This window comes from Methylobacterium thuringiense (assembly GCF_022179645.1).
In the GTDB taxonomy this organism is placed as follows: Bacteria; Pseudomonadota; Alphaproteobacteria; order Rhizobiales; family Beijerinckiaceae; genus Methylobacterium; species Methylobacterium thuringiense.
The window spans coordinates 1-55724 of sequence record NZ_BPRA01000007.1 but is presented as its reverse complement, the minus strand read 5'-3'; the positions used below and the strand labels follow the sequence as shown (position 1 = coordinate 55724).

The 55724-nt window shown below is 69.2% G+C and carries 55 protein-coding genes (1 of these 55 running past the window's edge); 25 read left to right on the top strand and 30 right to left on the bottom strand.

Going from position 1 to position 55724, the window contains the following annotated elements; genetic code table 11:
• Together MFF07_RS08435 and MFF07_RS08430 are read left to right on the top strand one after the other, a co-directional pair.
• A protein-coding gene (locus tag MFF07_RS08435) for a RusA family crossover junction endodeoxyribonuclease (protein WP_147819296.1) crosses the window boundary here: on the top strand, positions 1-59 show its final stretch. 388 nt of this gene lie to the left of the window's left edge; the window shows 59 of its 447 coding nt (coding positions 389-447); its start codon lies off the left edge, out of view; the stop codon is at positions 57-59.
• Entirely contained in the window at positions 59-703 is a 645-nt protein-coding gene (locus MFF07_RS08430; RefSeq protein ID WP_147819298.1) for a hypothetical protein, read from the top strand. The genes MFF07_RS08435 and MFF07_RS08430 overlap by 1 nt, the downstream gene beginning before the upstream one ends.
• A gap of 28 nt (positions 704-731) precedes the next feature.
• Here the strand turns inward: MFF07_RS08430 and MFF07_RS08425 are convergent, their stop codons facing one another.
• Positions 732-1799 carry a GSCFA domain-containing protein gene (locus MFF07_RS08425; RefSeq protein ID WP_147819300.1) on the bottom strand — a complete coding sequence of 356 codons (1068 nt, stop codon included), beginning with the start codon at positions 1797-1799 and terminating at the stop codon, positions 732-734.
• Between the two features lie 136 nt (positions 1800-1935).
• Here MFF07_RS08425 and MFF07_RS08420 point away from each other — a divergent pair, with 136 nt between their 5' ends.
• Positions 1936-2874, top strand: coding sequence for a WcbI family polysaccharide biosynthesis putative acetyltransferase (locus MFF07_RS08420; protein ID WP_238231556.1), 939 nt, complete (start codon positions 1936-1938; stop codon positions 2872-2874).
• On the opposite strand, the gene MFF07_RS08415 is transcribed toward MFF07_RS08420, so the two are convergent.
• Positions 2857-3255 carry a response regulator gene (locus MFF07_RS08415; RefSeq protein ID WP_147819302.1) on the bottom strand — a complete coding sequence of 133 codons (399 nt, stop codon included), beginning with the start codon at positions 3253-3255 and terminating at the stop codon, positions 2857-2859. The two genes, MFF07_RS08420 and MFF07_RS08415, sit on opposite strands and share 18 nt — an antisense overlap.
• A gap of 105 nt (positions 3256-3360) precedes the next feature.
• Between MFF07_RS08415 and MFF07_RS08410 the strand changes: the two genes are divergently transcribed.
• The 9 genes from MFF07_RS08410 (at position 3361) to MFF07_RS08370 (ending at position 13314) form a co-directional block, all read left to right on the top strand.
• On the top strand, positions 3361-3723 hold the full coding sequence (locus MFF07_RS08410; RefSeq protein WP_147819304.1) for an Hpt domain-containing protein: 363 nt from the start codon (positions 3361-3363) through the stop codon (positions 3721-3723).
• A gap of 309 nt (positions 3724-4032) precedes the next feature.
• Positions 4033-4536, top strand: coding sequence for a peptidoglycan-associated lipoprotein Pal (gene pal / locus MFF07_RS08405; protein ID WP_147819306.1), 504 nt, complete (start codon positions 4033-4035; stop codon positions 4534-4536).
• A gap of 292 nt (positions 4537-4828) precedes the next feature.
• Entirely contained in the window at positions 4829-5830 is a 1002-nt protein-coding gene (gene ybgF / locus MFF07_RS08400; RefSeq protein WP_147819308.1) for a tol-pal system protein YbgF, read from the top strand.
• Entirely contained in the window at positions 5827-6867 is a 1041-nt protein-coding gene (gene tilS, locus MFF07_RS08395; RefSeq protein WP_238231554.1) for a tRNA lysidine(34) synthetase TilS, read from the top strand. The genes ybgF and tilS overlap by 4 nt, the downstream gene beginning before the upstream one ends.
• A gap of 214 nt (positions 6868-7081) precedes the next feature.
• Positions 7082-9010 (top strand): ATP-dependent zinc metalloprotease FtsH, encoded by a 1929-nt coding sequence (ftsH, locus tag MFF07_RS08390; RefSeq protein ID WP_147818986.1) that lies wholly within the window; start codon positions 7082-7084, stop codon positions 9008-9010.
• A 261-nt stretch (positions 9011-9271) separates the two neighbouring features.
• Positions 9272-10615, top strand: coding sequence for a phosphoglucosamine mutase (glmM, locus tag MFF07_RS08385; RefSeq protein ID WP_147818988.1), 1344 nt, complete (start codon positions 9272-9274; stop codon positions 10613-10615).
• 229 nt (positions 10616-10844) lie between these two features.
• Positions 10845-11699, top strand: a complete 855-nt coding sequence (locus MFF07_RS08380; protein WP_147818990.1) for an outer membrane protein — start codon at positions 10845-10847, stop codon at positions 11697-11699.
• A gap of 374 nt (positions 11700-12073) precedes the next feature.
• Positions 12074-12994 (top strand): outer membrane protein, encoded by a 921-nt coding sequence (locus MFF07_RS08375; RefSeq protein WP_238231552.1) that lies wholly within the window; start codon positions 12074-12076, stop codon positions 12992-12994.
• A 35-nt stretch (positions 12995-13029) separates the two neighbouring features.
• The gene (locus MFF07_RS08370) at positions 13030-13314 is read left to right on the top strand and encodes a hypothetical protein (RefSeq protein WP_147818994.1); all 285 of its coding nucleotides are present in this window, start codon (positions 13030-13032) and stop codon (positions 13312-13314) included.
• A gap of 10 nt (positions 13315-13324) precedes the next feature.
• On the opposite strand, the gene MFF07_RS08365 is transcribed toward MFF07_RS08370, so the two are convergent.
• The 8 genes from MFF07_RS08365 to MFF07_RS08330 all read right to left on the bottom strand — a co-directional run bounded on the left by MFF07_RS08365 (position 13325) and on the right by MFF07_RS08330 (position 21629).
• Complete coding sequence (locus MFF07_RS08365; RefSeq protein WP_238231550.1) at positions 13325-14503, bottom strand: endo-1,4-beta-xylanase; 1179 nt, start codon at positions 14501-14503, stop codon at positions 13325-13327.
• Between the two features lie 10 nt (positions 14504-14513).
• Positions 14514-15797 (bottom strand): acyltransferase family protein, encoded by a 1284-nt coding sequence (locus MFF07_RS08360; RefSeq protein ID WP_238231548.1) that lies wholly within the window; start codon positions 15795-15797, stop codon positions 14514-14516.
• Between the two features lie 118 nt (positions 15798-15915).
• On the bottom strand, positions 15916-17253 hold the full coding sequence (locus tag MFF07_RS08355; protein ID WP_147818997.1) for an O-antigen ligase family protein: 1338 nt from the start codon (positions 17251-17253) through the stop codon (positions 15916-15918).
• A gap of 191 nt (positions 17254-17444) precedes the next feature.
• A complete protein-coding gene (locus tag MFF07_RS08350; RefSeq protein ID WP_238231546.1) occupies positions 17445-18509 on the bottom strand; it encodes an efflux RND transporter periplasmic adaptor subunit in 1065 nt (354 codons plus the stop codon).
• 134 nt (positions 18510-18643) lie between these two features.
• The gene (locus tag MFF07_RS08345; protein WP_147819001.1) at positions 18644-18838 is read right to left on the bottom strand and encodes a DUF1656 domain-containing protein; all 195 of its coding nucleotides are present in this window, start codon (positions 18836-18838) and stop codon (positions 18644-18646) included.
• A 5-nt stretch (positions 18839-18843) separates the two neighbouring features.
• Complete coding sequence (locus MFF07_RS08340) at positions 18844-20868, bottom strand: FUSC family protein (protein ID WP_147819003.1); 2025 nt, start codon at positions 20866-20868, stop codon at positions 18844-18846.
• Positions 20865-21302, bottom strand: coding sequence for a DUF4345 domain-containing protein (locus tag MFF07_RS08335; RefSeq protein WP_147819005.1), 438 nt, complete (start codon positions 21300-21302; stop codon positions 20865-20867). The genes MFF07_RS08340 and MFF07_RS08335 overlap by 4 nt, the downstream gene beginning before the upstream one ends.
• A 75-nt stretch (positions 21303-21377) precedes the next feature.
• Positions 21378-21629, bottom strand: coding sequence for a hypothetical protein (locus MFF07_RS08330; protein ID WP_238231543.1), 252 nt, complete (start codon positions 21627-21629; stop codon positions 21378-21380).
• Positions 21630-21861: 232 nt separating this feature from the next.
• On the opposite strand from MFF07_RS08330, the gene MFF07_RS08325 reads away from it, so the two are divergent.
• Positions 21862-22497 carry a glutathione S-transferase N-terminal domain-containing protein gene (locus MFF07_RS08325; RefSeq protein WP_147817847.1) on the top strand — a complete coding sequence of 212 codons (636 nt, stop codon included), beginning with the start codon at positions 21862-21864 and terminating at the stop codon, positions 22495-22497.
• 216 nt (positions 22498-22713) lie between these two features.
• Positions 22714-23094: a hypothetical protein gene (locus MFF07_RS08320; protein ID WP_147817848.1), complete on the top strand. Its 381-nt coding sequence runs from the start codon at positions 22714-22716 to the stop codon at positions 23092-23094.
• 75 nt (positions 23095-23169) lie between these two features.
• Here MFF07_RS08320 and MFF07_RS08315 read toward each other — a convergent pair whose 3' ends face one another.
• The 3 genes from MFF07_RS08315 to MFF07_RS08305 are packed head-to-tail and all read right to left on the bottom strand — an operon-like array spanning position 23170 to position 25536.
• Entirely contained in the window at positions 23170-23721 is a 552-nt protein-coding gene (locus MFF07_RS08315; protein WP_238231541.1) for an RBBP9/YdeN family alpha/beta hydrolase, read from the bottom strand.
• A 32-nt stretch (positions 23722-23753) separates the two neighbouring features.
• The gene (locus MFF07_RS08310; protein WP_147817850.1) at positions 23754-24806 is read right to left on the bottom strand and encodes an apurinic/apyrimidinic endonuclease family protein; all 1053 of its coding nucleotides are present in this window, start codon (positions 24804-24806) and stop codon (positions 23754-23756) included.
• A 25-nt stretch (positions 24807-24831) separates the two neighbouring features.
• Entirely contained in the window at positions 24832-25536 is a 705-nt protein-coding gene (locus MFF07_RS08305; protein ID WP_147817874.1) for a GntR family transcriptional regulator, read from the bottom strand.
• 140 nt (positions 25537-25676) lie between these two features.
• Between MFF07_RS08305 and MFF07_RS08300 the strand changes: the two genes are divergently transcribed.
• Entirely contained in the window at positions 25677-26570 is an 894-nt protein-coding gene (locus tag MFF07_RS08300) for a ribokinase (protein ID WP_147817851.1), read from the top strand.
• 128 nt (positions 26571-26698) lie between these two features.
• On the opposite strand, the gene MFF07_RS08295 is transcribed toward MFF07_RS08300, so the two are convergent.
• From MFF07_RS08295 to MFF07_RS08270, 6 genes are all read right to left on the bottom strand, one after another.
• Positions 26699-27721 (bottom strand): 5-oxoprolinase subunit C family protein, encoded by a 1023-nt coding sequence (locus MFF07_RS08295; RefSeq protein ID WP_147817852.1) that lies wholly within the window; start codon positions 27719-27721, stop codon positions 26699-26701.
• A complete protein-coding gene (pxpB, locus tag MFF07_RS08290; protein ID WP_147817853.1) occupies positions 27718-28443 on the bottom strand; it encodes a 5-oxoprolinase subunit PxpB in 726 nt (241 codons plus the stop codon). The genes MFF07_RS08295 and pxpB overlap by 4 nt, the downstream gene beginning before the upstream one ends.
• Before the next feature lie 48 nt (positions 28444-28491).
• Positions 28492-29211: a hypothetical protein gene (locus tag MFF07_RS08285; RefSeq protein WP_147817854.1), complete on the bottom strand. Its 720-nt coding sequence runs from the start codon at positions 29209-29211 to the stop codon at positions 28492-28494.
• A 157-nt stretch (positions 29212-29368) separates the two neighbouring features.
• The gene (locus tag MFF07_RS08280) at positions 29369-29755 is read right to left on the bottom strand and encodes a DUF3618 domain-containing protein (protein ID WP_147817855.1); all 387 of its coding nucleotides are present in this window, start codon (positions 29753-29755) and stop codon (positions 29369-29371) included.
• Positions 29752-30147, bottom strand: coding sequence for a phage holin family protein (locus tag MFF07_RS08275; protein WP_147817856.1), 396 nt, complete (start codon positions 30145-30147; stop codon positions 29752-29754). Before MFF07_RS08275 ends, MFF07_RS08280 begins: the two co-directional genes overlap by 4 nt.
• A gap of 10 nt (positions 30148-30157) precedes the next feature.
• Positions 30158-30619, bottom strand: coding sequence for a hypothetical protein (locus tag MFF07_RS08270; RefSeq protein ID WP_147817857.1), 462 nt, complete (start codon positions 30617-30619; stop codon positions 30158-30160).
• Positions 30620-31088: 469 nt separating this feature from the next.
• Between MFF07_RS08270 and MFF07_RS08265 the strand changes: the two genes are divergently transcribed.
• Together MFF07_RS08265 and glgX are read left to right on the top strand one after the other, a co-directional pair.
• Positions 31089-32510, top strand: a complete 1422-nt coding sequence (locus tag MFF07_RS08265) for an alpha,alpha-trehalose-phosphate synthase (UDP-forming) (RefSeq protein ID WP_147817858.1) — start codon at positions 31089-31091, stop codon at positions 32508-32510.
• Between the two features lie 80 nt (positions 32511-32590).
• Positions 32591-34708 (top strand): glycogen debranching protein GlgX, encoded by a 2118-nt coding sequence (gene glgX / locus MFF07_RS08260; protein ID WP_238231539.1) that lies wholly within the window; start codon positions 32591-32593, stop codon positions 34706-34708.
• On the opposite strand, the gene MFF07_RS08255 is transcribed toward glgX, so the two are convergent.
• A complete protein-coding gene (locus MFF07_RS08255) occupies positions 34709-35116 on the bottom strand; it encodes a flagellar biosynthesis repressor FlbT (RefSeq protein ID WP_147817860.1) in 408 nt (135 codons plus the stop codon).
• 195 nt (positions 35117-35311) lie between these two features.
• Here MFF07_RS08255 and MFF07_RS08250 point away from each other — a divergent pair, with 195 nt between their 5' ends.
• From MFF07_RS08250 to MFF07_RS08230, 5 genes are all read left to right on the top strand, one after another.
• Positions 35312-36622 carry a flagellin N-terminal helical domain-containing protein gene (locus MFF07_RS08250; RefSeq protein ID WP_147817861.1) on the top strand — a complete coding sequence of 437 codons (1311 nt, stop codon included), beginning with the start codon at positions 35312-35314 and terminating at the stop codon, positions 36620-36622.
• Positions 36623-36864: 242 nt separating this feature from the next.
• Positions 36865-38199: a flagellin N-terminal helical domain-containing protein gene (locus MFF07_RS08245; protein ID WP_147817862.1), complete on the top strand. Its 1335-nt coding sequence runs from the start codon at positions 36865-36867 to the stop codon at positions 38197-38199.
• Between the two features lie 165 nt (positions 38200-38364).
• The gene (upp, locus tag MFF07_RS08240) at positions 38365-38997 is read left to right on the top strand and encodes a uracil phosphoribosyltransferase (protein WP_147817863.1); all 633 of its coding nucleotides are present in this window, start codon (positions 38365-38367) and stop codon (positions 38995-38997) included.
• 68 nt (positions 38998-39065) lie between these two features.
• A complete protein-coding gene (locus MFF07_RS08235; protein ID WP_147817864.1) occupies positions 39066-40070 on the top strand; it encodes an NAD(P)H-quinone oxidoreductase in 1005 nt (334 codons plus the stop codon).
• Between the two features lie 117 nt (positions 40071-40187).
• On the top strand, positions 40188-40412 hold the full coding sequence (locus MFF07_RS08230; RefSeq protein WP_147817865.1) for a hypothetical protein: 225 nt from the start codon (positions 40188-40190) through the stop codon (positions 40410-40412).
• A gap of 48 nt (positions 40413-40460) precedes the next feature.
• Here the strand turns inward: MFF07_RS08230 and MFF07_RS08225 are convergent, their stop codons facing one another.
• From MFF07_RS08225 to MFF07_RS08205, 5 genes are all read right to left on the bottom strand, one after another.
• Positions 40461-41342: a 3-hydroxybutyryl-CoA dehydrogenase gene (locus tag MFF07_RS08225; RefSeq protein ID WP_147817866.1), complete on the bottom strand. Its 882-nt coding sequence runs from the start codon at positions 41340-41342 to the stop codon at positions 40461-40463.
• Positions 41343-41523: 181 nt separating this feature from the next.
• Positions 41524-42474 (bottom strand): electron transfer flavoprotein subunit alpha/FixB family protein, encoded by a 951-nt coding sequence (locus tag MFF07_RS08220; protein ID WP_147817867.1) that lies wholly within the window; start codon positions 42472-42474, stop codon positions 41524-41526.
• 77 nt (positions 42475-42551) lie between these two features.
• Positions 42552-43301: an electron transfer flavoprotein subunit beta/FixA family protein gene (locus tag MFF07_RS08215; RefSeq protein ID WP_147817868.1), complete on the bottom strand. Its 750-nt coding sequence runs from the start codon at positions 43299-43301 to the stop codon at positions 42552-42554.
• A gap of 195 nt (positions 43302-43496) precedes the next feature.
• Positions 43497-45686 (bottom strand): hypothetical protein, encoded by a 2190-nt coding sequence (locus MFF07_RS08210; protein ID WP_238231537.1) that lies wholly within the window; start codon positions 45684-45686, stop codon positions 43497-43499.
• Between the two features lie 84 nt (positions 45687-45770).
• Entirely contained in the window at positions 45771-48236 is a 2466-nt protein-coding gene (locus tag MFF07_RS08205; RefSeq protein ID WP_147817869.1) for a PAS domain-containing protein, read from the bottom strand.
• 434 nt (positions 48237-48670) lie between these two features.
• Here MFF07_RS08205 and MFF07_RS08200 point away from each other — a divergent pair, with 434 nt between their 5' ends.
• Positions 48671-48919 carry a hypothetical protein gene (locus MFF07_RS08200; protein WP_147817870.1) on the top strand — a complete coding sequence of 83 codons (249 nt, stop codon included), beginning with the start codon at positions 48671-48673 and terminating at the stop codon, positions 48917-48919.
• 37 nt (positions 48920-48956) lie between these two features.
• Here MFF07_RS08200 and MFF07_RS08195 read toward each other — a convergent pair whose 3' ends face one another.
• The 4 genes from MFF07_RS08195 to MFF07_RS08180 form a co-directional block, all read right to left on the bottom strand.
• Positions 48957-49529 carry a cob(I)yrinic acid a,c-diamide adenosyltransferase gene (locus MFF07_RS08195; protein WP_147817876.1) on the bottom strand — a complete coding sequence of 191 codons (573 nt, stop codon included), beginning with the start codon at positions 49527-49529 and terminating at the stop codon, positions 48957-48959.
• Between the two features lie 126 nt (positions 49530-49655).
• Positions 49656-50282, bottom strand: coding sequence for an acyloxyacyl hydrolase (locus MFF07_RS08190; RefSeq protein WP_147817871.1), 627 nt, complete (start codon positions 50280-50282; stop codon positions 49656-49658).
• A gap of 139 nt (positions 50283-50421) precedes the next feature.
• Positions 50422-50607: a twin transmembrane helix small protein gene (locus MFF07_RS08185; RefSeq protein WP_147817872.1), complete on the bottom strand. Its 186-nt coding sequence runs from the start codon at positions 50605-50607 to the stop codon at positions 50422-50424.
• Positions 50608-50736: 129 nt separating this feature from the next.
• Positions 50737-53445 (bottom strand): TIGR02302 family protein, encoded by a 2709-nt coding sequence (locus MFF07_RS08180; protein WP_238231534.1) that lies wholly within the window; start codon positions 53443-53445, stop codon positions 50737-50739.
• Positions 53446-53670: 225 nt separating this feature from the next.
• Between MFF07_RS08180 and MFF07_RS08175 the strand changes: the two genes are divergently transcribed.
• Positions 53671-53901 carry a hypothetical protein gene (locus tag MFF07_RS08175; protein ID WP_147821707.1) on the top strand — a complete coding sequence of 77 codons (231 nt, stop codon included), beginning with the start codon at positions 53671-53673 and terminating at the stop codon, positions 53899-53901.
• 124 nt (positions 53902-54025) lie between these two features.
• Positions 54026-54493 carry a GAF domain-containing protein gene (locus tag MFF07_RS08170; protein ID WP_373322285.1) on the top strand — a complete coding sequence of 156 codons (468 nt, stop codon included), beginning with the start codon at positions 54026-54028 and terminating at the stop codon, positions 54491-54493.
• A gap of 497 nt (positions 54494-54990) precedes the next feature.
• Here MFF07_RS08170 and MFF07_RS08165 read toward each other — a convergent pair.
• A partial coding sequence (locus MFF07_RS08165) for a diaminopimelate decarboxylase family protein (protein ID WP_444543600.1) occupies positions 54991-55724 on the bottom strand: 734 nt, incomplete at its 5' end.

Below are 55724 nucleotides of genomic sequence, written 5' to 3'. Positions count from 1 at the left end.
GCCGCGAGTTCCTGCACGTTCGACTTTGGCGTAGCCCTCATCGCGAGGATCTCGGCTGATGTTGACTGTCGACCGGGCCGTCCAGACGCGCGAGCAGAAGCGCATCGCACGCAAATACGAGATCCTCGGTTACGAGGTCCAAGAGCGGCCGGATGCCGGTCTGTTGCCGGATTTCATGCACGATCTGACGCCCGACATCATCGCGCGCAGCCCATTCGACAACGTCGTGATCGAGGTGAAGCAGCGCGCCGCCCTCGAAGGCTCAAACGATCTCGTCGGATTGGCGGCACGCGTATCGGGTCGATCCGGCTGGAGATTCGAACTTGTCGTCGTCGACGATCGGGACGGCACGCCCGTCGGCGACATAGCGGCGGAACACGAGCGGCTGCTCGCGAAAGTCAACGCTGCGACGCAGGCCGGGCTGACCGACCTCGCCTACGTGTATCTCGCCCAGGCACTCGTCGAAGCCGCTCGCGAGATTGCCGCGAGCCACAGGATCAAGGTCAAGGACAAGACGGACAAGAGCGTGTTTCTCGACCTCGGATTCCGAGGCGTCCTACCGTCCGCGTTGCTCGATCGCTGCCTCGAAGCGATCGCCGGAAGGGACCGCTTCGCCACCGCATCGGGCAGCGATGAACGTCCTTCGGACGCCGAGCTGAAGGACTTATTCGATGTGTATGAGCAGTTGAGGCAGCTCTCCTGAGGTTCGATCGGACCGCAGGCATGGACGCTCACGCCACGCTGCGCTCGATCTCCTCCTCGTCGCAGATCACGCCCGAGACCCCGACGAACTCGGCCTTTGTCGCATAGGCCGCCGGACGGGCCAGCGCTCCGGCGCGGTCGGGTGCGAAAGTGGCGAGAAACGAGCGCATCACGTGGCGCACGCCGGCATCGTTGATGGTGCGCTGATCGTCGTTGTAGTAGCGCCCGGCATTCACGTTGCTGGTGACGACGTCGTAGGCCGGGAAGTAGACCGCGTTCGGGTCCGAGCCGTCGCAGGCCTCGCCCGCCGCGACCCGCAGCACGGATTTCGAGTAGCTGTTCGACTCCATCACGTGGCGGTCCATGTAGGTGGCGATCATCGGCACCGGCGAGACCGTGAAGATCACCCTGGCGCCAGGATTGACGCTGCGCAGCCGCTCGAGGAAGCCGCGCAGGTCGCCGAGCACCTCGGCCGCACCGGCGTTGACGCAGATGTAGAGTTCGGGGTCGAAGCTGCCCCCGGCGACGCCAGGAGCCAGCGGCAGCGCCGCCCCGTCGGCCTTCCAGCGCCAGCCCTCGGTGAGGCCGAGCGTCAGCACGAACACGTCGAGGGTCTCGAACAGGTGGCGCACCTGCGCGAAATGGGTCTCGCGCGCGGCGATCACCTCAGCTTCGCTGGAAAAACCCGCCGGCTCGATGGTCGGGCGGAATGGGTCGACGAAGCGCCCGTCCTCGCGCTGCCAGGATTTCAGCTCGGGCTCGAACCGGCCATACGCCCGGTCGAAGAGCTGCACGAACTGGCGCGTGTAATAGAGGTTGCCGTACCGCGCCGAGAAGGTGCCGAACTGGCGGGCCTCGGCCTCGGCGCGGGGCGTGCCCTCGGGCGCGGTCTCGGTGACGTAATAGTTGAAGCCGGCCTCGCGCAGGGCCTCGGCGACGCGCTGGGCGAAGCAGGAGCCGCCGGTGGCGACGCGATCGTTCGGACCGATCGAGAACGCCGCCTTCGGTCGCGGATCGACCGCGAAGGGCGGCAGGTTGACCACGGCCTTGCGCCAGAATCGCTCGGCCGGTAGATCGCTGTAGGGGTTCGTCGCCACGATCGACCCGTCTCCTCATCCGCAACGGCAGCAGGCCCAGTCACGCCGCAGCCCGGACCCGGACCAGCTCGGCGCGTCGACCGCCCTGACCTTCTCGATCCCATCCTGGGCGACACCGTGGCGCTCCCGCTCGCATGTGCCGCAGCGCAGCGGGCCGCGGATCGCCGTCATCGGCAATTGCCAGGCCGTCGGCACGGCGCAGGTGCTGCGCCTGCTGCTGCCCGACGCGCGGGTCGAGACGCATGCCATCGGCCGCCTGGCGCGGCAGTTCCGCGACCTCGACGGCCTCGTGCGCCATCTTCGCGGTGCTGACCACGTCTTCTCGCACTTCTTCCCCGGCGGCTTCCTGCCCGGCGGCAACGTGCTCGCCTTGCAGACGCGCGTGCCGCATCTGCGGCTTTTTCCGACGATCGTCTTCCCGGCCTTCCACCCCGACCTGGTCTATGTCGGAGACGTGGCGAGCCTCCGGCTGTCGACGCTGGTGCATGGGCCTCTCGGTCCCTCGCATTCGGCGATTGCGCTCTGCGGTTTCCTGGAAGGGCTCGGCGTCACGGCGACGCTCGGGCTCTACACCGACGCCGTGTTCGAGCGGCTCGGCTACGGCCGGGCCTGGGAGGAGGGGGCTGCCCACCTGCTCGCCGCGGCGCGCGAGATGCAGTTCGGGCTGGAGCCGGAATTCGCCCGCTGGTCGCGGCGCGGCTGCTTCATGCACGACGCCCACCACCCCAGGCTTCCGGTGCTCGGCGACATCGCGCGGCGCCTTGCCACCGAGGCTGGCCTGAAGCCGCTCGATCTGAGGGTCGAGGATTACCTGCCCGACACGTTGGTCGACGAGGCGATGTGGCCGGTCTACCCGGCCATCGCGGAGCGTTACGGCGTGCCGGCGCAGACCCTGTTCCGGGCGAGGCCTGTCCGGGGCCGGCCGCCGAGAATGCTCGACCTGCCGGGCTTCGTCTCGGAGAGCTTCGCGGTCTATGCGCGGCTGCCGCGGGAGCGGCTGGTCTGCGCTCGCATCGCGGCATGGCGCGCCGACCCCGGAATCCGCGCGCTGTTCGCCTCAGCCGGCGGCGCGTAGCAGATCGTCCTGGCCAACGGCGCTGGCCATCATGCGGGCGAGCGAGATGATCTCGCGGACCTGGAAGGGCTTGTGCACGAAGATGCTGCCCGAAACCGTGCGCCGCTCGATCTGCGCGACCGTCGAGGCGTAGATCACTGGTCGGCGCGGATGGCGCTCGCGATAGGCGCTCGCGACCTCCCAGCCGTCTATGAGGCCGGGCAGGCTGATGTCGGTGAACAGCCAGTCGATCTCGTCGGCGCGCTGGCGCAGCATGGTCAGCGCCGCTTCGCCGCTCGACGCGGCGAGCACGATGATTCCCTGCTGCTCGCACAGGCTCGTAAGCATATCGAGCAGGAGATAATTGTCCTCGACGATGAGGACGCTCGGCGCGGCAGCCATCGATTCAGACCCGGCTTCAGGAAGTCGCATGACGGCTTCGGAATGGTTAATGTTCGATTAACGCCCGGCGAATAGCGTAGCGATTCCAAGAAGGCGGAGCGGATGATGAACGAGGCGGGCCGGCAATCGGACGGCGCGGATACGACGGTCTGCGATCCCGAGACGCTGGCCGATCTCGCGGACGTGTTCGGACAGGAGCGGCTCGCGTACCTGCTCGGTGGGCTCGATGACGAGATCGTGCTGCGCCTGGAGAGGACGACGGAGGACGCCGTCGGCCTCGGCGCCAACGCCCACGCCCTCGTCTCGGTCAGCGGCACCCTCGGCTTCGCGAGCCTGTCGCGCGCCTGCATGGCGCTGGAACGCGCCTGCCTCGACGGCGGCGACCTCGCCGGGCCGCTGCAGGACGCGCAGGCGGAAGCCGCGCGGGCACGGCCGGTGATCGCGAAACTGCGCGCCGGCAGCGCTTGATCGACGTCTGTTGTTGCGACGCAACAGCAGGCCGCGGCACGGGTCGCCGACACTCTTCGGAGACCGTGTGCGCCGCCGGCCCGCCGCAATGTCGCGCGAAGACCACGAAGCGGTTCAGATGGACCGGCGACGTGTTCGGATCGGGATGGCGGGTGCGGCTGCACACCGCATTCGGCCCCGAACCGGCACACGGAAAGCTCTCGTCAAGGTTGATCGAACCTTCGCTTAACCGCATGGGCCTAAAACGGTCGGGACGAAGCATTTTTGGCGCGGCCGGCACTGGCTCCGAGCGCGCGAGGAGACGAGACCATGTCGAGACCCGCACGCTTCCGTGCCTTGCCGCTTGCCGTCGCGCTCTGCGCGGCGCTGAGCGTCGCAGCCTGCTCCAACGATAAGGACCTCGCGGACGCCTCAGCCTTCGGCGCCGGCGCGGCCACGCCCGGCAGTGCCCAGGACTTCGTGGTGAATGTCGGCGATCGCGTCTTCTTCGAATCCGACTCGACGGACCTGACGCCCACCGCCACCGCCACCCTCGACAAGCAGGCCTCCTGGCTGCAGCGCTACCCGCGCTACACATTCCTGATCGAGGGCCATGCCGACGAGCGCGGCACCCGCGAATACAATTATTCTCTGGGCGCCCGCCGCGCGCAGACGGTCAACGACTACCTCGCCTCGCGCGGCATCGGCGCCAACCGCATGCGCACCGTGTCCTACGGCAAGGAGCGCCCGGTGGCGGTCTGCAACGACATCTCGTGCTGGTCGCAGAACCGCCGCTCCGTGAGCGTCCTCGATGGCGGCCGCGCCGGCTCCTGAGACTGCCTCTGTCATTCCGGGGCCGCGAAGCGGAACCCGGAACCCGCCTGAGATGCGCCGCTGTAGCGGGGCGTCGAGCCCAGTCATGGGTTCCGGGTTCGCCTTCGGCGCCCCGGAATGACGGCGATCAGGCTTGATGGATTGCACCTGCACCTGGAAGCCGCAGTGTCGTAGGCTAAATCCCAGAGCCAGAATCCTGCGGCCCGCGTTTTGCCGCATGACGGGGCTTCTGTTACGGCGCGCGGGCGATCCGCGATCCCGCGCACACGCTCATCGACCGGTGCCCCACGCCATGCTCCGTCGCCTGCTTCTCGTCTCCTCCGTCGCGATCGGCCTCGTCTCAGCGGGGCTTCCGGCCCGTGCGCAGGACGCGGCGGATGTGGTCGTGCGCCTGAACCGCGTCGAGAACGTCACGCGCAATCTCTCGGGCCAGATCGAAACGCTGCAGTACGAGAACCGCCAGCTCAAGGAGCAACTCCGAAAATTCCAGGAGGACGTCGAGTTCCGCCTGCAGGAGGGCAAGGGTGGGGGAGGGGCGCCGAAGCGTGCGCCGAGCGCCGCGCCCGGTACCTCGGGCACGAACCCTGGCGAGGGCCGCCCCGGCAAGCGCGGCGACGCCTTCGACCCCGAGCACAATCCGAGTGCGCCGGGCGCTCCGCGTCAGATCGGCATGGCCGCCCCCTCGGCCCCGCTCGCAAGCCCGCCGCCCGTTGCATTGCCGTCGCCGGTGACCCGCGAGGCCGTGGCCCCGCGTCAGCTTCCGGCCCCGGTCGATTACGAAGGCGCCGACGAGGACCCGGATGCCGGCCCCGGCGCGCCGGTCGATCTGTCGCCGCCGCCTGCCGTCCCGACCACGGGCGCCATCGAGCCGCAGCCCTCGACCAGCATCGCCGCCACCGGCAGCGGCGACGCCAAGGGTGATTTCGAAGCGGCCTACGCGCTGGTGCAGGGCCGCCAATACGAGCAGGCCGAGATGAGCCTGCGCCAGTTCATCCAGTCGCATCCGCGCGACAAGCTGGTGCCGAAGGCGACGTACTGGCTTGGCGAGAGCTACCTGCAGCGCAACCGCTCGCGCGAGGCTGCCGAGCAGTTCCTGAAGGTCTCCACCGACTTCGCCGGATCGGCCGTGGCCCCGGAGGCGATGCTGAAACTCGGCACCTCGCTCAATGCCCTCGGCGCCAAAGCCCAGGCCTGCGCGACGCTGGCCGAGATCGAGCGCAAGTATCCGAGCGCCACGGCCACCGTCCGCCAGGGCGTGGAGCGCGAGCAGAAGCGCGCGCGCTGCGCCGCGTGACCTCTTCGGACGATGGCGGCGGCGACAGGCTCGCCCGCGCCCTCGTCCCCTACCTGATCCCCGATCCAGCTGCAGCAGGTGGCGTCCTGCTCGCGGTATCAGGCGGTCCCGATTCGACGGCGCTGCTGCATGCGGCGGCCGCAGCCGGCGGCGGCATCGCCCTCGCGGTCGCCACCGTCGATCACGGTCTCCGGCCGGAAGCTGCCGGCGAAGCCGAAGCCGTCGCCGCACTCGCAAGGACGCTCGGGCTGCTTCACAGTACCCTCCGGTGGGAGACGCCGCCGCAGGGCGGCATCCAGGCGGCGGCCCGTGCCGCCCGCTACCGGCTGCTCGCCGCCCACGCGGCCGAGATCGGCGCCCGCCGCGTCCTCACCGCCCACACCGCCGACGACCAGGCCGAGACCGTGCTGATGCGCCTCATCGCCGGAAGCGGCCCGGCCGGGCTCGCCGGGATGCGGCGCGAGCGGCCGCTCGCCGAGGGCATCCGCCTCGTGCGGCCCTTCCTCGGCCTGCCGAAGGCCGCCCTCGTCGCCTATTGCGAGGCGCACGCCTTGCCCTTCCTGCGCGACCCCTCGAACGCGGACGACCGCTTCGCGCGGACGCGACTGCGCACCCTCATGCCGCAGCTCGCCACCGAGGGCCTGACGGCGGAGCGGCTCACGCGGCTGGCCGGGCGGCTCGCCCGCGACGAGACGGCGCTCGCGCAGGCGGCGGCCGGCCTGCTCGACAGCGTGCGGCGTCCGGCGCCGTCGGGCACGCTCATCCTCGATGGACAAGCCCTGCTCGCCGCGCCCGAGGCGCTGGCACTCCGCGTGCTGGATCTTGCCCTGGAAGCCGTCCAGCCCGATCCGTGCCTTGCCGTGCCGCGTCGTCTCGAACGGCTGGAAAGGCTCGTCCTCGACGCCCTGCGGCCGGCCCTTGCCAAGGGCGAGCGCCTGCGCCGTACGCTGCGCGGAGCCATGATCGAGACTGCGCCGGACGGCACGATCCGCGTCGCTCCAGCCCCACCGCGGCGGAACTCAGAAGAAGGTTCGTAGCGCAGCCGCGTCGCAGCCCCATGCGATTTACTTGGCAAGGGGGAGGGTGCCGCTTACATTGGCTACGCGTGCCCGACGTGACCGGCCTTCATCGAATGGTGTTCCTATCCGTATCTCCCTGGGGAGAAACGAGAACCGGGATGCCTGCGGTTAGGCAGGTTGCTGCGAGGCAGGAGCGGACGGCCGGCTGCGCTCGTCCTGGGATGATTGGTCGATGAACCCGAACTTCCGCAATTTTGCCCTGTGGGTGGTCATCTTCCTGCTCGTGCTGGCGCTCGTGACCCTGTTCCAGGGCCAGGGTCACCGGGGCGGCGGCAGCGAGATTTCCTACAGCCAGCTGCTGAACGACGCCGATTCCGGAAAGATCCAGTCGGTGGTGATCGCGGGCCAGGACGTCAGCGGCTCCTATGTCGGCGGCGGCAATTTCTCGACCTACGCCCCGAACGACCCGCAACTCGTCACCAAGCTCCAGGGTAAGGGCGTGCAGATCACGGCGCGCCCGCCGTCGGACAACACCCCCTGGTTCATCCAGCTCCTCGTCAGCTGGCTGCCGATCCTCGTCTTCATCGGTGCCTGGATCTTCCTCAGCCGCCAGATGCAGTCAGGGGCGGGACGGGCGATGGGCTTCGGCAAGTCGAAGGCCAAGCTCCTGACCGAGGCCTCCGGCCGCGTCAGCTTCGACGACGTCGCCGGCGTCGAGGAAGCGAAGGAGGATCTGCAGGAGATCGTTGAATTCCTGCGCGACCCCCAGAAGTTCCAGCGGCTCGGCGGCCGCATTCCGCGCGGCGTTCTGCTCGTTGGCCCCCCCGGCACGGGTAAGACGCTGATCGCCCGGGCCGTCGCCGGCGAGGCGAATGTGCCGTTCTTCACGATCTCGGGTTCGGACTTCGTCGAGATGTTCGTCGGCGTCGGCGCATCTCGCGTGCGCGACATGTTCGAGCAGGCCAAGAAGAACGCGCCCTGCATCATCTTCATCGACGAGATCGACGCCGTCGGCCGTCACCGCGGCGCCGGTCTCGGCGGCGGCAACGACGAGCGCGAGCAGACCCTGAACCAGCTCCTCGTCGAGATGGACGGCTTCGAGGCCAACGAGGGCGTCATCATCATCGCGGCGACCAACCGCCCCGACGTGCTCGACCCCGCCCTGCTGCGTCCCGGCCGCTTCGACCGCCAGATCATGGTGCCGAATCCGGACGTCACCGGCCGCGAGCGCATCCTGCGCGTCCACGTCCGCAAGGTACCGCTCGCCCCCGACGTCGACCTCAAGGTGATCGCGCGCGGCACCCCCGGCTTCTCGGGCGCGGATCTGATGAACCTCGTCAACGAGTCGGCTCTCCTGGCCGCGCGTCGCGGCAAGCGCATCGTGACGATGCACGAGTTCGAGGACGCCAAGGACAAGGTGATGATGGGCGCCGAGCGGCGCACCCTTGTCATGACCGAGGACGAGAAGCGGCTCACCGCCTACCACGAAGGCGGCCACGCCATCGTCGCCTTCAACGTGCCGGCCACCGATCCCGTCCACAAGGCGACGATCATCCCGCGCGGCCGGGCACTCGGCATGGTCATGCAGCTGCCCGAGCGCGACAAGCTCTCGATGTCCTTCGAGCAGATGACTTCGCGCCTTGCCATCATGATGGGTGGCCGCATCGCCGAAGAGATGATCTTCGGCAAGGACAAGGTCACCTCGGGTGCCCAGTCCGACATCGAGCAGGCGACCCGGCTCGCCAAGATGATGGTCACGCGCTGGGGCTTCTCGCCGGAACTCGGCACCGTCGCCTACGGCGACAACAACGACGAGGTCTTCCTCGGCATGTCGATGGGCCGCCAGCAGACGGTGTCCGAGGCGACCGCTCAGAAGATCGATGCGGAGGTCCGCCGTCTCGTCGAGAACGGCCTGGAGGACGCCCGCCGCATCCTCGCCGAGAAGAAGGACGACCTCGAGGCGCTGGCCCAGGGGCTGCTCGAATACGAGACGCTCTCGGGCGACGAGATCCGCAAGCTCATCAAGGGCGAGCCGCCGGTACGCGATTCCGGCGACATCCCCTCGACGCCCTCGCGCGGATCGTCCGTCCCCTCCGCCGGCCGCGGCCGGCCGCGGGAGAGCGACGGCGGGCTCGAGCCCTCGCCCCAGCCGCAGGGCTGACGATCGGTCGGCTGACGATCGGTCGAGACCGCTCACGAACGACGAGCCCGCCCTCCGGCGGGCTCGTTCCGTTCGGGCGGGGCCGGGCGAAAGCAACTGCTAACGACGCCTCGCGATTGCCTGCTTTCGGGGTCAGGTCGCAAGCGCCTCTTCAATCTTCGCCGGCACTCTCGCCGCACGGGCACGAGGCCGACGGCCCCCGACAAGAGTTCGTCCGAGCAAGGACGGCCGCGGGGCACCACGAACTGGGATGAGGACCGGATGTCGCGCAAGTATTTCGGCACGGATGGCGTTCGCGGGCGTGCCAACGTCGTGATCACACCGGAGCTGGCGCTCAAGGTCGGACAGGCCGCCGGCCTTGCCTTCCAGCGCGGCGACCACCGCCACCGCGTCGTGATCGGCAAGGACACCCGGCTGTCCGGCTACATGATCGAGACCGCACTGGTGGCGGGCTTCACATCGGTCGGCATGGACGTGATGCTGCTCGGGCCGATGCCGACGCCCGCCGTCGCCATGCTGACCCGCTCCATGCGCGCCGACCTCGGCGTGATGATCTCAGCCTCGCACAATCCGTTCGAGGATAACGGCATCAAGCTGTTCGGCCCGGACGGCTTCAAGCTGTCCGACGACGTCGAGCTCGAGATCGAGGCGCTGATCGACGGCGCGATGACCAAGCATCTCGCCGGCGCGCGCGATCTCGGCCGGGCCAAGCGCATCGAGAGCGTGCATGCCCGCTACATCGAGTTCGCCAAGCGCACCCTGCCGCGCCACGTGACGCTGGAGGGCCTGCGCGTCGTGGTCGACTGCGCCAACGGCGCTGCCTACCGCGTCGCCCCCGAGACCCTGTGGGAGCTCGGCGCGGAAGTCATCGCCATCGGCGTCGAGCCGGACGGCTTCAACATCAACGACGATGTCGGCTCGACGGCCCCTACCGCCCTGATTAACAAGGTGCGCGAGTTGCGCGCCGATGTCGGCATCGCGTTGGACGGTGACGCCGACCGGGTGCTGATCGTCGACGAGAAGGGCCAGAAGGTCGACGGCGACCAGCTCATGGCCGTCGTCGCGCGCTCCTGGCAGGAGGACGAGCGGCTGACGCAGCCGGGCCTCGTCGCGACCATCATGTCCAATCTCGGCCTGGAGCGCTTCCTCGGCGGCCTCGGGCTCAATCTCGCGCGTACCGCCGTCGGCGACCGTTACGTACTCGAGCACATGCGCGAGCACGGCTACAACCTCGGCGGCGAGCAGTCCGGCCACATCATCATGTCGGATTATGCCACCACCGGCGACGGCCTCGTCGCCGCGCTCCAGCTGCTCAGCGTCATCAAGCGCCAGGAGCGGCCGGTGAGCGAGGTCTGCCACTGCTTCGACCCGCTGCCGCAGATCCTCAAGAACGTGCGCTACCGCTCCGGCGAGCCGCTTCGCCAGGATTCTGTCGTCACGGCCATCGCCCATGCCAAGGCGCGCCTCGGCAATGGCGGGCGCTTGGTGATCCGGCCCTCCGGCACCGAGCCGGTGATTCGCGTCATGGCCGAGGGCGACGACCGCGACCTCGTCAACGAGGTCGTCGACGAGGTCGTCGACGCGGTGACCCGCGCCGCCGCCTGAGAGCCGGCCCTCTACCGTCCCGGCCTGCGCCTTTTGCGCATGGGCGGGACCCATGCACCACGACATCGACGACGACTTGAAGAGGATCGCACAACAGGCATCTCAACACTTCGGCAAGCCTAATTTTTTACGTTAAGTGCGATTTAACCTTCCCCGACCATGTTGGACTTCGTTCTCCTCGCCGGCCCTTCGCGGTTTCCGGCACAGTTCGAAGAATGAAGGAAATCCCATGGGCCGCTCCAAGCTTCATGCCTTGGCGCGCTCCCTCACGCTCCTGGCGAGCGTCGGAGCGCCCTGCCTCGCACACGCTGCGGACCTGCTTCCGCCGCCGCCCCCGCCCCCTCCGATTCCCGTCGATGTCGGCGGCGGCTGGTACCTGCGCGGCGATGTCGGCGTCGGTGCGACCCAGTACGAGAAGGTCAGGACCACGCTCGGCACGGGCGGCGCTCTCCCGGCCGGCTACGTGATCGAGAACCGCACCATCGAGGATCAATTCTTCGCAGGCGCCGGTGCCGGCTATCAGTTCAACAGCTTCCTGCGCGGCGACGTCACCGGCGAATACCGCGGCGGTGGCCAGATCCGCTACACCGAGAAGTTCCCTCTCGGCGGCGGCACCGGAATCGACGTCAATTCGGCCAAGTTCCGCTCGATCGTCACCATGGCGAACGGCTATATCGACCTCGGCACGTGGTGGTGCCTGACGCCGTATATCGGCGGCGGCGTCGGCGCGGCCTTCAACCAGGTCAGCGGCTACACCGACCAGGGCGCCGGCTTCGCGGCGGGCGGCTTCGGCACCGCGCCGACCAAGAACACCACCAGCCTCGCCTGGGCGGCCCAGGCCGGCATCACCTACGACGTGACCCCGAACTTCAAGGTCGACGTCGGCTACCGCTACCTCAACATGGGCAACGCCAAGACCGGGACCGTGACCTGCGTCAACGACCCGACCTGCTCCTTCGCGAGCTACAAGGTCAGCGAGATCACCTCGCACGACGTCAAGATCGGCCTGCGCTTCCTCCTCGGCGGCGTCGCGGCCCCGATGCCGATCGCCTACGAGCCCGGTCCCCTAATCACCAAGTACTGATCGCCCTTTCCCGATCGGACGTCGAAACGGCGCGGATGATATCCGCGCCGTTTCTTTTGTGTGCGGCCGCGGGTCTGCCTGGGGCGGGCGAATCATCGATGGCTGTCGCCGCTCGGAAGCTGGTCGACGAGGACCGGTTCCTATGTCTGGAGGCGACGGATCGCCGGAGACCCGCGCGGCCGGCTCACCGGCGCCCTGCCTTCGATCGTGACGGCGAGAACATGTCCCGGGCGCCGGCCGTCACTGGGCAGGTCCCGCATCGTTTCGGGTCGCCGGCAAAAGCCTCTGCGCAACAGACAATTAAGGTTACTCAAGTAAGACGATCCCATGGGCAAGGCACGGTGATCCGTCTTGCTGCCCAAAGGACGATAGCGATGCGTACCCTGACCATCGGTTTCCTGGCCGCCACGACCCTCGGCTGCCTCTCCACCGCCCAAGCCGCCGACCTCGACTACGACTACCTGCGCGGACCGGAGTACGAGCCGGTGACGACGCAGATCATCGATTGGAGCGGCGCCTATGTCGGCGGTCATGGCGGTTATTCGTCTGGTGCTTTCGGCTTCAATAATGTTGCCCAGCAAACCGTCGCCAACAATCTTCGTCAAACGGTGATCGAAAAAGAGCTCAGTGTTTCGTCTTTGCTTCACGTCCAAGACGTACGCAAAGGTGGCAACTCGTTCGGCGCTTTTGCCGGCTACAACTTTCAATTCGATGAGGCTGTGGTAGGCATCGAATTCGATTATACGCGCTTTGATACCCAAGGACTGAGTGGTGACGCGATAGGCCGTCAAGCCGTTACGAGCGATGGTTGGCAGAATTTCTACAGTCTGTCCGACACCTCGACCACCAAAGTGCGAGACTTCGGAACGATTCGAGCGAGGGCCGGGTATGCGATCGAGAACTTCCTTCCGTATGTCACCGGCGGTTTCGCGATAGGCCGTGCACAAATTTCCGACGACGTCGGTATCCAGACCTACGGCTACGATGCGAAGACATATGCAGCGAACAAGGCGCTAACCGACAGTACCAAAGCGGTGACTGTAAACCAGTACGGATACAATCCGACTACCTTCAACCAAAACAACCCCGATGGCAGTAAACCTCTGCCGATGGAGTTTTTTGGGAAATCCAAGACCAAGGTCGTAGGCGGCATCACCCTCGGTGCGGGCCTCGAATACGCGATCACCTCGAACATCCTGCTGCGCGGCGAATACCAGTACGTGCTGCTGAACGACTTCGACGGGCACAAGGTCAACATCAACACCGTCCGTGGCGGCGCGGCCTACAAGTTTTGAGCCAGCCGGCAGCCCCCGATCGCAGGACCGAACCGATGCCGCTGAAGTCCGTCGCCGCCGCCATCTTGGCAAGTCTCGTCATCGCCGGCGCCGCCCGGTCGGAAGGTCATGGCGATCGTACGCGTGAATACGGCCACGGCCGCCACGCCTCCGCGCGGAACATGCCGCCGGAGGTCCGCTACCGCGATCCACGTTACCGCCCGCCGCGCCGCCACGCGCCGCATTTCGGGCCGCCGGCCGACCTGATCCAGGCCTACCTGCCGCGGACCACCGAGACGCCGATGTACAACGAGCCCCCGAGCCGCTTCCCGTCGCGCTGAGACGCGTCCGTCAGACCTTGGCTCTGAGCCGGGCGCGCGCGGCCCGGTGATCGGGCGCGTCGCGAAACGCCCGGTGCATCGCCCGCCAGAGCGGCTTGCGCCGATACTCCACATCGAAGGGCAGCGCCCGCTGGGGCATGCCGTCCGGCCGCCTCCGGGCAGGCGACGCGTTCAGCCACGTATCGGGATCGTAGACGTCCCAGCTCAGCACGTTGAGCACGGCCGCCTCGTCGAGCACCGTGTCTAGGAAGCGCCGGGCGAGGTCGGCGACGCCCCTGTCGCGCGCCGCGATGTCGGCCGGGAAGGCGCGGTCGTCGACGTCGAGCTCGGTGATCTCGATGGCGAGGCCCATGCCGGCGATCTCGCGCAGGAACCTCCGCAGGCGCGTCTGGTCGAGGGGGAGAGTGCTCAGCAGATGCGCCTGGATGCCGAAACGGTCGATCGGCACGCCGCGCCTCAGCAGCCCCTCCAGCGTCTTTAGGATCGCGACGCGGCGCTCGTCGATCCAATCCGCCTGCTGCTCGCAGTCGTTCTCGTTCCAGGTTCCGGCGGCGGCAGGGTCGGCCTCCTTCATCATGCGGAAGGCAAGGTCGACATAGCCGGGGCCGAGGGCGGCGAGCCAGGGCGTCGCCCGCAGGCCGTCGGGCCGGCCGTCGGCGGGCGAGAGGATCTCGTTGACCACGTCCCAGGCTTCGATGGTGCCCGCGTAGCGCCGGGCCATCGCGCCGATCCATTGCCGCAGGAGCAGCTCGGCCCCGGCGGGGCTCTTCGCGGCGAGCGCCGCCTGTGCCCAGGCCGGCAGCGCCTCGTGCCAGACGAGGCAATGGCCGCGCAGGCGCTGGCCGTTGCCGCGGGCGAAGCGCACGGTCTCGTCGGCGCCGGAGAAGTCGAGGACCCCGGGATGCGGAGCGGCGACGTCGAACTTCATGACGTTGTCGCAGACGAGGATACCGCATTCGCGCGCGGCGACGGCGCGCCAGCGCGGATCGCTGCGGAAGCGGGTGATCGGTACCGCCGTTCCGTAGGCGAGCCCCTTGGCGGAGGCCGCCGCCTGCAACCCGTCGGGCCCCCAGGACGGCGCGCCGGACGGACCGAACGGGGAGGGCGCGGCCCTCGCGGCGCCGGTCAGGGCGAGTGCCCCGGCCCCGCCTGCGAGGATCGCGCGACGGCTCGGATCGGGCATCGTCATCGCCGCCGACTCATCGCTCGCCCGCGCTCTCCGGCGGGTGCAGGGCGGCCTGGGTGCTTCCGGACGGGAGGGCGGGCAGCATTGCCTGAAGACCTCTGCGAAGCAGGACGCGCCGGGCCGGCTCCTCGACGGCGAGGTGGACGAGGCTCGCCGCGGCCAGCGACAGCGCGGTCGCGGCGCCGGCCGCCAGCCAGGGAGAAACGCCGGAGATCGCTCCGTGCAGGGTCCGGTCGAGGGTGTTCACGACGGCATAGGCCGGCATGTGGAGGAGATAGAGCGCGAAGGAGATACGCCCCAGGAACACCAGCGGCGCGCTGGCGAGAACACCGCCGCGCAGGTCCGCCCCCGCTAGGATGAGGGGAGCCCAGGCCACCACGGTCAGGCCGTTATGCATCAGCGGCGACGGCACGTACGGCTCGATCACGACGAGGACGAGCGCCGCCAGCGCGGCCGCGGCCAGGAACGGGCCGGCACGGCCGCGGGCCGTGGCGGCCTGGGCTTCGGATGCCGGCCGGCGCATCCGCCGCCACCCCGCGAACAGCACGAGGCCGGCGATGAACTCGGGCAGGCGCAGCAGCGGATTGTACTTGATGCCCTGCGCGAGCAGCACCGCCATGGTGCCGGCCGGCTCGGGCTCGATCAACGAGACGCCCGGCGCGTAACGGCTCCAGAGCAGCGTGCAGAACGCGCCGAACACCGCCCAGAGCCCAAGCGCGGCCAGCGCGTAGTCTGCGGGGCGGCGCAGCACCAGCGGCAGCAGCAGCGGGAACAGCAGGTAGAAGAATGCCTCCACCGAGATCGACCAGCTCGCGCAGTTGAGCGAGCAGGCGGCGCCCGGCACCCAGGCATGGAGGCCGAGCGGAGCCAGCACGGCGCCCGAGGCGATCAGCCATTTCAGCGGCGGTTCGGTCTTCAGCACCCAGGCGACGAACCAGGGCAGGCTGATCGCCAGCGAGAGCAGGAAGGCGGGATAGACCCGAGAGACACGCGCCCACAGGTAGCGCCTCCGCACGAGCCGGTCTCCGAAATCGACCGCATGGTAGGTGTAGGCGAGGATGAAGCCCGACAGGACGAAGAAGAACGTCACGCCGGTATGGCCGAGCAGGATCACCGTGTGCCGCGGCGCGTCGGGGAAGAAGAAGCGGTCGTAGTGGAACACCAGCACGTAGAACGCCGCGAAGAAGCGCAGCGAGGTCAGGACGGGCAGCGGCGTGGTCGCCGGATGGGCGCGGGCCGGCGGTTCGCCGGTCTTCGGTTCGGCGGCCCGCGCTCCGAAGCTTCTGAAGAGACCCATCGTCCGGTTCCATCCCAGACCATGATCGCCGGGAGCGGGCCGCGCCGGATGCGGGCAGCCTGCCGGTCTCGGGCCGGTCGTTCCATCCGCTCGGGTTGCCATCTCCCCGCGCATCCGATCAGCCCTGCACGGTGCGGTACGAGGCGCGCAGCCGCAGGCCGAACACGGCGAGCATGAACATGCAGCAGATCGCGGCGCTCGGCGTGTAGAGCACCGATTCGAAGGAGCCGCCGGCCAGCGCCAGCAGCCATAGCCGCAGGAAATAGAGCGTCGCCGGATCGATCCGGCCTGCCGGCGCGATGCGCTGCAGGTCGCGCAGGGGCGCGACCACGAAGGCGGCGAGCGTCATGACGAGGCCTGGCAGCCCCATGATCAAGCCGACGTCGAGATAGGTGTTGTGCGCCTGGCTGGTCTTGGTGACCCAGCTCAGGGCATCCGAGGTGCCGAACCGCGTGCGCTCGGTTCCCCAGAAGGCGCCGAAGCCCCAGCCGAAGACCGGCCGCTCCGCGATATGGCTGGCGGCGAACTCCCAGATCTCGGTGCGGCCGGTGAACGAGGTGTCCGGCAGGATGCCGTGCAGCCCGTCGCGGATCGGCGGGAAGAATACCGAACCGAGCGAGAACAGCGAGACCAGGGCCACCGGCCCGAGCAGGATCGCCGCGCGCAGCCAGCGGCTGCGCACGAGCCCGCAGAGGCTCGGCGCCAGGATGATGAAGGGCAGGAGCGCGATCACCGATTTCGAGTTGGCGGCCGCGAGGAACACGGCCGCGAGCAGCACGATGGTGATGCCCCAGAACCGGCTCAGGGCGGAGGCCACGAACAGGCCGGTGAGGATCATCAGCGCCATCGCGCCGCCGGCCTCGTTCTTATGCGCGAAGATGCCGCGCCAGAGGCCCTCGTGCTCGGGCTCGTTGATCAGGTCGAAATCGGCCGAATGGATCGCGAGTTGCGGCAGGAAGGCGACCGCGAGGTAGGATGCGGCCAGGATGATCAGCGCGGCGATGGCGAGCGTCAGCGCGAACTGGCGCACCGAGCGCATCACCACCGGGATGCCGGCCGCCAGCATGGTGACGATCGCGAAGAGCAGGAACCGGCGGATCGAGAGCAGCGGCTCGACGGAGGTGAGCAGGGTCAGTCCCATCCAGCCGGCCAGCACGACCAGCGGCCAGGTCAGCAGCGGGCGCAGCTTGTCGATGCCGAGCTGCCGCAGCGCCGCCGCCATGGCGAATCCGAGCGCGAGGAAGACGACCTGCGTCGTCCAGCTGCCGGCGGTGGAGGTCTCGAGAATGTCGCGGTCGCTGAGGTCGGCCAGCGGCGCGTGGTTCCAGAACGCGAGGATGCAGGCGCCGACGAGCGCGATGCGCAGGGCATCCGGAACCTCGCCGCGTGCCCGGGTGGCGGACACGAGGGCGGCGGGCGCACGGCCCTTCGTGAAAAACTCAACCGCCGACGCCACGCTTCGGCCTCATCGCACGACCGACGGCGCGAGACCGCGCTGGCCGATCCGGGAACGGATGCAGACTAGCGCAGAATACCTTTCGGAAAGGCAGCGGCCCGGATCTTGTGCCCAACTAACCGATCGTAAGGTTGACGGGCACGGCCGGGCATTCCGGCGGCGAAGCAGCTTCGAGGCTGCCGGAAGGCGCATCACCGGCCGGTCGCCCGGTCCGGCGTTTCCTCCGTGGAGGGCGCGGGATCGCCGGCGACCTTGCGGCGCAGGTCGCTGAACCAGGCCGGCGCGGCGGAGGTCCCGTCGCCGACCACCACGGTGGCCGTCATGCCGGCGACTAGCGTCACGCCCGGCGGCACCGCGTCGATGCGGATGCGGACCGGCACGCGCTGCGCTAGGCGCACCCAGGTATAGACCGGGTCGACGTTGGGCAGGCCCTGCGTGCTCGGGGCGGCGTTGGCCGTCGAGATGCCGAGGGTCACGCTCTCCACCGTGCCGCGCAGCGACGCGCCATACCCCATCAGCGCCATCTCCGTGGGAGCGCCGACGCGGATATGGGCCATCTTCGTCTCCTCGAAGTAGCCGTCGATCCAGAAGCTGTCGGTGTCGATCACGCGGACATTGGGGGTGCCGGTCGTGGCGTAGTCGCCGACGCGCATCAGCAGGTTGGTGACCCGGCCATTCACGGGCGACCGCACCGTCGTGCGTTCGAAGTTGATCTTCGCCTGCGACAGTTGCGCCTTCGCCGTATCGAGCGCGGCCTCGGCAATCTTCGCGGTGCCGGCATATTGCTGCTTCTCCTCGACCGAGGTCGAGACCGTGGTAAGCGCCTGCCGCCGGGCCGATTGCGCGTTCTTGACCTGCAGGTCGGCCTCGCGGTTCTTGATCTCGGCCTCGGCCGACGCGATCGCGACCTGGAAGTCGAACGGGTCGATCACGTAGAGCACGTCGCCCTTCTTCACGGGCTGGTTGTCGACGACCTTGACCGAGACGATCGAGCCCGAGACCTGCGGGGCGATGTTGGCGACCTGCACGCGCACCCGCCCGTCGCGGGTCCAGGGCGCGGTGACGTAGAACTCCCAGACCACGAAGGCGGCCACCGCCGCCGCCGCCAGGATCACGCCGGTGGCGGCGAGGCGGAACAGCTTGGCGGCCCGCCCGCGCCGCGCAGGCGACGGAGGCTCGGCCTCGATCGCCGGCGGATCGTCGGGGGGCGCCTGCCGGGCGCCATCGGAAGTCTTCGGGTCGTCCTCGTCGGCCATGGGGCGGTATCCGCGGTCAGGAGAGCCGTTCTCGCGATCTCCGCGTCACGGGAGACGGCTCGGTGTCATCGGGTTGGGCGCATTCTCTTCATGCGAACCGGAAGCCGATCCGTTCGAGAATACTCTCGGGGCCGTCAAAAAAGCAGGATCAGGAGGGCGAGCACGCAGACGTAGAGGCCGGCCTCGGCGATCGGCGCATTCGCGACGTAGCGGCTGAACCGGATCTTCCGGAAGACGATCCGCAGCAGGATGAGGATGACCAGCGCGCCGATCGCGTAGGCGACGAAGGGCGAGAGCAGGACGCCGCCGATCTGGAGTTCGTGACGCATGGCCGTCAGCTACTCGGCAGGGCGAGGCGGCGGAAGAAGCGCCCGTGCCGCTGGATGACCTGCGAGGCGGTCGCCAGGTCGGTCGCGGCGCGGGCGATCCGCAGGCGGGTCTCGCGGTCCTCACGGCCCCCGGCCCTGATCATGGCGCGAGCCGCATCCTCCAGGCCCCAGGCGTTGCCGCGGGCGAGCGCCTCGCGTCCGCGCCGAATGCTCGCCCTGAGCCCCTTGGCGCACCAGAGCAGTCGCATCTGCGCGTGTGCCCGTGCGGCCGAAGATTCGAGGCGCGACAGGGCGAAGGCGTGGGCGAGGCTCGCGCGCCGCACGGCGCCGCTGCCCGAGTTCCATTGCGAGAACTGGAACAGGCGGTCCGCGTTCAGGCTGGTGCGGGTGGTGGCGTCGCCTCCTTCGCCGACCAGGGCGTCGGCGGTGTCGCGGCGGGCCTCTTCGAGGGCGTAGAACCGGTGCTGCGAATTCGAGATCGGCAGGACGAGCCGCACGACGAGGAACAGGATCACCGCCGCGGCGACCACGAGATAGGCGTTCATCAGGAAGGTCTGGGGATCGTAGAGCTGCGGGTTGGCCGGCGAGAGCAGCACCGGCGTGAACACCAGCGAGATGAAGCCCACGGTGAACGTCTTCGGATTCAGCGAGAGGAAGCAGCCGAAGAACACCACCGGCGCCATGGCGATGGCGAGCAGCGGAAAGCCCTGGTTGCCGTTGAGGAACACGAACAGGACGATGCCCGCGAACAGGGCCGCGAGCGGCATCCCCATCAGCACGCCGATCGCGAACTTCTTCGGGTCGGGCGTCACGGAGGAGAGCGCGGCGGTCGCCGAGACCTGGACCAGGGCGAAGGACGCCTGCGGCAGGCCCGCGAGGATGAACACGCCGGCCGCAACGCCGAAGGCGATGGCGACGCGCAGGGCCGCACGCAGTGCCACCGGGAAATCGCGATGCGTCGGCAGGGCGACGTCGCGCAGCGGCTTATGCCCGTCCGAGAGGGCGCGCAGGCCGTCGTCGGCGAAGGTGACGGCGTTGTGCAGGTCGAGCGCCCGCTGCAGCGCCATGGTCTCGTCGAGGGAGCGCGCCGGATCGCGGATCGCCTCTTCGACGAGGTCGCGCAGCCGGGCGTCGTCCCGGTTCAGCTGTTCGGCACCCGGCTCCGTGACATCGCCGGTGACGGCGCGCAGGCAGAGTGCGCGCGCCTCCACCACGGCCGGCGTCGGCCGGCGGATCCGGTCGCAGGCGAGGGCGAGGCCACGGCTCGCGGCGCCCGTCACGTAGAGGGCGGCAATGGCGCTGCGCGCACCGGAGGCGCGGTTCCGTCCGTCGTCGAGTTCGCCCCCGATCGCGCTGGTCTCGGCCCGCATCGCCGCGATCGTCCGGATCAGGGCCGCCGTCCGCTCGTCGCCGGGATCGCCGTTCGCGAGGGCGTCGCGGACGAAGGCGCGGGCCGCGCCGAAAGCATTCGCCAGGGTCGGGCGCAGGGTGCGCCACGTGCTGGGCGAGGCCAACGCATCGTTGATGAAGGTGATCGCCACGATGCCGATGGCGATGGCCGCCACCCGCCCGAGTGCCGCGTCGAAGGTGTTCTGCGGCGCGTCGATGTTGGCGAGCGCGATGATGCCGACCGTGTAGCCGGAGAGCATCGCGCCATAGGCGCGGGTATCCTGAAGGTATTGCGCCACGAAGACGCAGAGGCCGAGCCAGACCGTGAAGGACACGAGCAGGAGCACCCGGTCCTCATTGAACAAACCCGTCAGCACGATCGCGACCACGCCGCCGACGATCGTGCCGAGGAAACGGTAGCCCGCCTTGGAGAGCGCCTGTCCGCGCTTGGGCTGCGCCAGGATGGCGACGCAGACCGCGGCGGAGGACGCGCTCTCGATCTGGAGCCAGAACGCGGCGTAGAGGGCGAGCATCATCGCCAGCCAGATCCGTAGGCCGAACAGCCAGGCGGCCGGCGGCGGTACGATCGCATCGAGCCGGTCGATCAGGCGGTCGGCGAGGGGCGGGGACGCGGCGGTCACACGGCGTCCTCGCGCGTCAGATCGACGACGCCGGGGCCCTCGGACGCGGCGAGATGCGCCACGCGCGCCTGCCACAGGCACAGCAGCGGCGTGACCCCGAGCTCGACCACGAGGGCACCGAGCATGACGAGGGACGGCAGACCCGTCAGGTAGAGGCCGAGCAAGCGCGAAAGGCCGCCGAGCACCACCACCAGGGTGAGGAAGCGAAACAGCCCCGTCTTGTGCTCGATCCCCGGCACGCAGGTGAGGAACAGGATGCCGATGCCGGTGAGCAGGCCCGACAAATAGCGGAAGTGGCTGTCCGCCGAGATGTTGACGATGCGGTCGGTGCCGATGCCGTCGATGCCGAAAAGCACGCCGTAGAGCCCCGCCGCGACCGGCAGGAGCGCCACGACCGAGACAACCCGCTGCAACAGCCGCCGCTCACCCTGCATCGTGCATGTCCTCGCCCGTCGTCGGTCCCGGCAGGCAACGCCCGATTGCGGCCACGGTTCGCCCCGGGGCGCCGGTCAGGCCTTCGGTTCTTTCAGGCGCTTCACGCACTTGCTGTAGAATTGCGGCCATGTGGGCCCCTTGGCGGTCTTGTCGGCGGTCGACAGGCCGCGCCATTCGGTGCCGCAGCGCTTCTGCCGCTCGCGGGCGGGCGACAGGGCTGCGTCCCTGTCGCGGGCGGAGGCGGGCGGCCGGGCCGGCTCGCGGGCCAGGGCCGGGCCGGCAAGACAGAGCACCGCAGCGAACAGGGCGGCGACACGAAGCGACATTCCGGCAACCTCAGCATGAAAAATCCCCGCGCCTGCGCGCAGGGATCGGCAATCACAGCCGCAACGACGGGGAAAGGGCAAGGCCAGAAACGGCTTGCCCGCATCGGAGTTGCATCGGGATCCGCCGCTGCGACGCCGCGATCCGCCTGTTCACGCCGTGACGAATGCGGTCTACTCCGCGCGATCGGTAGGCCCGCCGGAACGGGCGGCGGGCCGGATCGCGGAGCAGGCCATGGCGCAGACGACAGCCGGTGTGATCGACGTGCACACCTGGAGCACGCCGAACGGCTGGAAGATTCCGATCATGCTGGAGGAATGCGGGCTGCCCTACCGGGTGGTGCCGGTGAACATCGGCAAGGGCGAACAGATGGCGCCCGACTTCCTGGCGATCTCGCCCAACAACAAGATTCCGGCGATCGTCGATCCCGACGGGCCCGGCGGTCAGCCGATCACGGTCTTCGAATCCGGGGCGATCCTGCAATATCTCGGGCGCAAGACCGGCTGCCTCTACCCCACCGACGAGCGCGTCCGCGTGGCGGTGGACGAGTGGCTGTTCTGGCAGGTCGGCGGCCTCGGGCCGATGCTCGGCCAGGCCCATCATTTCCGGATCTACGCCAAGGAGAAGATCCCCTACGCCGTGGAGCGCTACACCGAGGAGGCGAAGCGTCTCTACGGCGTGCTCGACCGCCGCCTCGACGGCCGCGACCACCTCGCCGGCGACTACTCCATCGCCGACATCGCGACGCTGACCTGGGCGAAATTTCACGAGAAGCAGGGCATCGACACCGCGGCCTACCCGAACGTCGGACGCTGGCTCGACACGGTACTCGCGCGGCCTGCCGTCCAGCGGGGGCTAGCCGCGATCTGACCGCGCTCGTCCACGCTGTTATCCCCAGGGCCGGGAGATCGCTAAACTGCGGGAGGTCCTCCGGACGCAGCGTTAAGACTCCGTCGATATCCTGCTTCGAGCCGTACCCGACCTGATGGCATCGGGCCGAGGTCGCGGGGTCGTTGATTCGATGCGCCGTCCGCCGCCGAACCGGCATCCGCGACGTGGACGGGCGCTCCAGCAGGAGGTGGTGCCATGAGGCCTGTCGCCGTCGTCGCAGTGTCTGTCCTGACGCTCGCAGCCAGCATCGCAGATGCGGAGGCCCGCGGCTTTCGGCTGCGCGGCTCCAGCTTCTCCGTTCCGCACCGTTCGGCGAGCGCGCGCGATACGGCGACCCGGCGCCTGCCCATCATTGCCGCCGTCGGAGCGATAGGCCCGTTCGATCCGAGCCGGTCCGATGCGCGCAACGTCACCCGCAGCGCGAGGGGGTCCGAGGCGGACGGGGCGGACGAGACCGCACCGATTCCGCCAATGCCGCCGGCCCCGGTGTCCCTCGCCGTGGAGAAGGTTTCCGAACCGTGGTGCCCGAGCGGCCGCATCGCCGGCACCGGCACCGGATTCTGCCTGATCAACTGACACCGATATGCGTCGATCCCGACCACGGATCGCCCGGACTAAAGACAACGAGGCGGCCCTGTCGGGCCGCCCGCCTCAGATCGTCGACATGAATCCGGCGAGCCGCATCAGGCCCTCCGGCCAGGGGCCGTGCCCGCTGGCAATGTTGATGTGCCCGGCCTCGCCCGCGTCGACCACGGACGCCCCCCACGCCGCCCCGAACTCTTCCGCGCGCTCGTAGCTGCAATGGGGGTCGGTCCGGCTCGCCACCAGGAGCGCGGGGAAGGGCAGGGGATCGCGCGGCACCGGCGCGAAGGAGCAGACGCTGGCCGGCAGGTTCTGGCAGGTCTCGATGTCGGGGAAGGCGACGAGCATCGCGCCGCGCACGACGCCGGCGGGAAAGCGCGGCGCCGCCTCGACCGCCGCGACCACGCCGAGGCTGTGGGCGATGAGCACGACCGGGCGCGTCGCCGCCTCGACCGCCGCGACGATCCGCGCGCGCCAATCCTCGGGATCAGGCTGGTGCCAATCCGCCTGCGCGACGACCCACCCCGTGCGAAGGCGCCCGGCCCAGCGCGCCTGCCAGTGCTCCTCCCCGGAGCCGGCATAGCCCGGCAGGATCAGGATATCGCAATCGCCCGTCTTCATGCCGCCTCCCTATCGCCTCGGGCGCAGGGCGATCAAGCGGCGGCGGCGATCCAGGCCGCCAGCGCGGTCGAGGCCCGGTTCTTCCCCTTGGCCTCGACCTCGAAGTCGGTCCAGGCGAGATGGCGGGCCACCAGGGCGTTGATGCCGGCGTTCCACATCAGGTCTGAATGCGCAGAAAGATCGCGGCCGGAATGGCCGGCGCGGGACAGGGCCGCGAAATCGGGCAGCACCGCCGGATCGTGGTCGGCGAGCACATCCTCGCGGGACACGCTGACATGGCTGACCGGGCGTACGCCGCGCCAGGATTCGCGGATGCGCGCGATACGGGGATCGTCCGGCTCGATGTAGTCGCCGCCGCTCTCGATCCAGTGATGATGCAGGTCGAGCACCACGGGCACGGCATCGGAGAGCCGCAGCACGGCGTCGAGGCCGTGACAGGTCTCGTCGTTCTCCACCGTGAGCAGGTTTCGCGCGGTCTCCGAGATCAGCGCGAGGCCGGCGCGGAATCCGTCGATGCCGGGCTCGCGGCCGCCGACATGGATGTTGATGTGGGCACCGTGCGGATGCCAGCCGCCGCCGTAGCCGAGCATCGCCATCGCCTCGGCGTGGTATTCGAGCTCGGCGATGCCGTTCTCCTGCGCCGACGGGCTGCGCGAGGCGATGAGGCAGAACTGGCCCGGATGCATGCTGAGCCGCACGCCGCCCGCCCGCGCCTGCTCCCCGAGCCGCCTGAGGCCGTCCGCGATCAGGCGGCGCAGCGCGGGCTCGGCGTAGAGGTCGCGGGCCACCGGGTGGGTGAAGCCCGGCAGCAGCGAGGAGACGATGCGCAGCAGCCGCTCGGCCGGCGGCCGCGCCGCGACCCAAGCGATCTGGCGTCCCAGGGCCACGAGGTTGTGGCGGGCGATCGTGTCGAGCTTCGCCCGCCGCGCGGCCGGCGCGAGACCCGCGAGGTGGGTCATGGTCGTGCTGGTGAGGTTCATGGCCTGCACGGCCTCGCGCTCGGCCTTGCGGGTCGGATAGCCGCCGGGCGGTTCGTCGGGGATGAAGGTGCAGCAGAAGCCGAGGCGGGGCGTGGGGGCTGTCATGGCCCGACAACGCGGGCAGCCCGGGTCAGGTCCGCAGCTTGAGGCGATAGCTGTACATGTCGCCGCGAAACAGGCCCTCGACGTATTCGATCATCACGCCGGCATCCGAGAAGCTGTGGCGCTTGATCAGGAGGCAGGGGCTCGGCTCGTCGAAATCGAAGATGCGGCACTCCTCGGCGGTAGGCATCGTCGCCTCGATGGTCTGTTCGCAGCGGACGAGCCGGGCGCCGGCCTCATCGGCCAGGAAGGCGTAGACCGAACCGGACAGGTCGCCGTGCTCGAGCGCCGGCACGGCCTTGAGATTGTACCAGGCGACCTCCCGCGACATAGCGATGTCGTCGCCGCAGCGGATGCGGGTCAGCTTGAGGATCGGGGCGGTGGAGGGCAGACCGAAGATCGAGGAGATCGAGCGGTCGTGCACGATCGCCCGCTCGGTGACGCGGGAAGAGGGCACCTTTCCGAGTTCGCGCATCTCCTCGGTGAAGCCCTTGAGGCGGTCCATGCCGGGATGGACCTGCTCGGGCCGGGAGCGGACCAGAAACCCCTTGCGCCCCTGCGAGGAGAGCAGGTTGCGCTGGCGCAGAGCCGCATAGGCGCGCTGGATCGTGACGCGGCTGACCCCGAGGTTCTCGGCGAGCTGGCGCTCGGCAGGCAGGACCGCGCCGGTGGGCAGCGCCCCGGACATGATCAGCGCGTGGATCTGCTCTTCAAGTTGCTGGTAGAGCGGCATGGCCGTGTCGTCCCGCAGCCGCAGGAGCGACATCAGCGAGGGACGATCGAGAGCGAAGGGAACGACCGTACCGGTCTTGTCCTGCCGGAACTCTCCGGCTGCCTTCCTGCTTGCCACCTGATGCTACCGGATCATCGTTCGTGCAGATCTTCGTCGTAGGCAGCTTCGTGGTCGCCTGCTCCGTCAAGGTAGCACGGCTTCCGCGCGCCGGTGAGTCCCTCGCCGCGGAAGCCTTCGTGTCGGAACCGGGCGGTAAGGGCTTCAACCTGGCGGTGGCGGCGCACCGCCTCGGTGCGCAGGTCGACGGCGTCTTCGCCATCGGTGACGACCCCTTCGCAGCGGTCGCCGTTTCGGCCTTCGAAGGGGTGGGTCTCGCCGCCGACATGCTCGTGCGGCGCAGCGGCTCGACCGGAGCCGGAATCGGCTTCGTCGATCGGGAGGGCGAGAACTGTCTCGCGGTCAGCCCCGGTGCGAACCGGCTGCTCGCGGCCGCCGACATCGATCCGGCCCGCATTGCTCGAGCCGGACTCGTCATGGCGACCTTCGAGTCGCCGGACGCGGCGATCGCCGAAGCCTTCGCCCAGGCCCGCGCACGCGGCACCCGCACGCTGCTCAACCCCTCGCCGGGCCGGCCGATCGATCCGCGTATCCTCGCGGACACGACGATCCTCGTCGTGAACCGCGTGGAGGCGGCCGATCTCGGGCTCGACGTGGCCGACCCCGGCACGGCCGAAGCCCTGCTCCGGGCCGGCCCAGCGGTCGTCGTGGTGACGCTCGGGGAGGAGGGCGCCGTGGCCTTCCAGCGCGACGGGCCGCCCGCCCGTCAGGCCGCCTTCCCGGTTGCGGCGGTCGACACGATCGGGGCCGGAGACGCCTTCTCGGCGGGCTTCGCGGTGGCGCTGCTGGAGGGGCGGCCGATCGCGGAGGCGCTGGCGCGGGCCGCGGCCTGCGGCGCGATCACAACCTGCCGGTTCGGCGCCTTCGAGGCCTTTCCGACGACGGCAGACCTCGATCGCTTCTGCGCGGCGGGCTGAGCCATGCCCGTCGTTGCGCCTGGGCCCTGGATCACTTCGCTGCGCTCGCGATGACAGGGAGGCGTCGGCGTGTGCACGTCATGCATCCGGATCGGTCTGCTTCGCAATCGATCCATCCGGAAGCCGTCTCAATCCTGCTCGTCGAGCGCGTCGACGGCATTGCCGGCAAGGTTCGCGCCGAGCAGGCGATCGGCCTCGCCGGCCACGGGCTTCGGCAGCGTCGGCAGCGCCGCGATCACGGCGGCGCGCTCACGCGCCAGCCGGACCGCCTCCTGCAGCGAGACGGCCTCGAACCGCACGGTCTCGCCGGGCCGGCGCTGGGCGACGCGGCGGAGATCGGCGGAGATTACGGTGGCGATCTTCGGATAGCCGCCGGTGGTCTGGCGATCGGCCAGGAGCACGATGGGCCGGCCGCTGCCGGGCACCTGGATCGAGCCCGCGACGGTGCCGTCCGAGACGATGTTGAAGCCGTCCCCTCCGTGTTCGATCTCGGGGCCGTCGAACTGGTAGCCCATCCGGTCGGCCCGGTTGGAGACTGTGAAGGCCGCGTTCAGCAGCGTATCGATACCGCCCTTCGTGAAGCGATCCTCCTGCGGTCCGAGGACGATGCGGATCGGCCGGTCGCGCTCCACCGGCACCGGATCGAGGCAGCGCTCGGCCTCGCCGGAGAGCGGCGGCGGACGCAGCGGGAGCCGGTCGCCCGCGCGCAACGGCCGCCCGTCGAGACCTCCCAATGCCGCACGGAAGTGCAACGAGACGCTGCCCATCACCCCTGCGACGGCGATGCCGCCGGCCAGCGCCAGCGTGGCGAAGACACCCTGGCACGGCCGGTCGATGGAGAGTTCCGAACCCTCGCGCAGCACGAGCGAGCGGTGATGGGCGACCGGCTCGCCGTCGCGCCGCATCGGACAGGGGGCACCGGCGAGCGCCAGCCGGACCGGGCCGCCCTCGATCCGGAACCGGCCGCCGCCGAGGCCGAACTCGATGGCAGGCGCATCCACGGGATTGCCGACGAGGGCATTTGCGGCGGCGTGAGCGAGGCGGTCCATCGGACCCGAGGCGGAGAGACCGTAGCGCAGGTAGCCGCGGCGACCGCCATCCTGAAGCGTGGTCGCGGCTCCGCAGGCGATGACGACGAGGGCGGCGTTCATGCGTCCAGCCGCTCGGCGACGAGTTCTCCTGCGGCGGCGGCCCTGTCGAGCGCGTCCCAGCGGCCGGGATCGACCGGTTCGAAGCAGACGCCGTCGCCGGGCTCGAGCAGAAAGATGGGGTCGCGGCCGGGCATGAAGCTGCGCACCGGAGTGCGGCCCAACAGATGCCAGCCGCTCGGCGCGGCGATGCTCGCCACCAGCGCCTGCGCGCCGCCGATGGAGATCGTGCCGGCGGGTGTCGTCGGGCGCGAGGCCGGGCGGCGGGAGAGGGCCAGAGCCGGGTCGAGCCCGCTGAGATAGGCGTAGCCGGGCAGAAAGCCGAGCATGGCAACGCGGTACTCGGGCTCTACATGGCGCGCGATCACGGCGTCCGGCGAGAGGCCGTGATGCTTGGCGACCGCGCCGAGATCGACGCCGAACTCGCCCCCGTAGACGACGGGAATGCGCCAGATCCGGCCCGCCCTCGGCGAGGGCAGGTCGGAGCATGCCAGCCTCAGGATCGCCTGGGCGAGCTCCGCCGGATCGGCCGCGACGGGATCGCAATGGACGGTGAGCGAGCGATAGGTCGGCACCGTCTCGACGACGCCCGGAAGCGCGGCCTCAGCGAGGCGGGCGTCGAGGGCGAGCACGGCAGCATTGAGACCGGCATCGATCGCGTCGCCGAACTCGATGGTGATGGCGGTATCGCCGCAGGTCAGGAGGCGCGGATGCCGACAGGTCATCGCGCCTCCCGTAACCCCGTCAGCCGCCGGGGGTAAAGCGATCCCGGCTCAGAGCCGGTGCGCCGTCCGCTCCGGCCCCGCGTAACCGTCCTCGTCCTGCGCGCCGGCACGGCGCACGGCGGTGTCGAGATTGTCCGGGTCGAGGGCCGCCTCGACGTATTCGCGGCCGCGATGGGTCATCTCACGGGCGTAGCGCAGGCCCTGGCCACGAACCTCGTCGGCCCAGGGGCCGAGATGCTCGTCCTCGGGCCGGGTGCGCGGCAGGAGCGCGCCGAGCAGCAGGCCGGCGGCAATGCCGACGACGCCGACGAGCAGCGGGTTGTCCGACACGAACGCCTCGGTGGCGCTGCGGCCGTCGCGCAGGCGGACGAAGCCGCGGTCGGCGAGATCCGCCGCTCGGCGACCATGCTCGTCGACGCGATCCGCCGCCCAGGAGCGGACGTCGTCATAGGCGTCGGCGGCCTGTCCACGCACCCGGTCCACGGTTTCCTCGACACGACCACGGGCCGAATGAGCCGCATCGGAGACGCGGTCCTGGATGTCGGAGGCGGAATTCGCGGCCTCGCGGGCGACGGTCTCCGCGGTCTCGCCGGCATGGTCGCGGGCATCGCGCGCCGACGACAGGGCCGCCTTGGCTTCACGCTCGGCCCGGTCGCCGATGTCGTGCAGCGAATGCGCGACGTCGTCCTGGCGCGGTAGTCCGGCCTTGGCCGCGATCTCGTCCGGCAGCGACCGGCCGCCGTCTGCGTGGTTTGGGTTGTCGCTCATCACGCCACTCCGAAGTTTCGATCGATGGTGTTCAATGCACCCGGGGCACGCCGCCGGGCTCCTTCGTGATCTTTCAGCGCCTCGGCGGCCGGATTCGTTCCGCGTCCGAGAAACCGCCCCGATCCGCCTGCCATCCCAAAGGAATTCGCGAAAAGCTTCAGGCCTTCGCGTCTTCCGTCAGGACGCGGGCCGGGCGCCCACCGGGCTGATCCGGATCGTAGGCCCGCTCCACGCCCGCCGTCGGAGCCGGCTCGACCGGCACTCTGGCGGAGGCTCGAACGGCAGGCGCGCGCGGACCTTGCGCGAGCTTCTTCATCAGCATGCCGACTCCGGCCGCGATCAGCAGCACCGGCAAGGGATTGCGCCGCACCACGGCGAGCGCGTCGTCGTAGACGCTGTTCAGTGGCGTCAGGCGCGCCGAGCCGAGCATCTCGTCCACCAGGTTCACCGGCGAGAGCCGGTCCTGGATACGATCGATGGTCTCGTCGAGCCGGGCGCGGCTCGCTTCGATGTCCTTCTCGAGATCCGACAGCGAACCGCTCATCCCGAAACCCTCTCGGACAGGGCGCGCGCGTCCTGACGGACCTGCCGCGTGGTGCGCGTGGGCGCGAGATTGGACAACGACATCGCCTTGGCGCCGACGACGGCGAGGATGATGGCGACGAGGAGCAGGACGCCGCCGACGATCAGCGCCGCCAGCCAGTCGGAATGCACCAGCGTCGCCACGAATTTCACGAAGGCGCCGATCAGGACGAGCAGTGAGACCACCGCGAATACCGCGGCCGCCACCATCATCGCGAGACCGATGAACAGCGTGCGGACGTTGCTCACCATCTCGGTGCGGAACAGCGCGATTTCCTTGCGCGCGAGTTCGCTGGTCTCGCGCAGGGCGTCGCCGATCAGGCCCTGGATGCTGCTGGGGGGAGGGCTCGACATCCTGGCGTCCTCAGACCCGCTCGCGATCGTAATCGCCGTCGATCTGGCGCTCGCCGGACGACTTGACGAAACGAGCGAGCAGGAAGCCGGCAGCGAAGGTCGCCACCGCCACCGCGACGGGCGAACGGCGGGCGAAGGCCTCGGCGTCCTGATAGAAATCATTGAACGAGCGCGTCTCGATCGAGCCGGCGAGATCGTCGAGCCCCTCGGCGGCGCTGTCGAAGAACGCCTTCACGTTCGGGCGGTCGTCGAAGGTGCGGCCGGAATCGCGTAAGGAATGAGCGAGGCCTGAGACCGATTTCGCGGCCTCGGCCTTGCGGCCCTCGGCGAGGTTGACGGCATGCGTGCGCGCCGCGGCGGCGAAGCCCCGGCCGCGCTCGACGGCGACGTCCACCGTGTCCTCAACGTCACGCTTGAGGTCGTGCAGGTCGCCGGGATCGCTCGCCTGACCGGGTGTCGGGGATGCGGTCATAGACGGTACTCCATGGAACGACACGGATAGGGAGAGTGCGTTGCGGTCCGCCGGCGAACCTGGCCGACCGTCAAGCGTCGGCTGAGTAACATCGGCGGGCTCAGCCGGTTCCGCTTTCTCTGCTCGGCGGCGGCAGGCAATTTCATCGTCGCCGCGATCGGCCCCGTCAGCACCCGTTCAGCTTCTTACAGCCAAGACAGCCGCGACCGTCGTCACAGGTGATCGTCATGGGTGCACGGGTATCCGTTGGCCATGGCGGAACCGAGGCTTCCGGGGTATGGTTGCACTGCCGAACGGGCATGGGGATCGGGGGACGCCGGATGCAGCGATCTTGAACCGCGAGGTTCGACCGTGCTCGTCCGTTTCACGACGGATCATGCGCCTCCCCCGTGCGTTTTCATCTCACATCGTCAATACGGCCTGGGCGCGATCTGCGCGACCGAGCCGTTGAGGACCGGAGTCCGGCTTCGTGTCACGTCTCGTCATCGTATCGAACCGCGTTGCGATCCCCGCGGAGGGCAAGGGCCTGGTCTCCGCGGGCGGCCTCGCCGTCGCCGTCAACGAAGCCTTCTCCGCTTATGAGGGGCTCTGGTTCGGCTGGAGCGGGGAGATCACGGAAAATCCCGATCCCGAGCCGAGGCTGATCGATCGTGGCCGGGTCCAATACGCCGTCCTCGACCTCTCGCCGCAAGACTACAAGGAATACTACGCCGGCTTCGCCAACCGGGCTCTCTGGCCGATCATGCATTATCGCGTGGGGCTCGGAAGCTATTCGCGCTCCGATTACGCGGGTTACCAGCGCGTCAACCGCCTCTTCGCCCGGGCGCTCGCCAAGCTGCTCGAGCCGGATGATCTGGTCTGGGTGCACGACTACCACCTGATCCCGCTGGCGAGCGAGCTACGCGGGCAGGGCGTCGACAACCCGATCGGCTATTTCCACCACATCCCCTGGCCCGGCGCCGACGTGTTCAACACGCTGCCCGCCAGCGGCGACCTGCTGCGCGCCATCGCCGATTACGACCTGATCGGCCTGCAGACCGACCCGGACGTGCAGAACCTGTCGCGCAACTTGATCGACGACATGCGTGCGATCCCGCTCGGCGGCGGCTCGCTGATGGTCGACGGGCGCCGCACCCGCATCCGCAGCTTTCCGATCGGCATCGACGTCACGGGCTTCAAGGAGGCCGCCGACAAGGCCGGCACCAACAAGGTCGTGCGCGAGACCATGGCGGGCCTGCGCACCCGCAAGCTGCTGATCGGTGTCGACCGGCTCGACTACTCGAAGGGCGTGCCCGAGCGCATGGAGGCGGTGGACTGCTTCTTCGCCTCGAACCCCGACCAGCGCGGCAACGTCGTCTACATCCAGATTACCCCGAAATCGCGCAGCGAGGTGCCGGAATACGAACAGCTCTCGCGCGAGGTGAACGAGAAGGTCGGCGACATCAACGGCATGCTCGGCGAGCCGGCCTGGACGCCGATCCAGTACGTCACCAAGGCCTATCCGCGTCCGGTTTTGGCCGGCCTCTACCGCGCCGCCCGCGTCGGCCTCGTCACGCCGATGCGCGACGGCATGAACCTGGTCGCCAAGGAATACGTCGTCGCGCAGAGCGCGGACGATCCCGGCGTGCTCGTGCTCTCGAAATTCGCCGGCGCCGCCCGGCAGATGTCCGAGGCGCTGCTCGTGAACCCTTACGACCGCTTCGAGATGGCCGAGGCGATCCGCGAAGCGCTCTATATGCCGCGCGAGGAGCGGCTGGCTCGCTGGAAGCCGATGAACGAGCGCATGAAGCGCGAGGACGTCGATTGGTGGGCCCGCAACTTCATGACGGAACTCGAAAACTTCCGCACCCTGGACCGCTCGCCGCCGGCCGCCGTCGCCGCGGCCGAGTAGACTGACCGTCTTTCGTTCGCGGGCGAAATCGGGCAAGCCTCGCGCTTGGTTTCGGGCGAAAGCGGACATTTAGGGTTGCGATGATCGTCATCGAAGAGGGCGTGCCTGCGCCGCTCGGCGCGCATTTCGATGGCCGAGGCGTCAACTTCGCTCTGTTTTCGCAGAACGCCACCGCCGTCGACCTCTGCCTGTTCGATCCGGGCGAGCGGCACGAGCGCCAGGTCGTCCGGTTGCCCTGCCGCACCGACGACGTCTTCCACGGCTACCTGCACGGCGTGCTGCCGGGGCAGCATTACGGCTACCGCGTCCACGGCCCCTGGGAGCCGGCGCACGGGCACCGCTTCAACCCGGCCAAGCTCGTCATCGACCCCTATGCCCGCGAGATCGCCGGCCGCATCCGCTGGAACGATTCCGTCTACGGCTATCGCCGCGGCATCCAGCGCGAGGACGTGATCGACCGCCGCGACAGCGCGCCGTCGATGCCGCGCGGAATCGTCACCCGTACGGACACGCCGGACTTCACCCAGACACAGAACCATCGCCCTCTCTCCGAGACGGTAATCTACGAGGCGCATGTCAAGGCGCTGACCATGACGCATCCGGCCCTGACCGAGGCCGAGCGCGGCACCTATCTCGGCCTCGCCCACCCGGCGATCATCGAGCACCTGCTCAAGCTCGGTGTCACCGCGCTGGAACTGCTGCCGATCCAGGCCTTCGCCGACGACCGCTTCCTGGTGGAGAAGGGCCTCGTCAACTTCTGGGGCTACCAGCCCTACAACTACTTTGCGCCCGAACCGCGCTATCTCGGCGAGGGCGGGACCGGGGGCCTGCGCTTCGCGATCCGCGAACTCGCGGCGGCGGGCATCGAGACGCTCCTCGACGTGGTCTACAACCACACCGCCGAGGGCGACCACACGGGGCCGACCCTGTCGTTCCGCGGCATCGACAATCTCAGCTACTACAAGCTCAAGCCCGAGAACCTGCGCGAGGACGTCGACTGCACCGGCTGCGGCAACACGCTCGACATCGCCAATCCGCGGGCGATGCAGATGGTGCTCGATAGCCTGCGGCACTGGGTGCAGTCCTACGGCATCGCCGGTTTCCGTTTCGATCTCGCCACCAGCCTCGGGCGCGCACCCTACGATTTCTCGCACCGGGCCGCCTTCTTCCAGGCGCTGCGGCAGGACCCGACGCTCGCCCGGGTCAAGCTCATCGCCGAGCCCTGGGACATCGGCCATGGCGGCTACCGGCTCGGCGGCTACCCCTATGGCTGGAGCGAGTGGAACGACCAGTTCCGCGATACCCTCCGCGGTTTCTGGCGCGGCGACCACGGCACCCTCGGCAAGCTGACGCAGGGTCTCTCGGGTTCGCGCGAGATCTTCTCGCCGTCGTGCCGTGCGCCGCAGGCGAGCATCAACTACGCCGCCTCCCACGACGGCTACACGCTGGCCGACGTCGTCGCCTTCGAGCAGAAGCACAACTACGCCAACGGCGAAGACAACCGCGACGGCCACGGGCACAACCTCTCCCGCAATTACGGCGTCGAGGGGCCGAGCGACGATCCCGCGATCCTGTCGCTCCGCGCCCGCCAGACCCGCAACATGCTGGCCACCGTCTTCCTGGCGCAGGGCGTGCCGATGCTGCTGATGGGCGACGAGCGCGGGCGCTCTCAGGCCGGCAACAACAACGCCTATTGCCAGGACAACGCGGTCGGCTGGATGGACTGGGCGCACGATCCCGACCCGGACCTCGCCGCCTTCGTCGGCAATCTGTCCGCGCTCCGCCGGCGCTGCCCGAGCTTACACCGCCGCCACTTCCTGGTCGGCGCCCGGGTCGACGGCACCGACCTGCGCGACGTGCACTGGCTCTCGCCGGACGGCACCGAGATGGATGGCGACGCCTGGAACGACGGCGGCCGGCAGAGCTTCGGCATGCAGATCGGCAACGACATCGAGGGTGCGCAGCGCGTGCTCGTGCTCATGAACGCCGCCGAGACCCCGTGCGATTTCCGCCTCGCCCCCACCATCGGCGGGCCGTGGCGGCGGGTGTTCGATACGGCGCTGGCAACCGGCACCGTCCCGCCGAACACCGTGCCGACCGTGGGGGAGGGCGGCACGGTCGCCCTCGCGGCGCGCAACATCCTCGTGCTCAAGGCGCCGCCGGCAGACTCCGCCGACGCGTGCGGCGGGACGGCCTGATCAGGCGGCCGGCGGCTCCGACGCGGGGGCGCGGCCACGCACCTCCTGCTCGTAGGCGATGAGCGCGCGTCCGAGCTTGAGCGCCTTGTAGCGCTCGCCCGTGCTGGTGGCCTCGTGGATCGCGGCGATGCGCGGCCCCATACTCGGGACCGCCTGCATCACGTCGTTGGCCAGCGCCATGAAGGCGGTCTCGGCCTCGAACGGATGGTCGACGAGGTACATCACCTGCAGCAGCACGTAGAGCTGCTTGCACGGCGTGTCGGCCTCGCTCTCGGGAATGATCTCGCTCTCCCTGAGAAAGCGGGTGTTGGTCTCCAGCACGAAGCTCGCGCGGCGCTCGCCGTTGCGGATCGCGGCGTTGCCGATGATCAACCGCTCGTTCGGCTTGAGTTCGATCTTGAGTGGCATGTGCGGATCCGGAACGCTGAAGGGTTGAACAGAGGATGTAGGCTCAAGACTAAGCCATCCTTAACCATAGAAATGACCTTCGGGTATTGGCGCGAAATCCGATCGATCCAAGTAAGTTTTTGGAAGGTTGCGGCGGCGTTTAGTCGGGTCACTCCCAAAACGGGGGCATCTAACGATCAAAAGGATCGACCGACAATGGCCTACGACGTCACCCTCTCGTCCGCCACGCGTTCCAACCTGCTCTCGCTGCAGAACACCGCTGCGCTGACGGCGACCAACCAGAACCGCCTCTCGACGGGCAAGAAGGTCAACTCGGCCCTCGACAACCCGACCAACTTCTTCACCGCCTCGGCCCTGACCGATCGTTCGACCGCCCTCAACGGCCTGCTCGACGGCATCTCCAATGGCATCCAGACCATCCAGGCCGCCTCCAAGGGCATCGACTCCGTCACCTCGCTGGTCAAGCAGCTTCAGTCCACCGTGAAGCAGGCCCAGACCAACGCCGCCACCAACCTGCCGAAGATCACCTCCGACGTGTCGCTCGCCACCACCGCCGAATCGGCGCTGACCGGCAAGAGCCAGCGTGACACCGTGCTCGCCAAGGGCCTGTTCGGCACCGCCGGCACGGCCACCGCCTCGGCGAACGGCAATCTCGGCTTCACCGACGCGACCAGCGCGACCGTCAGCAATACGATCCGCATCAAGGCCGGCAGCACCACCTACGACGTGAAGCTCGGCACCAACGCGACCGTCAACGACCTCGTCAACGGCATCAACAAGTCGGGCGTCGCCACCGCCGACATCGACAGCTCCGGCAAGCTCGTCGTCACCGGGACCGGCTCCGACGCCGTTACCCTGACTGCGGGTAACGTCACCAACGCCGGTGTGTTCGCGGCCACCACGGCCCAGGACACGGCCCTGTTCGGTACCGCCGACACAACCGACGTTACCGGCGGCGGCACCTCCGCGGCGCGTTCGTCCCTGATCTCGCAGTTCAACGACGTGCGCGACCAGCTCGACCAGCTCGCCAAGGACTCGGGCTTCAACGGCACGAACCTGCTCGGCGGCGACAAGCTGTCGATCGTGTTCAACGAGAAGACCGGCGCCGCCCAGAACAAGCTCAGCGTCCAGGGCTCGACGATCTCTTCGACCAGCCTCGGCGTCGGCAAGCTCGTCGACAGCGCCACCGCGTCCACCAACGGCGACTTCAGCGTCCAGAACAACGCCGACCTCACCAAGGCCTCCGACGCGCTGACCAACGCGCTGACGTCGCTGAGCTCGCTCAGCTCCTCGCTCGGCTCGAACCTGGCCACCGTGCAGACCCGCCAGGACTTCACCAAGCAGATCTCGGACGTCCTCAACACGGGCGCCTCGAACCTGACCAGCGCCGACCTGAACGAAGAGGCCGCGAACTCCAACGCGCTCTCCACCCGCCAGTCGCTCGGCATCTCGGCCCTCTCCCTCGCCAACCAGGCGAACCAGGGCATCCTGCAGCTGCTGCGCTAAGCTTCAGCTTCGATCGAGACGAAACGGCCGGGGCATCGCCCCGGCCGTTTTCGTTTGCGGAGGCATCCAACTACATCAAGCAGCGAGATCGCTGTCCAGTCGGCGCGCACGGTAAATCGTTAACCTTCTTTCGGTAAAGCTTTCAACAGGTTCCGTCGACCCATGTCGACACTGGGTTCGCCGAGTGTGGCTGCTCCACGTCGTCGAACGAAGACTTTCGACCGTAAGCAGGAGTCGCTGCCATGTCGGCCTACGACGTCACCCTTTCCGCCGCCACGCGCTCGAACCTGCTCTCGCTGCAGGACACGGCCGCCCTCACGGCGACGAACCAGAACCGCCTCTCCACGGGCAAGAAGGTCAATTCGGCCCTCGACAACCCGACCAACTTCTTCACCGCCTCGGCCCTGACCGATCGTTCGACCGCCCTCAACGGCCTGCTCGACGGCATCTCCAACGGCATCCAGACGATCCAGGCCGCCTCCAAGGGCATCGATTCGATCACGGCTCTGGTGAAGCAGCTCCAGTCCACCGTGAAGCAGGCCCAGACCAACGCCGCCACCAACCTGCCGAAGATCACGCCCACCGTGGCACTCGCCACGACGGCGGAGGCGACGTTGACCGGCAAGAGCCAGCGCGACACCGTGCTCGCCAAGAGCCTCTTCGGCACCGCCGGCACGGCGACCGCCTCGACGAACGGCAATCTCGGCTTCACCGACGCAACGGCCGCAGGCCCTCCCGCCGTCAGCAACTCCTTCCGCATCAAGTCGGGCAGCACGACCTTCGACGTGAAGCTCAGCGCCAGCGCGACGATCAACGACCTCGTCAACGGCATCAACAAGTCGGGCGTCGCCATCGCCGACATCGACAGCTCGGGTAAGCTGATCGTCACGGGGACGGGTTCCGACCCGATCACGCTCGACAGCGGCACCGTCGACACCACCGGCGCCTTCGCTTCGGTGACGGGTCAGACCGCTGCGCTGCTCGGCGTCGCGGCGGGCAACGCGGCGATCACGAACGTCGTGGGTGGCGGCACCTCCGCAGCGCGCTCAGCCCTCATTGACCAGTTCAACGACGTCCGCACACAGCTCGACCAGCTCGCCAAGGATTCCGGCTTCAACGGCACCAACCTGCTCGGCGGCGACAAGCTGTCGATCGTGTTCAACGAGAAGACCGGCGCGGCTCAGAACCGTCTCGACGTGCAGGGCTCGGCGATTTCGTCGCTCAGCCTTGGCGTCGGCAAGTTCGTCGATAGCGCCACGGCGTCCACCAACGGCGACTTCAGCGTGCAGAACAACGCCGACCTCACCAAGGCCGCCGACTCCCTGACCAACGCGCTGACGAACCTGCGTTCGCTCGCCTCGACCCTCGGCTCGAACCTCGCGACGGTTCAGACCCGCCAGGACTTCACCAAGCAGATCGCGAACGTGCTCAATACCGGCGCTTCCAACCTGACCAGCGCCGACCTGAACGAGGAGGCCGCGAATTCCAATGCGCTCTCCACCCGCCAGTCGTTGGGCATCTCGGCCCTCTCGCTCGCCAACCAAGCGAACCAGGGCATCCTGAAGCTGCTGCAGTAAGGCATCATCCGCGAAATGATGCGCGGCGGCCGGGGCGCAAGCCTCGGCCGTTCGCGTTTCGGGCCTTGACCGGTCGGACCGCGTTGGGCCGCATCGCGGGCTCGCTCCGAGCCCCGATCTGCGCATAAGGGGAGGGCAGCACACACAACCAAGGAGCCCGGCGGCATGGCGGCGACGGTCACGGTGGTCGATCATCCCCTGGTCCAGCACAAGCTGACCCTGATGCGCGACCGCGACCGGTCGACGAAGGGGTTTCGCGAGCTTCTCAACGAGATCGGCATGCTGCTGGCCTACGAGGTCACCCGCGACCTGCCGCTCGAACCCGTCACCATCGAGACGCCGATCCAGGCCATGGAGGGCCGGCGGATCGCCGGCAAGAAGCTCGTGCTCGCGCCGATCCTGCGCGCGGGCGTCGGCTTCCTCGACGGGATGCTCTCGCTGATGCCGGCCGCCCGCGTCGCCCATGTCGGCATCTACCGCGATCCCGAGAGCCTCGCGGCGGTGGAGTACTACTTCAAGAGCCCGTCCGATCTCGCCGACCGCACCGTGCTGGTGCTCGACCCGATGCTCGCCACCGCGAATTCCGCAGTGGCCGCCATCGACCGGCTCAAGAGCCGCGGCGCCCGCGACCTGCGCTTCGTCTGCCTGCTCGCCGCGCCCGAGGGCCTCGCCCGGCTGCAGCAGACCCATCCCGAGGTGCCGGTCTGGACCGCGGCGATCGACAGCCATCTCAACGACCACGGTTACATCGTGCCGGGCCTCGGCGATGCGGGAGACCGCATGTACGGGACGCGCTGACGCCCGCGCCCCCTTGCCGCGGCGGACGCGGGCCGCAACTAGGGGGAAACGCTTTCGAGGAGTCCCCGATGCCCGTACCCGACACCATGCGCCAGATCCGCTTCGAGGGTTCGGGAGGACCCGAGGTCATCGCGGTGGAGACGGTGGCGGTGCCGAAGCCCGGGCCGGGTCAGGTGCTGATCGAGGTGGTCGCGGCCGGCGTGAACCGGCCGGACGTGATGCAGCGGCTGGGCCAATACCCGCCGCCGAAGGGCGCGACCGAGATCCCGGGCCTCGAAGTCGGCGGCCGGATCGCGGCGCTCGGCGAAGGCGTCTCGGGGCTGTCGGAGGGCGACGAGGTCTGCGCGCTGGTGATCAGCGGCGGCTATGCCGAGTTCGTGGTCGCCGAAGCCGGGCAGGTTCTGCCGAAGCCCGCGCCGCTCTCACTGATCGAGGCGGCGGCGCTGCCGGAGACGGTGTTCACGGTCTACTCGACGGTGATCCAGCGCGGGCGCCTGCAAAAGGGCGAGCGCTTCCTGGTGCATGGCGGATCGAGCGGCATCGGCTCCACCGCGATCCAGATCGCCAAGGCGCACGGCGCCACGGTCTACGCCACCGCCGGCTCGGCCGAGAAATGCCGGTTCTGCGAAGAGCTCGGCGCGGACGCGGCCATCGACTACCGCGAGGCCGACTTCGCCGAGGAGATCAAGCGGCTGACCGATGGAAAGGGCGTCGACGTGATCCTCGACATGGTCGGCGCGGCCTATCTCGCCAAGAACATCGCATCGCTCGCCGTCGAAGGCCGCCTCGTCCAGATCGCCTTCATGAAGGGCTACAAGGCCGAGAGCGTGAACCTGACGCCGATCATGCTGAAGCGCCTGACCATCACCGGCGCGACGCTGCGCGCCCAGCCGAAGGAGAACAAGGCGGCGATCGCGGACGAGCTGCGCGCCGAGATCTGGCCGCTGGTGGAAGCGGGCACGATCAAGCCGATCATCCATGAGACGTTTCCGCTCGAGGAGGCGGCCAAGGCCCATGCGCTGATGGAGTCGAGCGCGCATCTCGGCAAGATCATGCTGGTGACCGGTCGCTGAGCCCGGCAGGCCGCCCGATCCGGGCTTATTGCCACGTGCCGGGATGCGGAACACTCGGCACGACGCGACGTTGGCCGGCCGTCACGGTCGTGTGACGACGCTTGAGTTGGGGAATCGATGGCAAAGATCGAGACGGGAACGCAGTCGCGCCAGGGCGAGAAGGGAAAGCCGGTTCTCTACGTACTGGTCGCAGCGGTCATTCTGGCGGTGGTCGCCGGGGCGGGCGTGCTGACGTGGCAGGGATCGGTCTCGCCAAGCGACCACGCGAGCCAGAGCACCGAGGCGGCCCGTGCGACCGCAACCAACCCGACGACGGCACCGGCCGGGCAGAAGCCGAACTGATATCGGGCTTCGCCGCATGCGCCGGCCCTCGGGGCCGGCGACATCGCATCAGCGGGTCGGAACCGGCGTCTCGCCGCGATAATCGTAGAAGCCGCGCTTGGTCTTGCGGCCGAGCCAACCGGCCTCGACATACTTCACCAGTAGCGGGCAGGGACGGTACTTCGAATCGGCCAGCCCCTCATAAAGAACCTGCATCACCGAGAGGCAGGTATCGAGACCGATGAAGTCGGCGAGCTGGAGCGGCCCCATCGGATGGTTCGCGCCGAGCTTCATTGCCGTGTCGATGGATTCCACCGAGCCGACGCCCTCGTAGAGCGTGTAGATTGCCTCGTTGATCATCGGCAGCAGGATGCGGTTGACGATGAAGGCCGGAAAATCCTCCGACATCGTCGAGATCTTGCCGAGCTTGGCGATGAAGCGTTTGGCCGATTCGTAGGTCGGGTCTTCCGTGGCGATGCCGCGGATCAGCTCGACGAGCTGCATCAGCGGCACCGGGTTCATGAAGTGGATGCCGATGAAGCGCTCGGGGCGGTCGGTCGAGGCAGCAAGCCGCGTGATCGAGATCGAGGACGTGTTGGTGGCGACCAGCGCATCGGGCCGCAGGGACGGACACAAAGCCTGGAAGATCTGGCGCTTGGTGCCCTCGTCCTCGGTGGCCGCCTCGATGACAAGGTCGCACGCCTCCAGGTCGCCGTAACTGCGCGCCGCGCCGATGCGGTCGAGGGCGCTGCGGCGCTGGTCCTCGCTGAGGGTGCCCTTCTGGACCTGCCGGGTCAGGTTGCCGTCGATCAGCGAAAGGCCTGCCGCGATGCGGTCCGGGTCGCGGTCGTTCAGCCGCACGTCGAGGCCGGCGGCCGCGCAGACATGGGCGATGCCGTTGCCCATCTGTCCGGCGCCGATGATGCCGACCGTCCTGATATCGAGGGCCATTGCCGTTCCCGAATCCTCAGATACTGCGGCGTCGCCGCGTGATCATCGATCACCATGCGGCAGCGCAACAATCACGTCAAACGCGCGTCGTAGAGCATTCCGCCACGCGTGGGAGCCCCACGAAGGTCCAGTGGTAGACGATTTTCTCCGGCCCGCATGACGGGCCGGAGCGATGACGAATTCAGCCCTTGGCCTTGGCGACCTCGGCCTGGAGTTCCGGCACGATCTGGAAGAGATCGCCGACGAGGCCGTAATCGGCGACCTGGAAGATCGGCGCGTCCTCGTCCTTGTTGATGGCGACGATGACCTTCGAGTCCTTCATGCCGGCGAGGTGCTGGATCGCGCCGGAGATGCCCACCGCCACGTAGAGGTCCGGCGCCACGACCTTGCCGGTCTGGCCGACCTGCCAATCGTTCGGGGCGTAGCCGGCATCCACCGCCGCGCGCGAGGCGCCGACGCCAGCGCCGAAGGCGTCGGCCAGGGGCTCGATGACTTCCTTGAACTTGTCGGAGGAGCCCAGCGCACGGCCGCCGGAGACGATGATCTTGGCGGAGGCCAGTTCGGGCCGGTCGGACTTGGCGATCTCCTCGCTCTTGTAGGCCGAGCCGCCGGCCTCCTGCGCAGCTTCGGAGACGGCCTCGACGGGAGCGGCCGCGCCGCCCTCTTCCGCCGCCTTGAACGAGGCACCGCGCACGGTGATGACCTTCTTGCCCGCAGGCGCCTGCACCGTCTGGATGGCGTTGCCGGCGTAGATCGGCCGCTCGAAGGTGTCGCGCGAGACCACCTTGATGATGTCGGAGACCTGGGCGACGTCGAGCAGCGCGGCGACGCGCGGCAGGATGTTCTTGCCGGTGGTGGTCGCGGACGAAACGATCGCGTCGTACGGACCACTGATCTTGGCGATGAGCGCGGCGATCGGCTCGGCCATGTCATGGTCGTAGACGGCATCCTCGGCGTTCAGCACCTTCTCGATGCCGTCGAGCCGGCCCGCGGCTTCGGCGGCGGCCTTGCTGGCGGTGCCGAGCACCAGGGCGTGGATGGGGGCGCCGAGGTCCTTGGCGGCGGTGAGCGCCTTGAGCGTGCCGTCCTTGATCTCGGAATTGGCGTGCTCGACGTAGAGGAGCGTGGTCATCGGTCAATTCTCATGGTCTGTGGATGGGCGCGCCGCTCGACCGGGAACCGGGAGCGGCGCGAAACGGCCAAATGAACTCAGAGGACGCCGGCTTCGTTCTTGAGCTTCGAGACGAGCTCGGACACGGACCCGACCTTGACGCCGGCCGAGCGGCCCGGGGGCTCGGAGGTCTTGATCACCTTGAGCCGCGGGGTGACGTCGACGCCGAGCTCCTCCGCCGACAGCGTGTCGAGGGGCTTCTTCTTCGCCTTCATGATGTTCGGCAGCGAGGCGTAGCGCGGCTCGTTGAGGCGCAGGTCGGTCGTGATGATCGCAGGCAACTTGAGGGTCACGGTCTGCAGGCCGCCGTCGACCTCGCGGGTGACGTCGATCGACTCGCCCTCGAAGGCGAGCTTGTAGGCGAAGGTGCCCTGCGGCCAGCCGAGCAGGGCGGCGAGCATCTGACCGGTCTGGTTGCAATCGTCGTCGATCGCCTGCTTGCCGAGGATGACGAGGTTGGGGCTCTCCTTCTCGACGACAGCCTTGAGGAGCTTGGCCACCGCCAGCGGCTCGCAGGTCACGTCGGTCTTCACCAGGATGGCGCGGTCGGCGCCCATGGCGAGCGCGGTGCGCAGCGTCTCCTGGGCCTTGTCCGGCCCGATCGAGACGGCGACCACCTCGGTGACCTTGCCGGCTTCCTTGAGCTTGATCGCCTCCTCGACGGCGATCTCGTCGAAAGGGTTCATCGACATCTTGACGTTGGCGAGTTCGACGCCGGAGCCGTCGGCCTTCACGCGGATCTTGACGTTGTAGTCGACAACCCGCTTGACGGGCACGAGAACCTTCATGGGTGCAGCTTCCTCCAGCACGTCGCGGCGGGCACGGAGCCCTCTGAGGCGGGCGAACCGCACCGTCGACGATGATCAACCATGGTTGAATTAGGGCGCGGACCGTAACGAGGCCATTTCGGCCTTGTCAACGCAGGCAACCCACCGAGAGGGGCCTGCCAGGGCTGCGATTTCGCCGGATCTGCAGGGCAGGCGTCACCGCATGGTGCCGATCATGTCCGCCGGAACGCCGGTGATGTCGTCGAGGACGAGCTGGTTCATGGCGCAGATGAAGGAGGACAGCCGGTAGCCGTCGTGGCGCGAGAGCGCGTTGTCGAAGGCCCGCACGTTCCAGAACGGATCGTTGGCGGCGGTGATCGGCGCGATACCGGTGAAGTGCAGCCCGTGCAGGAATTCCGCCGCCGGTCCACCCTGCCCGCGCACGCCGCGCTCGGCCGGCGCAAGGGTCTCGCTGTCCCAGAACGAACCGAACTGGCCGGCCTGCGCGGCCCGCGCCCGCGTGAGCCAGCGGTTTGTCGGCGGGCACGGGATCGGGGCGTCGGCGAGGGTGGCGTAGGGGTGGTGTTTCTCCGCCCCGGATGCGTGCAGCCCGAGCAGTTCGTGCGTGGTGCCGAACGGGGCAGCCGAGCGCTGCGCGTCGGCCAGCACGCCGGCGGCCGGGCGCGGCGGATCGAGATTGCCGATCGTGTGCGAATCCTCGCGGGACGAATCCTGGAACGGGAAGGTCGCCGCCAGCAGCGACAAGGCGCGGATCGGCAGCGTCTGGAGCCGTGAAAGCCAGTCCGCGGGTGGCGTCGGCGCGCAGCTCTCGCCCGCCGGGCGGCGATGTTCGAGGCGGGCGGCAACCCTGCCGAGCCAGCCGGCAGCGGGGCGATAGTCGAACTTGAAGGTCGGAAACAGGTCGTGCGTCGCCCAGTCGTAGTCGACGCCGGCATCGAACATCGTGTCCGTGCTGTCCAGCCGGTCGCGGATCCGTGCCCGCGCGGCCTTGTAGCCGTCGTCGACGTCGAGGCCGATCCAGGCGCAATCGCCCGCGCGCAGCCCTCCGGCCGGGAAGGCGAGGGCAGCCGTGACCGAGACCACCACCGGCCTCTGCGTCGCGGGGAAGAAGCCGGTGTCGCGCTGGACCTCGGCGAGCGGCGTGTTCGGGTCGGCATGCGTCGCGATGCGGCTCCAGACCTCGCGCTGGATCGCCGTCCACTTCGTCGCCTCGGAGGCCGGGTTGATCAGGAGCACGAGGTTGCCGAGGACCGGCGGCAGGGCCTGTCCCGGCTTGTGCCGGCGCACCGCCTTGACGAGGTCGTCCTTGAGCCCGGTGGCGAGCATGTTGCCGCCGAGGCTGTGGCCGGCGATCACCATGCGGTTGTGCGCGCGCGGATCATCCGGCTCGTGCCCCAGGGGCGGGGCCAGTACGCCTTCGAGGGTGCGCAGGGCCGAGATCGCGGCCGGGGCGATCGCCTCGCTCACCGGCTTCCGGTCGAACAGCGTCGCCCCGGCGGAGAGATTGCCGAGGAAGCCGCCGACGGTCTCGCCCAGACCGGCCTTCAGGCCCTTCTCGTCGACGCGGGCGCCGCGCCAGCCGATGTAGATCGCGGTGACCTTCGTCGCGCAGGCGCTCGGCTCGACCGGGCAGCGCTCCCTCAGGAAGCGCGCCGCATGGGCCGCGTAGAGCCGCAGGTCCGCGACGTTGCCGTCGCCGATGCGCGCATCGTGGCGCCAGCCGTGAATGAAGACGATGACGTAGTGCGATCCGGTGGAGAGGTGCTGCTTCAGCGCATCGAGCTGGGTGACGACCGGCTGCGGCAGGGTTCCCTCCGGGCCGGGCGCCTTGGCTCCGTCGTGCATCCGGTCGCGCAGCATCGCGGAAGTCATCACCGCGTCGCCGCCGCGGGCGTTCTGCGAGACGAGCGCGTAGGGCTCGCCGGTCTCCTGGAATTCGAGGAAGCCGAGATGGTAGTCGAGCGGCTTGCCCTCGGGTTGCGTCGACGGCACGAGGTGGCGCTGAAGCGCGCAGCGCAGCCGCGTGCGCCAGGCCGGGTCCTCGGCGATGGCGGCGCGCTCGTCGTTGCTCGCATCCTCCCAGCCGCCGTCGTCGGGCTCGCTCACCGTACGCAGCCGCTCGCGCCCGAGATCGGCGAGGATCGGCCAGCCCGTGGCGAGCCCGTTGCGGCAGGCGGGCAGGGCCGGATCGAGGTTGCGGTAGGCCCTGGCGTTCGGCGTCGACAGCACGACGTAGTTGATGAACAGCACGCCGAGGCCAAGCAGCAGCGTGCCGACGAGCGCCGCGACCAGCAGGCGCACCAGCCGCGCATAGGCCCGCCAGATCCAGCGCAGGGCCGCCCCGAGGCGGGATCGCCGGTGACGCCCGGCCGTGGCTGATCCCATCTCCACGCGTCGGCACTCCCGGGTCGATGACGGGCATTCGGCCGGCAGGGCGGAGCGGTTACGCCACCGAGCCTGCCGTCGTTCCTACGTCTGCGACGCCAGCCGGCCCCGCCGCCGCCTGCCCACGGCCTTGCTCAGCACGCGGGCCAACTCCTCGACCGAATACGGCTTCTGGAGCAACTCGAACTCGGAGACGCCCTCGCGCGCCAGCACGTGGCTGTAGCCGCTCGCCAGCACCACCGGCAGGTCGGGCCGCAGGCGGCGGATCTCGCGGGCGAGGTCGACGCCGTCGCGGCCCGGCATCACCACGTCGGAGAACACGACCTCGAACCGGAACGGGACCTTTTCGAGCTCCGCCAGCGCCTCGTCGGCGTTGGCGGCCCAGACGGTGCTGTAGCCGAGCTCGGCCAGGGTCTCGGCGGCGAAGCGGCCGACCTCGCGGTTGTCCTCGACGAGCAGAACGCAGGTTCCCATGCCGTTCGTCACGGGCTCGGCCTCGGCGGCCTGCTCGCTCCGCCCGGCCGGACATTCGGCCCGCGGCAGGTAGAGCGTGAAGGTGGAACCCTGGCCGAGCGTGCTCTCGACCATGATCTCGCCGCCCGATTGCTTGGCGAAGCCGAAGACCTGGGAGAGGCCGAGCCCGGTACCCTGGCCGACGCCCTTGGTGGTGAAGAACGGCTCGAAGATCCGGTCCAGCTCGGCCGGCGCGATGCCCGATCCGGAATCGGTGATCGAGACCGCCACGAACGGGCCGGGGACGACGGCGTGGGCTCGCATCGCCGGCATCCGCGCGGCGCCGGAGACCGCGATGGAGAGCCGGCCCTCGCCGTTCATGGCATCGCGGGCGTTCACGGCCATGTTCACGAGCGCCGTGTCGAACTGGCTCGAATCCGCATCGATGTAGCAGGGCTCGTCGGGCACGCTGATGCTGACCGTGATGCGCGCGCCGGTGAGCGTCCCCACCATCTCGCCGATCGAGCGCACGCTCTGGGCGGCGTCGAACACCTCCGGCCGCAGGGCCTGCCGGCGGGCGAAGGCGAGGAGCTGGCCTGTGAGCTTGGCCGCGCGCTCCACCGTGTCCGAGATCGCGCCGATGTAGCGGACCCGGCGTTCCTCGGAGAGCTCGGGCCGCTTCAGGAGATCGGTGGACGACTTGATGACGGTGAGCAGGTTGTTGAAATCGTGCGCGACGCCGCCGGTGAGCTGGCCGACAGCCTCGAGCTTCTGCGACTGGCGCAGGGCCTCCTCGATCGCGGCGAGGGCGGCGGCGGATTTCTTCTCTTCGCTGATGTGCCGGCCGGTAGCGAAGATCAGGCCGCCCTCCGGCGCCGCCACCCAGGAGAACCAGCGCAGGCTGCCATCCGCGTGGGACAGGCGGTTCTCGAAGCTCGGCAGGGCGTCGCGCTCGGCATGCGCCAGCGCGTCCCGGGTCACCCCGGCATCCTCGGGCAGAACCAGATCGAAGATCGGGCGTCCCACCATCTCCCCCGGCTCCCGGCCGAGCAGCGTCGTGGCGGCGGGGTTCACGGAAACGATGCGGCCGTCCGGATCGAGGACGAGGTGGATGTCCTGCGCGCTGCGCCAGAGCCGGTCGCGCTCCGTGGTGCGTGCGGCCAGCTCCTCGCCCTGCGCCTTCTCGGCGGTGATGTCGCGCGCGCTGCAATAGACCTTACCGCCCTCGGGCACGGCGACCCAGGACAGCCAGCGATAGCCGCCCTCCGCATGGCGGTAGCGGTTCTCGAAGCTGAGGGCGGGTTCGCCCCGCAGCAGGGCGGCGTCCCAGGCGGAATGGTTGCGCGGGAGGTCGTCGGGGTGGAGGAAGTCGAAGAAGACCGTGCCGGCGACCTGCTCGGGCGTGTAGCCGAGCACGGTCTGCCAGGCGGGATTCGAGGTTTCGAAATACCCGTCGGCGTTCAGGACGCCGAGGAGATCGGGACTGACCTCCCAGACCCGGTTGCGCTCGCGGGTGCGCTGGACGACCTGCGCCTCGAGGCCCGCGTTGACCGCCCGCAGGGAATCCTGGGCGCGGCGCAGCTCCATCAGCGTCATGACCTGCCGGGCCAGCGCTTCGAGCGAGGTGGCCTGCTCCGGCGTCAGCCCCTCGGGACGCGGCTGGGTGTCGATCACACAGAGCGAGCCGAGGGCCACGCCCTCCGGCGTCTCCAGCCGGGCGCCGGCATAGAACCGGATGAAGGGATCGCCGGTGACGAGGACGTTCCCGCAGGTACGCGGATCCGCCGACAGATCGGGAATGACGAGCAGGCCCGGCTGCAGCAGCGCGTAGGAGCAGACCGATTGCGAGAGCGGCGTCTGGCAGGCGTCGAAGCCGACCCGCGCCTTGAACCATTGCCGGTCGCCCGCGACGAGGCTGACCAGGGCCACCGGCGTCGCGCAGATCCGCGAGGCCAGCAGCACGATGTCGTCGAAACCCTTCTCGGGGTTCGTGTCGAGGATGGCGTAGCGGTCGAGCGCCGCGAGGCGCGCCGCCGTCTCCGCCGCGTCGGACGCTTCCTGCGCGTATGGCGGGGATGGGGTCTCACTGCCGGTCATGACCATGCCCCGAGGAAGCCATCCACTCCGACATCCGATGAAAGGCCTCGGTCCATTGCACCTGATGGCCGGGCGAAGCGATCGGGGCGATATGCCGCCGGCCCGATCGCGCGGTAGCACGGGACGGCCGGTCTGTCGCGAACCTTACATAGGACGGCGGGCGGGCGTCCGGATGCCGGCTCCGGGTGCGGCCGAATACCGCCCCAAGGCCTTGGCCCATCGGCCTTTCCTGCAGTTCGACCTCCACATTGCCCGGCGGATTTCGACCGGATCGAAGCCACGTGGCGCCCGGTTCCGTCTCGCCGGGCCGGTCGGCCGAGGGACTGCCATGCGGTGCCTTTTCGTGTCCGCCGCGCGTTACACGTGCTAGTATGTTGCAACGCACAATGATCGCGCTCGCCGACAGGTTCGGTCCGCGCTCACCGGGAGTCGGCATGTACAACCCCTTTCACAGCGCCATGATGCTGAGCATCGAAGCCCAGAAGGTCATCGAGCTGCGCCTCGTCCGGATCGCCTGGGGCGGGCAGGCGGGCCAGGACGAGATCCAGTCGATGGTCGCCGAGAAGATCAGCGCCTCGATCGAGGCCTTCGGCACGCTGATGACCGGCGGATCGCCCGAGACGGTGGTGGAGCGCTATCGCGAGCATGTCGCCGCGAACACCGCGCGGCTTTCGGCCCCCTGAACCGCCATCGGCGGTTCTTGCTTTCAGCGGTTCTCGCCTAGCGGTTCTTGCCCGGCACCCAGAGCACGTCGGCGGCGCCGTTGCCGTTGGCGACGCGGGAGGCGACGAACAGGAAGTCCGAGAGGCGGTTGAGATACTGGATCGCCTCCGGCGAGATCTTTTCGGAGTCGATCGCGGCGAGTGCGACGGCGATGCGTTCGGCCCGGCGGCAGACCGTGCGGGCGAGGTGGAGCGCCGCCGCGAAGGCCGATCCACCCGGCAGGACGAACGAGGTCAGCGGCGCGAGGTCGGCGTTCAGCGCGTCGATGTCGGTCTCGATCCGCACCACCTGCGAGGCGACAACGCGCAGGGGCTCGTAGTCGAGGGGCTTGTCGCTCGGCGGCGTGGCGAGGTCGGCGCCGAGATCGAACAGGTCGTTCTGGATCGCCGCCAGCATCGCGTCGATGCGCGGGTCGGCATGGAGCCGGGCGAGGCCGATGCAGGCATTGGTCTCGTCGACGCAGCCATAGGCCTCGACCCGCAGATCCGCCTTCGAGCGCCGCTCGCCGTTGGCGAGGCCGGTGGTGCCCTTGTCGCCGGTACGGGTGTAGATCTTGTTCAGCTTGACCACGGCGCGTCCCCCTTCGAGCTCACGAAAAAGCCCGCCGGGCGAGGGTGTCTCGCGCGCGGCGGGCCTTGGCAAGGCGGAAGTCCGGACTGCCGGGCGCGACATGCACGCCCGGCAGCTTTGTGAAGCTCAGAAGGTGTAGCCGAGCTTGCCGCCGAAATTGGTCAGGCCGCGGTTGTTGGCGCAGAGGCCGGCATTCGACATGTGCTCGACGGTGGCCATGACGCTCCAGTGCTCGGTGAGCCGGAAGCCGAGGGCGGCCGCCTCGCGGAACAGCGGGGTGCAGCCCAGCGCGTTCATGGTGACGTTGCCGGGCACCTTCTCGCCGGTCTGGCCGTTATGCGCGGCCGCGCCGAAGAAGCCTTCCAGGAACACGAAGTTGTTCAGCGTCTCGGGGAAGAGGTCCACCGTCCAGGTGCCGCCGATATAGGCGTAGCTGGTGCGGCCGCCGAAATTGTAGCTGCCGCCCACCGTCGGGCGGGGAATCGCGCGCTGCCAGAACTCGTCCTGGAAGACCTGCGGCTTGGCGAACAGGATTTCGCCGTTGATGTTGTTGGTGTTGCCCTCGGCGCTGCCGGGGTCCTGCACCGCGCCGCCGATCCGAACCTCGGAGACGATGCTGTAGGGCTTCACGGGGGCGAGGTAGGGCAGGGGCGCCGGCTGGCGGGCGTAGCCGAGGTCGGCCGCCTGGGCCGCGCTCGTCACGGACGAGAGGGCGAGGGCGCCGGCGAGGAAGCGGGAGAGCGTGGCATGCATCGGCGGGCAATCCGGACTATTCAAGCCATGATCACGTATCACGGCCAAGCCGGACGCGGACGCCGATTCATCCCAGCCGTGCACGTTCACCGGCCAGTGCGACTTGGCTGCCACAGGTCGCGGCCGGCGCAGGTCGGCATCAGACCGAGCGCCACCACAGCACGCCCATGATCACGACGACGGCGAGGAACTGCAGCAGCACGCGCAGCCGCATCAGCCGCTGCGACAGGTTGGCGCTGCCGCCGCGCATCATGTTGGCGAGGCCGAGCAGAAGCACCGCGGCGACCGCGAGGCAGGCGGCGAGCACGATGGTGTTGGTGGACATGACCTGGCGTCCCTGAACTCTCGTCGGCGCGTCCTAGAGCAGGCGCGCACCATCCGCCACGGCGCGAACCGACAAATTACACCGGCGCCCCGTACGGCCGACGCCGCGAAGTACACCGACCATCAGAAATCAATTCCGGCGCAGCAGCCGCTCGAAGTAATCGAGCTCCTCCTGCGGGCGCGTCGGGTCGCCGAGCTTGCGCCGAAGCTCCTCCATGATCCGGCGGGTGCGCTGCACCGCCGATTCGTCGGCGGTGGGCACGCGCACGTTGCCGTTCGACAGGTCGCGTCCCTTGGTCGGACGGCCGAGCGGGTCGTCGTCGGCCGAGCCCGCCTGACCCTGCTGGCCGGGGTTCTCGCCGTCCTGCTGGCCCTGGCCCTGCCCCTCGGCTTCGGCCTGCTGCTGCATCTGCTGCTGCATGCCCTCGGAGCCCTTCTTGAGCCCGTCGAGGGCGCGGCCCTGCGCGTCGACCGCCTGGTCGCCCTGTCCGCGGCCGAGGGCGTCCTCGGCCTCCTTCATGGCCTCCTCGGCGTCGGACAGGCCCTGCTCACCCTGAAGGCCCTGCTCCTTCATGCGGTTCTGGAGCTCTTCGAGACGCTTGCGCAGCGCCTGCTGCTGCCCGCCGGGCTCGCCCTCGCCCTGCTCCTCACCCTGTCCCTGTTGGCCCTGGCCCTGCTGACCTTGGCCCTGCTGCCCCTGCTGGCCTTTCTGGCCCTGTTGCTGCTGGCCCTTCTGGCCGGGCTGCTTCTGGCCCTGCTGGCCCTTCTGCTGCTGGCCCTGGCGGGGCTTGCCCTGCTGGTCCTGGGACTCCTTGAAGGTCTTGTCGCGCAGCTTCTGCTGGTCGCGCGACATCTGGTCGAGCTCCTGCATCTGCTTGTCCATTTGCGACTTCTGCTGGTTCGGCTTCTGCCCGTTCTCGGCGCTCTGCAGGTTTTCCAGGATGCCGCGGAGCTGTTCGAGCAGGCGCTGCGCCTCGGCCGTGTCGCCGCGCTTCATCGCCTCCTGCATGTCCTGGATCATCTTCTGGAGCTGATCCGGCGTGACGGTCTTCTGCTTGCCCTGCGGCTGCTCGGATTGCTGCTGCTGGCCGTTCTTCGGGTCCTGCTTCTGGCGCTCGGCGAACTCCTTCATGAAGCGGTCGAGGGCCTTCTTGAGGTCGTCGGTGAGCTTCTTCACCTCCTCGTCCGGCGCGCCGCGCTCCATCGCCTCCTTGAGGCGGTCCTGGGCCGCGCGCAGGGACTTCTCGGCATCCGAGAGGTCGCCGTCCTCGATCTTGAGGGCCATCTCCCAGAGGAGGTCGGCCACCGCCGTCAGGTCCTCGTCGGATTTCGCGAGGCGGAGCCGGTCGGAGGCGGTCTTCAGTCCCAGGAAGATGCCAGGCTGCGGGGTAAAGCGGTCGGGCGCGATCATCAGCGCGTCGAGGGCGATCTGCACGCGCCTGCGGTCGTCGTCCGGCGCGGTGACGAGGCGGCGGCGCTCCTCCGCCAGCGCGCGGGCCAGCGGCTGGATGAAGGGCCGCGCCGGCAGCACGATCTCGGCGGGCGCCGTACGGCCCTCCTGTCCGGCCTCGTCCTTGACGACGAGCGTCAGGCGCACCCGCGCGCCCGACCACGGATTGTCGGTGAGGTCGACCAGCGTCTTGGTCTCGGTCGCGCCGGTGGCATCCGCCGGCAGCGCGAGGTTCAGCTTCGGCACCGGCACCAGCGAGCGGCCGGCCTTCAGCGGCTCGAGGATCCCCTCGGCGGAGGCGATGCCGTAATCGTCCTTGGCCCGGTAGCTCAGGTTGAAGGTGCCGCGGCCGTTGATGTCGAGGTTGCCCACGCGCTCGACCTCGGGGGCCGTGTCGGGGATGCTCTCGATGACGAGCCGGCGCCGCTCGCTGCCCTCGGTGCGGATTCCGAGTTCCGCAATCCCGCCGACGAGCCGGAAACGCTCCTCGCGCAGGTCGGATTGCGCCGTTTTCGAAGGGACGCCGCTCGGCGGGGCCTTGCGGGCGCCGGCTTCGTCCTTCCCCTCCTTGCGCACCGGTTCCAGCGCCGCGTTCGGCGTCAGCGTCGCCTCGCCGCGGCCGGCGATGCGCACGATCAGCGTCGAATTCACCGGCGCGCGCAGGCGCTGCTCGGCCTGCCCGCCGGGGCCGGCACCCGACATGGTCACGATCAGCGGCGGCAGGCGCGTGTAGAGCGGCGGGTCGATCCAGCCGTCGACGCGAAAGCTCGGAGCGGGGGAGGGCGGCGCGCGCCAGTCGAAGGCGGCGCCGACGCGCTCGCGCCATTCCGGGCCGGCGACGAACAAGGCGGCGATCGCCGCGACCACGAAGCCGGCGCGGAGCGCGAAGGGGTCGTGGCGCGGCATGTCGGGCTTCGGGCCCCCGGCGCGCAGGTTCGCGACGGCCCGCGCCGCCCGGCTCTGATGCAGCGCCCAGAGCGCCCGCGTCGCCGGGTCGGCGGTGCCGACGGCCAGGGTGTCCTCGATCGCGGAGGCCGGATCGTGCGCCGTCGCGCCGCCGGCCTGCCCGCCGCGCGCCGCCGCGCGGTCGATCCGCGCCAGGGCCTGCCGGCGGTCGAGGAGGGTGACTTTCAGGAGCGGGAGGAGGGCGGCGGCGGCGGCGAGGGCGAACGCGGCCAGACCCGCCATCCGCCAGGGCGGCGGCAGGTCGAGCCAGAGTCCGAGCCAGGAGGCGGCCAGGAAGGCCAGGACCACCATGAGGCCCCGCCACAGCACCGGCCAGACCCGCTCGAACAGCCCGGCCGCCCGCGCCCGCGCCACGAGCCGGTCGAGGGTCGCCCGCGCGGTGTCACGCGGTGTCCCGGAGGTCGCCGTTTCGGCCTCGCCCATCGTCGATCCGCTCTGGCGCCGGCCGATGCCGACGGTCGTGTTAACGAACCTAGCACCGTGGCAGCGGTCCATCATGGGGTCAAATCAGCCCAGGCGCGCTTGCCGGTTGCCGAGTGCCCGGCATTGCGTCATCGTCCGGTCATCTGTCTGGAACCGTACGGTTCGGCCCGCAGGTGGCGTTCCTGCAACCTTCGGTGCGGCAGCACTGATTTCTTCGAGAACCCTGTGCATCTCTACCGCCTCCGCGTCGCCTTTCGGGACAAGCGCGGCATCGTCCGGCCTCCGGCCCTCGACGAGACTCTGAAGGCCGCCAGCCTCCGGGAGGCCATCGGGGCGATCCTCGGCGACGCCGACCGCCTGCTCCTCGCGGGCACCAACCTCGCCTGGCTGACCGACACGGACGGCAACATGCTCTGGACGCTGCGGATGGACGAGCAGAACGCCGAGACGCCCTGATGCGGTCTCGCGACGCCGCTCCCGGGTGGACGGAGACATGAGCAAACCTTAACCTATCCGTATGTCCGATGATCGTTTCCAGCCTGACCGTGGACGGGAACACGGCGGCGAACTCTTCTCGGCGGTGCGATCCCTCGACGACGTCGTGGCCGTCTTGGCACAGTTGGCACGACGGCTGATCGGCGCCGACGGGATCGCGGTGGTGCTGCGCGAGGGCGGCTGCTGCCGCTACGTCGCCGAAGACGCGATCGCGCCGCTCTGGAGAGGCCAGCGCTTTCCGCTCGAAGCCTGCGTGTCGGGCTGGGCGATGCTCAACGGCGAGACGGCCGTCGTGCCCGACGTCACCCTCGATCCCCGGGTCCCGGTGGCGCCTTACCGGAACAAGTCGATCAGCAGCCTCGTGATGGCGCCGATCGGTGTGCCCGAGCCCGTCGCGGCCCTGGGCGCCTATTGGTGCGCCCTGGTTTTCCTGGAGGAGGCGACGGTGTGCCGTGTCGAGACCCTGGCCCGGCAGGCCACCGAGGCCATCGCGAGCCTGAACGCCGACGCGGAACGTGCCGCGCAGGGACACCCCCGGTACGCCGCTGGCTGACATCGTCCGCGGGCCGCGGTGGAGCCCGGGCACGGTCGATCTGGAAGAAGCGCCACCCCGCGTCCATCCGAACCTGCGCCCCTTTCCCGGACGCCTGGAACGCAGTGGAAGGTGATCCGGGATCCAGCGTGGACAAGAGCCGCGCCAGCGGCTCGATGTGGACGGCGCAGACGTTTCGACGCGTCGCGACGTCGTCATGCTGAACCCCGGAACGGGTTCCGCCGACGCTCCACCCGCCCGGGGACGGGGGCGGAGTCAACCGAAGGAATTCAACTGGGAACGGTATGCGGCAGGGCCCTCCTCCCCCCTGGGGGAGGTGGCCGCGAAGCGGACGGAGGGGGCTCGGCGGTGCCGGGATAGGCTCGGTGCCGCCCACTCCACCGCGCTGCGCGCGGTCCTCCTCGCCCAGAGGGCGAGGAGAGGCACGGCGAACGCTTCAATCGACCGGGAACGGTTTAAGAGGCCGCGCAGCGGTACCGGAATGAGGGGCGGACCGCCTAACCCAGCCACCCCGGCACGTGATCGAGCCCGATCAGCGCGTCGTAGCTCGTGCGCGGCCTGACCACCGCGGCCTCAGCGGCCTTCACCAGCACCTCCGGCACCAGCAGGCGGGTGTTGTAGGTGTTGGCCTGGACCGCGCCGTAGGCGCCGGCGGTCATCACCGCGATCAGGTCGCCTGGGGCGACGTCGGGCATCTCGCGGCCGAGCGCCAGATAATCGCCGCTCTCGCAGACCGGACCGACCACGTCGGCGACGATGCGGGGGGCGTCGGGGCCTGGCTCCACCACGGGGCGGAGCGCGTGATAGGCCTCGTACAGGGTCGGGCGGATCAGATCGTTCATCGCGGCGTCGACGATGACGAAGGTGCGGCCGGCGGTGCGCTTCACGTAGATCACGCGGGTCAGCAGGATGCCGGCGTTGCCGCAGATCATCCGGCCGATCTCGAAGACCGGCTTGAGGCCGAGCGGCTGGAAATGAGGGCGCAGCACCGCGGCCAGAGCCGTCGGGTCCGGCGGGGTGGTGTTGTCCTCGCGATAGGGGATGCCGAGGCCGCCGCCGAAATCGATGTGCTTCAGGCCGTGGCCGTCGCTCATCAGGTCGCGGGCGAGACCCGAGAGCCGGGCGCCGGCCCGGTCGAACGGCGCGAGATCGGTGATCTGCGAGCCGATATGCATGTCGACGCCGTGGACGGCGAGACCGGGCAAGGTTGCGGCGCGGGCATAGACCGCGC

Excerpts from the sequence above, each read along its gene's own strand:
- MFF07_RS08220 (WP_147817867.1), bottom strand. The coding sequence starts at position 42,474 with ATGACCACGCTCCTCTACGTCGAGCACGCCAATTCCGAGATCAAGGAC.
- ftsH (WP_147818986.1), top strand. The coding sequence starts at position 7,082 with ATGAACCCGAACTTCCGCAATTTTGCCCTGTGGGTGGTCATCTTCCTG.
- MFF07_RS08360 (WP_238231548.1), bottom strand. The coding sequence starts at position 15,797 with ATGGGTCTCTTCAGAAGCTTCGGAGCGCGGGCCGCCGAACCGAAGACC.
- MFF07_RS08330 (WP_238231543.1), bottom strand. The coding sequence starts at position 21,629 with ATGTCGCTTCGTGTCGCCGCCCTGTTCGCTGCGGTGCTCTGTCTTGCC.
- glgX (WP_238231539.1), top strand. The coding sequence starts at position 32,591 with ATGATCGTCATCGAAGAGGGCGTGCCTGCGCCGCTCGGCGCGCATTTC.
- MFF07_RS08370 (WP_147818994.1), top strand. The coding sequence starts at position 13,030 with ATGCCGCTGAAGTCCGTCGCCGCCGCCATCTTGGCAAGTCTCGTCATC.
- MFF07_RS08185 (WP_147817872.1), bottom strand. The coding sequence starts at position 50,607 with ATGTCCACCAACACCATCGTGCTCGCCGCCTGCCTCGCGGTCGCCGCG.
- MFF07_RS08415 (WP_147819302.1), bottom strand. The coding sequence starts at position 3,255 with ATGGCTGCCGCGCCGAGCGTCCTCATCGTCGAGGACAATTATCTCCTG.
- MFF07_RS08350 (WP_238231546.1), bottom strand. The coding sequence starts at position 18,509 with ATGGCCGACGAGGACGACCCGAAGACTTCCGATGGCGCCCGGCAGGCG.
- MFF07_RS08410 (WP_147819304.1), top strand. The coding sequence starts at position 3,361 with ATGAACGAGGCGGGCCGGCAATCGGACGGCGCGGATACGACGGTCTGC.
- MFF07_RS08270 (WP_147817857.1), bottom strand. The coding sequence starts at position 30,619 with ATGACCGCATCCCCGACACCCGGTCAGGCGAGCGATCCCGGCGACCTG.
- MFF07_RS08235 (WP_147817864.1), top strand. The coding sequence starts at position 39,066 with ATGCCCGTACCCGACACCATGCGCCAGATCCGCTTCGAGGGTTCGGGA.
- MFF07_RS08210 (WP_238231537.1), bottom strand. The coding sequence starts at position 45,686 with ATGGGATCAGCCACGGCCGGGCGTCACCGGCGATCCCGCCTCGGGGCG.
- MFF07_RS08315 (WP_238231541.1), bottom strand. The coding sequence starts at position 23,721 with ATGAAGACGGGCGATTGCGATATCCTGATCCTGCCGGGCTATGCCGGC.
- MFF07_RS08285 (WP_147817854.1), bottom strand. The coding sequence starts at position 29,211 with ATGAGCGACAACCCAAACCACGCAGACGGCGGCCGGTCGCTGCCGGAC.
- MFF07_RS08245 (WP_147817862.1), top strand. The coding sequence starts at position 36,865 with ATGTCGGCCTACGACGTCACCCTTTCCGCCGCCACGCGCTCGAACCTG.
- MFF07_RS08345 (WP_147819001.1), bottom strand. The coding sequence starts at position 18,838 with ATGCGTCACGAACTCCAGATCGGCGGCGTCCTGCTCTCGCCCTTCGTC.
- MFF07_RS08225 (WP_147817866.1), bottom strand. The coding sequence starts at position 41,342 with ATGGCCCTCGATATCAGGACGGTCGGCATCATCGGCGCCGGACAGATG.
- pxpB (WP_147817853.1), bottom strand. The coding sequence starts at position 28,443 with ATGACCTGTCGGCATCCGCGCCTCCTGACCTGCGGCGATACCGCCATC.
- MFF07_RS08325 (WP_147817847.1), top strand. The coding sequence starts at position 21,862 with ATGGCGCAGACGACAGCCGGTGTGATCGACGTGCACACCTGGAGCACG.
- MFF07_RS08215 (WP_147817868.1), bottom strand. The coding sequence starts at position 43,301 with ATGAAGGTTCTCGTGCCCGTCAAGCGGGTTGTCGACTACAACGTCAAG.
- MFF07_RS08275 (WP_147817856.1), bottom strand. The coding sequence starts at position 30,147 with ATGTCGAGCCCTCCCCCCAGCAGCATCCAGGGCCTGATCGGCGACGCC.
- MFF07_RS08200 (WP_147817870.1), top strand. The coding sequence starts at position 48,671 with ATGTACAACCCCTTTCACAGCGCCATGATGCTGAGCATCGAAGCCCAG.
- MFF07_RS08280 (WP_147817855.1), bottom strand. The coding sequence starts at position 29,755 with ATGAGCGGTTCGCTGTCGGATCTCGAGAAGGACATCGAAGCGAGCCGC.
- pal (WP_147819306.1), top strand. The coding sequence starts at position 4,033 with ATGTCGAGACCCGCACGCTTCCGTGCCTTGCCGCTTGCCGTCGCGCTC.
- MFF07_RS08335 (WP_147819005.1), bottom strand. The coding sequence starts at position 21,302 with ATGCAGGGTGAGCGGCGGCTGTTGCAGCGGGTTGTCTCGGTCGTGGCG.
- MFF07_RS08180 (WP_238231534.1), bottom strand. The coding sequence starts at position 53,445 with ATGGGCGAGGCCGAAACGGCGACCTCCGGGACACCGCGTGACACCGCG.
- MFF07_RS08295 (WP_147817852.1), bottom strand. The coding sequence starts at position 27,721 with ATGAACGCCGCCCTCGTCGTCATCGCCTGCGGAGCCGCGACCACGCTT.
- glmM (WP_147818988.1), top strand. The coding sequence starts at position 9,272 with ATGTCGCGCAAGTATTTCGGCACGGATGGCGTTCGCGGGCGTGCCAAC.
- ybgF (WP_147819308.1), top strand. The coding sequence starts at position 4,829 with ATGCTCCGTCGCCTGCTTCTCGTCTCCTCCGTCGCGATCGGCCTCGTC.
- MFF07_RS08190 (WP_147817871.1), bottom strand. The coding sequence starts at position 50,282 with ATGCATGCCACGCTCTCCCGCTTCCTCGCCGGCGCCCTCGCCCTCTCG.
- MFF07_RS08305 (WP_147817874.1), bottom strand. The coding sequence starts at position 25,536 with ATGCCGCTCTACCAGCAACTTGAAGAGCAGATCCACGCGCTGATCATG.
- MFF07_RS08365 (WP_238231550.1), bottom strand. The coding sequence starts at position 14,503 with ATGACGATGCCCGATCCGAGCCGTCGCGCGATCCTCGCAGGCGGGGCC.
- MFF07_RS08310 (WP_147817850.1), bottom strand. The coding sequence starts at position 24,806 with ATGACAGCCCCCACGCCCCGCCTCGGCTTCTGCTGCACCTTCATCCCC.
- MFF07_RS08380 (WP_147818990.1), top strand. The coding sequence starts at position 10,845 with ATGGGCCGCTCCAAGCTTCATGCCTTGGCGCGCTCCCTCACGCTCCTG.
- MFF07_RS08430 (WP_147819298.1), top strand. The coding sequence starts at position 59 with ATGTTGACTGTCGACCGGGCCGTCCAGACGCGCGAGCAGAAGCGCATC.
- MFF07_RS08205 (WP_147817869.1), bottom strand. The coding sequence starts at position 48,236 with ATGACCGGCAGTGAGACCCCATCCCCGCCATACGCGCAGGAAGCGTCC.
- MFF07_RS08230 (WP_147817865.1), top strand. The coding sequence starts at position 40,188 with ATGGCAAAGATCGAGACGGGAACGCAGTCGCGCCAGGGCGAGAAGGGA.
- upp (WP_147817863.1), top strand. The coding sequence starts at position 38,365 with ATGGCGGCGACGGTCACGGTGGTCGATCATCCCCTGGTCCAGCACAAG.
- MFF07_RS08250 (WP_147817861.1), top strand. The coding sequence starts at position 35,312 with ATGGCCTACGACGTCACCCTCTCGTCCGCCACGCGTTCCAACCTGCTC.
- MFF07_RS08255 (WP_147817860.1), bottom strand. The coding sequence starts at position 35,116 with ATGCCACTCAAGATCGAACTCAAGCCGAACGAGCGGTTGATCATCGGC.
- MFF07_RS08320 (WP_147817848.1), top strand. The coding sequence starts at position 22,714 with ATGAGGCCTGTCGCCGTCGTCGCAGTGTCTGTCCTGACGCTCGCAGCC.
- MFF07_RS08375 (WP_238231552.1), top strand. The coding sequence starts at position 12,074 with ATGCGTACCCTGACCATCGGTTTCCTGGCCGCCACGACCCTCGGCTGC.